General features: G+C 72.1%; 62 protein-coding genes and 1 pseudogene (1 of these 63 running past the window's edge). 40 read left to right on the top strand and 23 right to left on the bottom strand.

Features of this window, described 5'->3' with window-relative positions:
• The 7 genes from ACFQ87_RS20840 to ACFQ87_RS20810 form a co-directional block, all read left to right on the top strand.
• Window positions 1-652, top strand: partial view of a cobalamin biosynthesis protein gene (locus tag ACFQ87_RS20840; protein WP_380612264.1) — the 3' portion only. The gene continues 437 nt to the left of window position 1, outside the view; only the last 652 of its 1,089 coding nucleotides appear in the window; the start codon falls outside the window, past its left edge; its stop codon occupies window positions 650-652.
• On the top strand, window positions 649-2,163 hold the full coding sequence (locus ACFQ87_RS20835; protein ID WP_380612263.1) for a cobyric acid synthase: 1,515 nt from the start codon (window positions 649-651) through the stop codon (window positions 2,161-2,163). Before ACFQ87_RS20840 ends, ACFQ87_RS20835 begins: the two co-directional genes overlap by 4 nt.
• A complete protein-coding gene (locus tag ACFQ87_RS20830) occupies window positions 2,160-4,271 on the top strand; it encodes a putative cobaltochelatase (RefSeq protein ID WP_380612262.1) in 2,112 nt (703 codons plus the stop codon). The genes ACFQ87_RS20835 and ACFQ87_RS20830 overlap by 4 nt, the downstream gene beginning before the upstream one ends.
• A 6-nt stretch (window positions 4,272-4,277) precedes the next feature.
• Window positions 4,278-4,883, top strand: coding sequence for a cob(I)yrinic acid a,c-diamide adenosyltransferase (gene cobO, locus ACFQ87_RS20825; RefSeq protein WP_380612261.1), 606 nt, complete (start codon window positions 4,278-4,280; stop codon window positions 4,881-4,883).
• Window positions 4,884-4,887: 4 nt separating this feature from the next.
• Entirely contained in the window at window positions 4,888-6,258 is a 1,371-nt protein-coding gene (locus tag ACFQ87_RS20820) for a cobyrinate a,c-diamide synthase (RefSeq protein ID WP_380612260.1), read from the top strand.
• Between the two features lie 41 nt (window positions 6,259-6,299).
• Window positions 6,300-6,857 (top strand): chloramphenicol phosphotransferase CPT, encoded by a 558-nt coding sequence (gene cpt / locus ACFQ87_RS20815; RefSeq protein ID WP_380612259.1) that lies wholly within the window; start codon window positions 6,300-6,302, stop codon window positions 6,855-6,857.
• Window positions 6,858-6,939: 82 nt separating this feature from the next.
• Window positions 6,940-7,416 carry an OsmC family protein gene (locus ACFQ87_RS20810; RefSeq protein WP_380612258.1) on the top strand — a complete coding sequence of 159 codons (477 nt, stop codon included), beginning with the start codon at window positions 6,940-6,942 and terminating at the stop codon, window positions 7,414-7,416.
• Window positions 7,417-7,434: 18 nt separating this feature from the next.
• Here the strand turns inward: ACFQ87_RS20810 and ACFQ87_RS20805 are convergent, their stop codons facing one another.
• Together ACFQ87_RS20805 and ACFQ87_RS20800 are read right to left on the bottom strand one after the other, a co-directional pair.
• Window positions 7,435-9,111, bottom strand: coding sequence for a serine/threonine-protein kinase (locus tag ACFQ87_RS20805; protein WP_380612257.1), 1,677 nt, complete (start codon window positions 9,109-9,111; stop codon window positions 7,435-7,437).
• Between the two features lie 52 nt (window positions 9,112-9,163).
• A complete protein-coding gene (locus ACFQ87_RS20800; protein WP_380612256.1) occupies window positions 9,164-9,757 on the bottom strand; it encodes a TetR/AcrR family transcriptional regulator in 594 nt (197 codons plus the stop codon).
• Window positions 9,758-9,897: 140 nt separating this feature from the next.
• Between ACFQ87_RS20800 and ACFQ87_RS20795 the strand changes: the two genes are divergently transcribed.
• Entirely contained in the window at window positions 9,898-11,073 is a 1,176-nt protein-coding gene (locus tag ACFQ87_RS20795; RefSeq protein ID WP_380612255.1) for an FAD-dependent monooxygenase, read from the top strand.
• A gap of 80 nt (window positions 11,074-11,153) precedes the next feature.
• Here ACFQ87_RS20795 and ACFQ87_RS20790 read toward each other — a convergent pair whose 3' ends face one another.
• Complete coding sequence (locus ACFQ87_RS20790; protein WP_380612254.1) at window positions 11,154-11,510, bottom strand: hypothetical protein; 357 nt, start codon at window positions 11,508-11,510, stop codon at window positions 11,154-11,156.
• The gene (locus tag ACFQ87_RS20785; RefSeq protein ID WP_380612253.1) at window positions 11,507-11,968 is read right to left on the bottom strand and encodes a prevent-host-death family protein; all 462 of its coding nucleotides are present in this window, start codon (window positions 11,966-11,968) and stop codon (window positions 11,507-11,509) included. The genes ACFQ87_RS20790 and ACFQ87_RS20785 overlap by 4 nt, the downstream gene beginning before the upstream one ends.
• 219 nt (window positions 11,969-12,187) lie before the next feature.
• Here ACFQ87_RS20785 and ACFQ87_RS20780 point away from each other — a divergent pair, with 219 nt between their 5' ends.
• Window positions 12,188-12,844, top strand: a complete 657-nt coding sequence (locus ACFQ87_RS20780; RefSeq protein ID WP_380612252.1) for a class I SAM-dependent methyltransferase — start codon at window positions 12,188-12,190, stop codon at window positions 12,842-12,844.
• Between the two features lie 7 nt (window positions 12,845-12,851).
• Here the strand turns inward: ACFQ87_RS20780 and ACFQ87_RS20775 are convergent, their stop codons facing one another.
• Together ACFQ87_RS20775 and ACFQ87_RS20770 are read right to left on the bottom strand one after the other, a co-directional pair.
• Window positions 12,852-13,304, bottom strand: coding sequence for a hypothetical protein (locus tag ACFQ87_RS20775; protein ID WP_380612251.1), 453 nt, complete (start codon window positions 13,302-13,304; stop codon window positions 12,852-12,854).
• A 159-nt stretch (window positions 13,305-13,463) separates the two neighbouring features.
• A complete protein-coding gene (locus ACFQ87_RS20770) occupies window positions 13,464-13,976 on the bottom strand; it encodes a MarR family winged helix-turn-helix transcriptional regulator (RefSeq protein ID WP_380612249.1) in 513 nt (170 codons plus the stop codon).
• A gap of 128 nt (window positions 13,977-14,104) precedes the next feature.
• Between ACFQ87_RS20770 and ACFQ87_RS20765 the strand changes: the two genes are divergently transcribed.
• Window positions 14,105-15,052 carry an EamA family transporter gene (locus ACFQ87_RS20765; protein WP_380612248.1) on the top strand — a complete coding sequence of 316 codons (948 nt, stop codon included), beginning with the start codon at window positions 14,105-14,107 and terminating at the stop codon, window positions 15,050-15,052.
• A gap of 77 nt (window positions 15,053-15,129) precedes the next feature.
• Here ACFQ87_RS20765 and ACFQ87_RS20760 read toward each other — a convergent pair whose 3' ends face one another.
• The 4 genes from ACFQ87_RS20760 to ACFQ87_RS20745 form a co-directional block, all read right to left on the bottom strand.
• A complete protein-coding gene (locus ACFQ87_RS20760) occupies window positions 15,130-16,014 on the bottom strand; it encodes a hypothetical protein (RefSeq protein ID WP_380612247.1) in 885 nt (294 codons plus the stop codon).
• Between the two features lie 93 nt (window positions 16,015-16,107).
• On the bottom strand, window positions 16,108-17,133 hold the full coding sequence (locus ACFQ87_RS20755; protein WP_380612311.1) for a TolB family protein: 1,026 nt from the start codon (window positions 17,131-17,133) through the stop codon (window positions 16,108-16,110).
• Window positions 17,134-17,153: 20 nt separating this feature from the next.
• Window positions 17,154-18,473 carry an MFS transporter gene (locus ACFQ87_RS20750; protein ID WP_380612246.1) on the bottom strand — a complete coding sequence of 440 codons (1,320 nt, stop codon included), beginning with the start codon at window positions 18,471-18,473 and terminating at the stop codon, window positions 17,154-17,156.
• 5 nt (window positions 18,474-18,478) lie between these two features.
• A complete protein-coding gene (locus ACFQ87_RS20745; protein WP_380612245.1) occupies window positions 18,479-19,414 on the bottom strand; it encodes an alkaline phosphatase family protein in 936 nt (311 codons plus the stop codon).
• 237 nt (window positions 19,415-19,651) lie between these two features.
• Here ACFQ87_RS20745 and ACFQ87_RS20740 point away from each other — a divergent pair, with 237 nt between their 5' ends.
• Window positions 19,652-21,022, top strand: a complete 1,371-nt coding sequence (locus tag ACFQ87_RS20740) for a cobalamin biosynthesis protein (RefSeq protein ID WP_380612243.1) — start codon at window positions 19,652-19,654, stop codon at window positions 21,020-21,022.
• On the top strand, window positions 21,019-22,065 hold the full coding sequence (gene cobC, locus ACFQ87_RS20735) for an Rv2231c family pyridoxal phosphate-dependent protein CobC (RefSeq protein ID WP_380612242.1): 1,047 nt from the start codon (window positions 21,019-21,021) through the stop codon (window positions 22,063-22,065). Before ACFQ87_RS20740 ends, cobC begins: the two co-directional genes overlap by 4 nt.
• On the opposite strand, the gene ACFQ87_RS20730 is transcribed toward cobC, so the two are convergent.
• The 7 genes from ACFQ87_RS20730 to ACFQ87_RS20700 all read right to left on the bottom strand — a co-directional run bounded on the left by ACFQ87_RS20730 (window position 22,052) and on the right by ACFQ87_RS20700 (window position 28,364).
• The gene (locus ACFQ87_RS20730; protein WP_380612241.1) at window positions 22,052-22,861 is read right to left on the bottom strand and encodes an MOSC domain-containing protein; all 810 of its coding nucleotides are present in this window, start codon (window positions 22,859-22,861) and stop codon (window positions 22,052-22,054) included. The two genes, cobC and ACFQ87_RS20730, sit on opposite strands and share 14 nt — an antisense overlap.
• On the bottom strand, window positions 22,855-23,391 hold the full coding sequence (locus ACFQ87_RS20725; protein ID WP_380612310.1) for a hypothetical protein: 537 nt from the start codon (window positions 23,389-23,391) through the stop codon (window positions 22,855-22,857). The genes ACFQ87_RS20730 and ACFQ87_RS20725 overlap by 7 nt, the downstream gene beginning before the upstream one ends.
• Window positions 23,388-23,921 carry a hypothetical protein gene (locus ACFQ87_RS20720; RefSeq protein ID WP_380612240.1) on the bottom strand — a complete coding sequence of 178 codons (534 nt, stop codon included), beginning with the start codon at window positions 23,919-23,921 and terminating at the stop codon, window positions 23,388-23,390. Before ACFQ87_RS20720 ends, ACFQ87_RS20725 begins: the two co-directional genes overlap by 4 nt.
• 230 nt (window positions 23,922-24,151) lie before the next feature.
• Window positions 24,152-25,174 (bottom strand): glutamine synthetase, encoded by a 1,023-nt coding sequence (glnII, locus tag ACFQ87_RS20715; protein WP_380612239.1) that lies wholly within the window; start codon window positions 25,172-25,174, stop codon window positions 24,152-24,154.
• Window positions 25,175-25,393: 219 nt separating this feature from the next.
• Window positions 25,394-26,320 carry an SCO1860 family LAETG-anchored protein gene (locus ACFQ87_RS20710; RefSeq protein WP_380612238.1) on the bottom strand — a complete coding sequence of 309 codons (927 nt, stop codon included), beginning with the start codon at window positions 26,318-26,320 and terminating at the stop codon, window positions 25,394-25,396.
• Window positions 26,321-26,502: 182 nt separating this feature from the next.
• Entirely contained in the window at window positions 26,503-27,180 is a 678-nt protein-coding gene (locus ACFQ87_RS20705; RefSeq protein ID WP_380612237.1) for a uracil-DNA glycosylase, read from the bottom strand.
• Window positions 27,181-27,272: 92 nt separating this feature from the next.
• Window positions 27,273-28,364: an amidohydrolase family protein gene (locus tag ACFQ87_RS20700; RefSeq protein ID WP_380612235.1), complete on the bottom strand. Its 1,092-nt coding sequence runs from the start codon at window positions 28,362-28,364 to the stop codon at window positions 27,273-27,275.
• 98 nt (window positions 28,365-28,462) lie between these two features.
• On the opposite strand from ACFQ87_RS20700, the gene ACFQ87_RS20695 reads away from it, so the two are divergent.
• Window positions 28,463-29,548: a pyridoxal-phosphate-dependent aminotransferase family protein gene (locus tag ACFQ87_RS20695; protein ID WP_380612234.1), complete on the top strand. Its 1,086-nt coding sequence runs from the start codon at window positions 28,463-28,465 to the stop codon at window positions 29,546-29,548.
• A gap of 52 nt (window positions 29,549-29,600) precedes the next feature.
• Here ACFQ87_RS20695 and ACFQ87_RS20690 read toward each other — a convergent pair whose 3' ends face one another.
• From ACFQ87_RS20690 to ACFQ87_RS20675, 4 genes are all read right to left on the bottom strand, one after another.
• Window positions 29,601-31,241, bottom strand: a complete 1,641-nt coding sequence (locus ACFQ87_RS20690; protein WP_380612233.1) for an APC family permease — start codon at window positions 31,239-31,241, stop codon at window positions 29,601-29,603.
• Between the two features lie 93 nt (window positions 31,242-31,334).
• Entirely contained in the window at window positions 31,335-31,673 is a 339-nt protein-coding gene (locus tag ACFQ87_RS20685; RefSeq protein ID WP_380612232.1) for a DUF6087 family protein, read from the bottom strand.
• Window positions 31,674-31,766: 93 nt separating this feature from the next.
• The gene (locus tag ACFQ87_RS20680; RefSeq protein WP_380612309.1) at window positions 31,767-31,955 is read right to left on the bottom strand and encodes a DUF397 domain-containing protein; all 189 of its coding nucleotides are present in this window, start codon (window positions 31,953-31,955) and stop codon (window positions 31,767-31,769) included.
• A 4-nt stretch (window positions 31,956-31,959) separates the two neighbouring features.
• Complete coding sequence (locus ACFQ87_RS20675) at window positions 31,960-32,796, bottom strand: Scr1 family TA system antitoxin-like transcriptional regulator (protein WP_380612231.1); 837 nt, start codon at window positions 32,794-32,796, stop codon at window positions 31,960-31,962.
• Between the two features lie 109 nt (window positions 32,797-32,905).
• On the opposite strand from ACFQ87_RS20675, the gene ACFQ87_RS20670 reads away from it, so the two are divergent.
• The 6 genes and pseudogenes from ACFQ87_RS20670 (at window position 32,906) to ACFQ87_RS20645 (ending at window position 35,979) form a co-directional block, all read left to right on the top strand.
• The gene (locus ACFQ87_RS20670; RefSeq protein ID WP_380612230.1) at window positions 32,906-33,319 is read left to right on the top strand and encodes a hypothetical protein; all 414 of its coding nucleotides are present in this window, start codon (window positions 32,906-32,908) and stop codon (window positions 33,317-33,319) included.
• Window positions 33,316-33,519 (top strand): hypothetical protein, encoded by a 204-nt coding sequence (locus tag ACFQ87_RS20665; protein ID WP_380612229.1) that lies wholly within the window; start codon window positions 33,316-33,318, stop codon window positions 33,517-33,519. Before ACFQ87_RS20670 ends, ACFQ87_RS20665 begins: the two co-directional genes overlap by 4 nt.
• The gene (locus ACFQ87_RS20660) at window positions 33,519-33,728 is read left to right on the top strand and encodes a hypothetical protein (protein ID WP_380612228.1); all 210 of its coding nucleotides are present in this window, start codon (window positions 33,519-33,521) and stop codon (window positions 33,726-33,728) included. The genes ACFQ87_RS20665 and ACFQ87_RS20660 overlap by 1 nt, the downstream gene beginning before the upstream one ends.
• 239 nt (window positions 33,729-33,967) lie before the next feature.
• Window positions 33,968-35,098, top strand: a complete 1,131-nt coding sequence (locus ACFQ87_RS20655; RefSeq protein WP_380612308.1) for an RNA-guided endonuclease InsQ/TnpB family protein — start codon at window positions 33,968-33,970, stop codon at window positions 35,096-35,098.
• Window positions 35,099-35,208: 110 nt separating this feature from the next.
• Window positions 35,209-35,376 (top strand): annotated as a pseudogene (locus tag ACFQ87_RS20650) (TauD/TfdA family dioxygenase); the annotation flags it as partial.
• 48 nt (window positions 35,377-35,424) lie between these two features.
• Window positions 35,425-35,979 carry a phosphonate degradation HD-domain oxygenase gene (locus ACFQ87_RS20645; RefSeq protein WP_380612307.1) on the top strand — a complete coding sequence of 185 codons (555 nt, stop codon included), beginning with the start codon at window positions 35,425-35,427 and terminating at the stop codon, window positions 35,977-35,979.
• A gap of 34 nt (window positions 35,980-36,013) precedes the next feature.
• Here the strand turns inward: ACFQ87_RS20645 and ACFQ87_RS20640 are convergent, their stop codons facing one another.
• Window positions 36,014-36,793 (bottom strand): GntR family transcriptional regulator, encoded by a 780-nt coding sequence (locus ACFQ87_RS20640; RefSeq protein ID WP_380612227.1) that lies wholly within the window; start codon window positions 36,791-36,793, stop codon window positions 36,014-36,016.
• A 326-nt stretch (window positions 36,794-37,119) separates the two neighbouring features.
• Here ACFQ87_RS20640 and ACFQ87_RS20635 point away from each other — a divergent pair, with 326 nt between their 5' ends.
• The 21 genes from ACFQ87_RS20635 to ACFQ87_RS20535 all read left to right on the top strand — a co-directional run bounded on the left by ACFQ87_RS20635 (window position 37,120) and on the right by ACFQ87_RS20535 (window position 53,244).
• A complete protein-coding gene (locus ACFQ87_RS20635) occupies window positions 37,120-38,289 on the top strand; it encodes an ABC transporter substrate-binding protein (protein WP_380612226.1) in 1,170 nt (389 codons plus the stop codon).
• Window positions 38,290-38,295: 6 nt separating this feature from the next.
• The gene (locus tag ACFQ87_RS20630; protein WP_380612225.1) at window positions 38,296-39,318 is read left to right on the top strand and encodes an ABC transporter permease; all 1,023 of its coding nucleotides are present in this window, start codon (window positions 38,296-38,298) and stop codon (window positions 39,316-39,318) included.
• Complete coding sequence (locus ACFQ87_RS20625) at window positions 39,318-40,127, top strand: ABC transporter permease (protein WP_380612306.1); 810 nt, start codon at window positions 39,318-39,320, stop codon at window positions 40,125-40,127. Before ACFQ87_RS20630 ends, ACFQ87_RS20625 begins: the two co-directional genes overlap by 1 nt.
• A gap of 30 nt (window positions 40,128-40,157) precedes the next feature.
• The gene (locus ACFQ87_RS20620) at window positions 40,158-41,243 is read left to right on the top strand and encodes an ABC transporter ATP-binding protein (RefSeq protein ID WP_380612224.1); all 1,086 of its coding nucleotides are present in this window, start codon (window positions 40,158-40,160) and stop codon (window positions 41,241-41,243) included.
• Between the two features lie 95 nt (window positions 41,244-41,338).
• Entirely contained in the window at window positions 41,339-42,034 is a 696-nt protein-coding gene (locus ACFQ87_RS20615) for an HAD family hydrolase (protein ID WP_380612223.1), read from the top strand.
• A gap of 7 nt (window positions 42,035-42,041) precedes the next feature.
• Window positions 42,042-42,362, top strand: coding sequence for a multidrug efflux SMR transporter (locus ACFQ87_RS20610; protein WP_355672618.1), 321 nt, complete (start codon window positions 42,042-42,044; stop codon window positions 42,360-42,362).
• Window positions 42,363-42,597: 235 nt separating this feature from the next.
• Window positions 42,598-42,897, top strand: a complete 300-nt coding sequence (locus ACFQ87_RS20605; RefSeq protein ID WP_380612222.1) for a hypothetical protein — start codon at window positions 42,598-42,600, stop codon at window positions 42,895-42,897.
• The gene (locus ACFQ87_RS20600; protein WP_380612221.1) at window positions 42,894-44,213 is read left to right on the top strand and encodes a WXG100 family type VII secretion target; all 1,320 of its coding nucleotides are present in this window, start codon (window positions 42,894-42,896) and stop codon (window positions 44,211-44,213) included. Before ACFQ87_RS20605 ends, ACFQ87_RS20600 begins: the two co-directional genes overlap by 4 nt.
• Complete coding sequence (locus ACFQ87_RS20595; RefSeq protein ID WP_380612220.1) at window positions 44,203-44,889, top strand: hypothetical protein; 687 nt, start codon at window positions 44,203-44,205, stop codon at window positions 44,887-44,889. Before ACFQ87_RS20600 ends, ACFQ87_RS20595 begins: the two co-directional genes overlap by 11 nt.
• On the top strand, window positions 44,886-45,776 hold the full coding sequence (locus tag ACFQ87_RS20590; protein WP_380612219.1) for a hypothetical protein: 891 nt from the start codon (window positions 44,886-44,888) through the stop codon (window positions 45,774-45,776). Before ACFQ87_RS20595 ends, ACFQ87_RS20590 begins: the two co-directional genes overlap by 4 nt.
• A gap of 131 nt (window positions 45,777-45,907) precedes the next feature.
• A complete protein-coding gene (locus ACFQ87_RS20585; protein ID WP_380612218.1) occupies window positions 45,908-46,240 on the top strand; it encodes a WXG100 family type VII secretion target in 333 nt (110 codons plus the stop codon).
• Between the two features lie 30 nt (window positions 46,241-46,270).
• A complete protein-coding gene (locus tag ACFQ87_RS20580; RefSeq protein ID WP_380612217.1) occupies window positions 46,271-47,794 on the top strand; it encodes a hypothetical protein in 1,524 nt (507 codons plus the stop codon).
• The gene (locus ACFQ87_RS20575) at window positions 47,791-48,258 is read left to right on the top strand and encodes a hypothetical protein (RefSeq protein WP_380612216.1); all 468 of its coding nucleotides are present in this window, start codon (window positions 47,791-47,793) and stop codon (window positions 48,256-48,258) included. The genes ACFQ87_RS20580 and ACFQ87_RS20575 overlap by 4 nt, the downstream gene beginning before the upstream one ends.
• Window positions 48,259-48,293: 35 nt before the next feature.
• Entirely contained in the window at window positions 48,294-48,803 is a 510-nt protein-coding gene (locus ACFQ87_RS20570) for a hypothetical protein (protein WP_380612215.1), read from the top strand.
• Between the two features lie 122 nt (window positions 48,804-48,925).
• Window positions 48,926-49,063, top strand: a complete 138-nt coding sequence (locus ACFQ87_RS20565; RefSeq protein ID WP_380612214.1) for a hypothetical protein — start codon at window positions 48,926-48,928, stop codon at window positions 49,061-49,063.
• Between the two features lie 127 nt (window positions 49,064-49,190).
• Window positions 49,191-49,406, top strand: coding sequence for a hypothetical protein (locus tag ACFQ87_RS20560; RefSeq protein ID WP_380612213.1), 216 nt, complete (start codon window positions 49,191-49,193; stop codon window positions 49,404-49,406).
• 207 nt (window positions 49,407-49,613) lie between these two features.
• Window positions 49,614-49,874: a hypothetical protein gene (locus tag ACFQ87_RS20555; protein ID WP_380612211.1), complete on the top strand. Its 261-nt coding sequence runs from the start codon at window positions 49,614-49,616 to the stop codon at window positions 49,872-49,874.
• A 170-nt stretch (window positions 49,875-50,044) separates the two neighbouring features.
• Complete coding sequence (locus tag ACFQ87_RS20550; RefSeq protein WP_380612210.1) at window positions 50,045-50,338, top strand: hypothetical protein; 294 nt, start codon at window positions 50,045-50,047, stop codon at window positions 50,336-50,338.
• The gene (locus ACFQ87_RS20545) at window positions 50,338-51,663 is read left to right on the top strand and encodes a putative T7SS-secreted protein (RefSeq protein WP_380612209.1); all 1,326 of its coding nucleotides are present in this window, start codon (window positions 50,338-50,340) and stop codon (window positions 51,661-51,663) included. The genes ACFQ87_RS20550 and ACFQ87_RS20545 overlap by 1 nt, the downstream gene beginning before the upstream one ends.
• Window positions 51,653-52,324: a hypothetical protein gene (locus tag ACFQ87_RS20540; protein ID WP_380612208.1), complete on the top strand. Its 672-nt coding sequence runs from the start codon at window positions 51,653-51,655 to the stop codon at window positions 52,322-52,324. Before ACFQ87_RS20545 ends, ACFQ87_RS20540 begins: the two co-directional genes overlap by 11 nt.
• Window positions 52,321-53,244 (top strand): hypothetical protein, encoded by a 924-nt coding sequence (locus tag ACFQ87_RS20535; RefSeq protein WP_380612207.1) that lies wholly within the window; start codon window positions 52,321-52,323, stop codon window positions 53,242-53,244. The genes ACFQ87_RS20540 and ACFQ87_RS20535 overlap by 4 nt, the downstream gene beginning before the upstream one ends.
• A 48-nt stretch (window positions 53,245-53,292) precedes the next feature.
• Here the strand turns inward: ACFQ87_RS20535 and ACFQ87_RS20530 are convergent.
• A partial coding sequence (locus ACFQ87_RS20530; RefSeq protein WP_380612206.1) for a zinc ribbon domain-containing protein occupies window positions 53,293-54,404 on the bottom strand: 1,112 nt, incomplete at its 5' end.

Genomic DNA, 54,404 nt, shown 5'->3' with positions numbered 1-54,404 from the left:
GTCGGTGGCCGAGAACACCGCCGACGCCGTGGTGAACGCGCTGACCTGGGGCGCTCTGGCGGGCACGCCGGGCCTACTGGCCTTCCGCGCGGTGAACACCCTGGACGCGATGGTGGGCCACCGCTCGCCCCGCTACGCCCGCTTCGGCTGGGCCTCGGCCCGGCTGGACGACGTGGCCGGCTGGCCGGGCGCCCGGCTCACCGCGCTGCTGACGGTGGCCGCCGCACCCGAGCCCCGCACCGCCTGGCGGGTCTGGCGGCGGGACGGCTCCGCGCACCCGAGCCCGAACGCGGGCCAGGCCGAGTCGGCCTTCGCCGGCGCGGTGGGCGTCCGGCTGGGCGGGACTCTGCAGTACCCGCACGAGCCGAAGGGCGCGCCGGAGCCGAAAGCGACGAGCGACAAGCGACCGACGCAGGAGGGAGCGCCGGAGCGAGGAGCGTCGGCTCCGGGCCAGGAGCGCCCGGAGGCGAGTGCGGAGCCACGGCAAAGGGTGGAGCACCGGCCGGTGCTGGGCGCGGAGTTGCGGCCGGTGACGGTGGACGACATCGAGCGGGCCTGCACGCTGTCCCGGCGGGTGGGCGCGCTGGCGCTGGGTACGACGGTCGCGGGGCACGTCCTGCTGCGGCTCCTGATGAAGAGGGGTGGGGCATGACGAACGCGCTGCTGGTCGCCGGGACGACCTCGGACGCGGGCAAGAGCGTGGTGACGGCCGGGATCTGCCGCTGGCTGGCCCGCCAGGGCGTGCGGGTCGCGCCGTTCAAGGCGCAGAACATGTCGCTGAACTCCTTCGTCACCGCCGACGGCGCCGAGATCGGCCGCGCCCAGGCGATGCAGGCGCAGGCCGCCCGGGTGGAGCCGGAGGCGGCGATGAACCCGGTGCTGCTCAAGCCCGGCGCGGACGGCCGCAGCCAGGTGGTGCTGCTCGGCAGACCGGTGGCCGAGGTGGGCGCGCTGGACTACCGGGATCGCAAGCCCGTCCTGCTGGAACGCTCCCTGGAGTGCCTGGCGGACCTGCGCCGCCGCTTCGACGTGGTGGTCTGCGAGGGCGCGGGCTCGCCCGCCGAGATCAACCTGCGCGACCGGGACATCGCCAACATGGGCCTGGCCACGGCCGCCGGACTGCCCGTCGTGGTGGTCGGTGACATCGACCGCGGCGGGGTCTTCGCCGCGATGTACGGGACGCTGGCGCTGCTGTCGGCCGAGGACCAGCGGCATGTGGCGGGCTGGTTCGTCAACAAGTTCCGCGGCGACGCGCGGCTGCTGGCGCCCGGGCTGGAGATGCTGCGCGAGCTGACCGGCCGTCCGGTGCTGGGGACGCTGCCGATGCTGCCGGGCCTGTGGCTGGACGCCGAGGACTCGCTCGACCTGTCGACGGTGGTGGACCGGGTCGACGGCCGTGGGCCGCTCGGGGCGGACGTGCTGCGGGTGGCCGTGGTGCGCTTCCCCCGGCTGTCCAACTTCACCGACGTGGACGCGCTGGCGCAGGAGCCGGGCGTGCTGGTGCGCTGGGCGACCCGGCCGGAGGAGCTGGCCGACGCCGACCTGGTGGTGCTGCCCGGCACCCGGGCCACCGTGGCGGACCTCGCCTGGCTGCGCGAACGCGGCCTGGAGCCGGCGCTGAAGGCGCGGGCGGCGGCCGGGCTGCCGATCCTCGGGGTCTGCGGCGGGTACCAGATGCTGGCGCGCTCGATCGACGACGAGGTGGAGTCCAGGGCGGGCGTCGTCGACGCGCTCGGGCTGCTGCCGACACGGGTGCGCTTCGGCGCCGAGAAGGTGCTGGCGCGACCGGTCGGCGAGGCGTACGGACAGCGGGTCGAGGGCTACGAGATCCACCACGGAGTGGTGGCCGTCGACGGGGGCACCCCCTTCCTGGACGGCTGCCGGGTCGGCTCGGTCTGGGGCACCACCTGGCACGGCGCGCTGGAGAACGACGGTTTCCGCCGCGAACTCCTGCGCGAGGTCGCCGAGTCGGCAGGCCGGGCGTTCGTCCCGGCGCCGGACACCTGCTTCGCCGAGGCGCGCGAGGCCCGGCTGGACCGGCTGGGCGACCTGATCGAGGAACACGCGGACACCGACGCGCTGTGGAAGCTGATCGAGGGCGGGGTGCCGGCAGCCGGGTCGCTGCCGTTCCTGGCGCCCGGGGCACCTGGGAGTGACGCATGACTGACGTCCGCTATCCGTTCACCGCGATCGTCGGCATGGCCGACCTGCGGCTCGGGCTGCTGCTGAACGCGGTCTCCCCGGCCGTGGGCGGCGTGCTGGTGCGCGGCGAGAAGGGCACCGCGAAGTCCACCATGGTGCGCGCGCTGGCCGGGCTGCTGCCCTCCATCGCCGCCGTGGACGGCTGCCGCTTCGCCTGCGACCCGGCCGCGCCGGACCCGCAGTGCCCGGACGGGCCGCACACCTCCCTGGGGAGTCACGAACGCCCGTCCCAACTGGTCGAGTTGCCGGTCGGCGTGGCCGAGGACCGGATCGTCGGCTCGCTCGACCTGGAGCGCGCGCTCGCCGAGGGCGTCAAGGCGTACGAGCCCGGGCTGCTCGCCAAGGCGCACCGCGGCGTGCTCTACATCGACGAGGTGAACCTGCTCCAGGACCACGTGGTGGACCTGCTGCTGGACGCCGCCGCGATGGGCCGCTCGTACGTGGAGCGCGAGGGCGTGTCGGTGCGGCACGCGGCGCGCTTCCTGCTGGTCGGCACGATGAACCCGGAGGAGGGCGAGCTGCGGCCGCAGCTGCTCGACCGCTTCGGCCTGACCGTCGAGATCGCCGCCACCCGGGACCCGGCCGAGCGCGCCGAGGTGGTCCGGCGCCGGCTCGCGTACGACGCGGACCCGGCCGGCTTCGCGGCGCGGTTCGCGGCCGAGGAGCGGGAGCTCGCCGAACACATCACCGCCGCCAGGGAGTTGCTGCCCAAGGTCGAGTTGACGGACGTGGCGCTGCGTCAGATCACCGCCGTGTGCGCGGCGTTCGAGGTGGACGGGCTGCGCGCGGACATCGTGATGGCCCGCACGGCGGTCGCGCTGGCCGCCTGGACAGGGCGCACCGAGGTGCTGGAGGAGGACGTCCGCAAGGCCGCCCAGCTGGCCCTGCCGCACCGGCGCCGCCGCAACCCCTTCGATGCTCCGGGGCTGGACGAGGAGCAGTTGGACCGGACGCTGGAGGAGCACGCCCAGCCGGAGGACCCGGAGCCTGAGCCCGAGGGTGACGGCCCGGAGCCCGAAGACGACGGCCCGGGTCCGGACGGGGGCGGCCCCGACGGCGGCGGCCCCGACGGCGGCGGGCCCGACGGCGGCGGCGCGCCCGAGCCGTCCGACGGCGGCGCTCCGGAGGCATCCGCCCCCGAGGACGCCGAGGCGCCCGCGCAGCCGCCCGTCCCGGCCCAACACCCCTCCCCCGCCCGGGAGTCGGCGCCGGTCGCGGCCGGCGAACCGTACCGGACCCGGCTGTTCACCGTACGGGGCACCGGCCACGGCGCGCAGGGCCGGCGCTCCCCCGCCGAGACCTCCGGCGGACACACCATCCGCGCCCGGCGGCCGCAGGGCCCGCTGAGCCGGCTGCACCTGACCGCGACCCTGCAGGCCGCCGCGCCGCACCAGGTGGCGCGCGGGCGGGACGGCCGGGCGCTGGTGCTGCACAAGGACGACTTCCGCGAACAGGTACGCCAGGGACGGGAGTCCAACCTGGTGCTGTTCGTGGTGGACGCATCCGGCTCGATGGCCGCCCGGCAGCGGATGACCGCCGTCAAGGGCGCGGTGCTGTCGCTGCTGATGGACGCCTACCAGCGCCGCGACAAGATCGGCATGATCACCTTCCGCGGCGCGGGCGCAGAGCTGGCGCTGCCGCCCACCTCCTCGGTCGAGGTCGGCGCGGCGCGGCTGGAGTCGCTGCCCACCGGCGGGCGGACCCCCCTGGCCGCGGGCCTGTTGCGCGCGCACGAGGTGCTGCGGGTGGAGCGGCTGCGCGACCCGAACCGGCGCCCGCTGCTGGTCGTGGTGACCGACGGCCGGGCCACCGGCGGGCGGGACGCGCTCGCGCAGTCGCAGCGCGCGGCCGCGCTGTTCGCCGCGCAGGGCACCGCGAGCGTGGTGCTGGACTGCGAGTCCGGGCCGGTCCGCCTGGGTCTGGCCCGTACCCTGGCCGGGCTGCTCGGCGGCAGCGCCGTCAGCCTGGACGAGCTGCGCGCCGAGGGCGTGGCCTCGCTCGTCCGCGAGAACCGCTCGGTGAGCCGTTCCGTGAACCGTTCGACCACTGCGATGCGAAAGGCGGCCTGAGCCGACATGCCCAAGGGTGTCCCCGAGAGCGTTCCCGACGACGGCCTGACGACCCGCCAGCGCCGCACGCAGCCGATCACCGCCGTGCACACCGGCCCCGGCAAGGGCAAGTCCACGGCCGCGTTCGGCATGGCGCTGCGGGCCTGGAACCAGGGCTGGTCGGTCGGGGTGTTCCAGTTCGTGAAGTCCGCCAAGTGGAAGGTCGGCGAGGAGAACGCGCTGCGCGTCCTCGGCGCCTCCGGCGAGGGCGGCACCGTCGACTGGCACAAGATGGGCTCCGGCTGGTCGTGGATCCAGCGCTCCGCCGAGCAGGAGATGTCCAGCGAGGAGGCGGCCAAGGAGGGCTGGGAGCAGGTCAAGCGCGACCTCGCGGCCGAGACCTACCGCTTCTACGTGCTGGACGAGTTCACCTACCCGATGCACTGGGGGTGGATCGACCCGGACGAGGTGGTGTCGGTGCTCAAGGAGCGCCCGGGCAGCCAGCACGTCGTCATCACCGGCCGGTACGCGCCCGAGGCGCTGACCGACTTCGCCGACCTGGTCACCGAGATGACCAAGGTCAAGCACCCCATGGACGCCGGCCGCAAGGGCCAGCGCGGTATCGAGTGGTGACCTCTTGAGCAACATCCCCCGCCTCGTCATCGCCGCGCCCTCCTCGGGCGCGGGCAAGACCACCGTCGCCACCGGCCTGATCGTGGCGCTCGCCGCGCGCGGGCTGGCGGTGTCCCCGCACAAGGTCGGCCCGGACTACATCGACCCGGGCTACCACGCGCTCGCCGCCGGGCGCCCGGGCCGCAACCTGGACGCCTTCATGTGCGGGCCGGAGCGGATCGCGCCGCTGTTCCTGCACGGCTCGGCCGGGGCGGACGTCGCGGTGGTCGAGGGGGTCATGGGGCTGTTCGACGGGGCCTCCGGGCGCGGGGAGTTGGCGTCCACGGCGCACGTCGCCAAGCTGCTGCGGGCACCCGTGGTGCTGGTGGTGGACGGCTCCTCGCAGTCCCGGTCGGTGGCCGCACTGGTGCACGGATTCGCCTCCTGGGACCCGCAGGTGCGCCTCGCCGGGGTGATCCTCAACCGGGTCGCCTCCGACCGGCACGAGCAGCTCCTGCGCGAGGCCCTGGAGGAGGGCTCCGGCGTGCCGGTGCTGGGCGCGCTGCGCCGCTCGGCGGCGGTCGCCACGCCGTCCCGGCACCTGGGGCTGATCCCGGCGGTGGAGCGCTCGACGGAGGCGCTGAAGGCCGTCGCGGACATGGGCGGGCTGGTCACCTCCTCGGTCGACCTCGACGCCCTGCTGGAACTCGCGCGCACGGCACCGGAGTTGGACGCCGAGCCGTGGGACCCGTCGGCCGAGGTCGCGCCGGTGGCCGGGCGGCCGCGGATCGCGGTGGCGGGTGGCGCCGCGTTCTCCTTCTCGTACGCCGAGAACGCCGAACTGCTCGGCGCGGCCGGCGCGGAGGTCGTCCCGTTCGACCCGCTGCACGCCTCGGCGCTGCCGGAGGGGACGGCCGGCCTGGTCATCGGCGGCGGCTTCCCGGAGCTGTACGTACGGGAGTTGAGCGGGAATGCCGAACTGCGGCGGGCCATAGCGGAGTTCGCCTCATCGGGCGGGCCGATCGCCGCCGAGTGCGCCGGACTGCTCTACCTGGGCCGGGAATTGGACGGGCTGCCGATGTGCGGCGTGCTGGACACCACCGCCCGGATGACCGAACGGCTCACCCTCGGCTACCGCGAGGCCGTCGCACTGCACGACTCCCCGCTCGCCGCGGCCGGCACCCGGCTGCGCGGGCACGAGTTCCACCGGACGGTCTGCGAGCCGGGCGCGGGCGAACTCCCCGCCTGGGGTTGGCGGCTGCCGACCGGGCCGCGCACCGAGGGCTTCACGGGCGGGAACGTGCACGCCTCGTACCTGCACCTGCACTGGGCCGGTGCCCCCGCGCTGGCCTCCTCGTTCGCGGCCGCGGCGGCGGCCTACCGGGCGGGTCGGTAATCCGGCTGCTTCACCGAGCGGTTCGCCCCTACGATGCGCGCATGCATGTGATCGTCCTCAACGGAGGCTCCAGCTCCGGCAAGTCGAGCATCGCCCGCCGCCTGCAGGAGCTGCTGCCGGAGCCGTGGCTGCACCTCGGCGCGGACACCATGGTCTCCGCGCTGCCGCCGCGGCTGCTGGCCGGCGGCGAGGGCATCGGCGGGCTGGAGGACGGGGGCGGCACGGTGGAGGTCGGGCCGGCGTTCGCCGCGCTGGACGCCGCCTGGACGGTCGGGGTCGCGGCAATGGCCCGGGCCGGGGCCCGGATCGTGGTGGACGAGGTGTTCCTCGGCGGGGCCGCCTCCCAGCAGCGCTGGCGGGCCGCGCTGGAGGGCCTGGACGTGCTCTGGGTCGGCGTGCACTGCGACCCGGCGGTGGCCGCGGCCCGGGAGGCCGCGCGCGGCGACCGGGTCGCCGGGATGGCCGCGGCGCAGGCCGAGTCGGTGCACCGGGGCGTCTCGTACGACCTGGCGGTGGACACCTCGCGGGCCTCGCCGAGAGAATGCGCCCGAGCGGTCCTCGCGCGGGTGACCGGACCGCATCGAGTCTCGCTCGGGTGACCGCGCCGCGCTTGAGCCCCGCTCGGGCGCCCTGCTGCGGTTGACTGTCCGGCAGCAACCCCCTTCCCACGGAGGCACGCGCATGGCCAGGCAGCACGAGTACACCGCCGAGATCAGCTGGACCGGCAACCGGGGCACCGGCACCAGCGACTACCGCTCCTACTCCCGCGACGTCGAGGTGTCCGCCGAGGGCCTGCCGACCGTCCCCGGCTCCGCCGACCCCGTCTTCCGCGGCGACGCGGCCCGCTGGAACCCGGAGCAGCTGCTGCTCGCCTCGCTCTCCCAGTGCCACCTGCTCTCGTACCTGCACCTGTGCGCGGTGAACGGGGTCGTGGTGACCTCGTACGTCGACCGGCCGGTGGGCACCATGGCCGTGGCGCCGGAGGGCGGGCACTTCACCTCGGTGGTGCTGCACCCGCGGATCGAGGTCGCCGAGGCGGGGATGGCGGAGAAGGCGCTCGCCCTGCACTCGGAGGCGCACCGGGCCTGCTTCATCGCCAACTCGGTCAACTTCCCGGTGCGGAACGAGCCCGAGGTGACGGTCGCGGGTCAGGCGTAGGCAGCCGGCGGCCCTGGCCTACAGTGCGAGCGTCTGCCAGCCCCGGGTGATCTGGTCGTGGACGCCCGCCGGGTCCGGCGCCGTCGGCTGGGCCGCCGCGAGCGCCGCCAGCAGGGCGGTACCGTCCGCCGGGCGCTGCGCCGGGTCGATGGCCAGCGCGCGGGTGACGACGGCGGCGAGGCCCGGGTCGAGGGCCTGGACCGCCGCCAGCGCGGCCGGCTCGGGCCCGGTGTCCACGATCCGCCGGATCACCGCGCCCGTGTTGGTCGCCGCGAACGGGCTGGCGCCGTGCGCCGCGCACACCACGCAGCACGCCCAGGCCCACACGTCGGCCGCCGGACCGACCCGCTCCTCACCGAACTGCTCCGGCGCCATGTACGTCAAGGTGCCCGGCCCGCCGCCGGTGGCGGTGAGCCGGGTGCCGTCCACGATCGCCGCGATGCCGAAGTCCAGCAGACGCGGGCCGGCCGTGGTCAGCATGATGTTGGCGGGCTTGAGGTCCCGGTGGACCAGCCCCAGCCGGTGCACCCCGGACAGCGCCACGGCCAGCGCCAGCGCGAGGGCGCGCAGCGCCTCGGCGGAGCGGATCGGGCCCTGCTCGCGCAGGTGGACGTCGAGCGGGTGGCCGTCCAGCAACTCCATGGCCAGGTACGGGCGTCCGGCGTCCACGCCCGCGTCGAGCACCCGGGCGGTGTGGGCGCCGGGGACCATGGCCAGCACCTCGGACTCGCGCTGGAAGCGGCGCAACAGCTCGGCGTCGTTGAGGAGTTCGAGGTTGATGGTCTTCAGGGCGACCTGGGTGGCGGAGCCCTGGCGCTGGGCGAGGTAGACCGTGCCCATGCCGCCGGAGCCGATCCGGCCGAGGAGCCGGTAACCACCGATCGTGCGGGCGTCGTGCGGGCTGAGCGGCTGGCCGACGGACGGGCTCGACACCACGGGCGGGGCCGGTGGGGTCGGCGGGACGGGCGGGGCGAACTGCGTCGGGACGTACGGCGTCTGCGGCGGGACGGTGGGCGCGTACGGGTTCGGCGGCGCCTGGAACACCGGGGACGCTTGGGCCGCCTCGGCCGTTTGGGCATCGCCCCCCGCACCGCCGTCCCCCGCGCCGACCGGCTTGGGCTTGCGGCTCACGAGTACGGCGACGATCTGGAACACCAGTGCCGGGAGGACCATGGCGACCGGCAGGAGGAAGATGCCGAGCGCCGCACGGACGGCGAGCAGGCCGATGACCCGGGCCTGGGTCGGGCCGGCCGACCACGCCTGCCGGGGCAGGCCGGCGGTCAGCAGCTTGCGCTGGGTCAGATAGCTGAACAGCAGACAGAGCAGCAGGCAGGTGACGAAGGTGGCGATGTATATAGTCCGCGCCAGGTCGAGGGCCATGTGCGTCGAGTAGGCGATGTACCTGGCGTTGGCGGGGTCGAACGGCTGCCCCAGCCCCTTGAAGACGAAACTGCCCCCGACGTTGACGGACAGGAAGACCACCACCCCGGCGATGCCCAGCAGGCCGACCGCCAACTCGCCGACGGTCGCGCCGATGCCGCCCGGCGCACCCGCCGTCGCGTCCACGCCCGTCGCCGTCAACGCCCGTAGGCGCGTTGCCGTTTGGGCACGCACCAGCACCGGCAGCGTCGCCAGCCGCAGCAGCAGCGCCGCACCGATCATGAGCAGTACGACGACGTTCAACGCGCTCAACATGCTTCCCCCTGGCTGATCGAGCACACGGAGTATAGGCCCGGGCGCCCGACTGTTAGACCTCCGCGCCCAGCAGTGCGGTGAGGTAGCGGTCGATCTCCTCACGCAGTTCCTCCGGCGTCGGCACGTGCCAGTGCCCGCTGCCGGCCGTCGCGTTGAACAGCACGCCGTCGCACCAGCGGATCAGCCGACGGGCGTCCGCCACCGGGTCGGCGGAGCCGACGGCGGCGAGCAGCTCGGCGGCGAGCTGGGCGAAGCGTGCGCCCAGGCGGTCGTAGACGGTGCGCAGTTCGGGCCTGCGGGTGGCCTCCAGGGCGAGTTCCAGGCGGGCCAGGGTGAGCCTGCGGCCGCTGGTGAGCGCCTGGAAGAGCACCTCGGCGCCGATCTCGACCAGCAGTCGGCGTGCCGGAAGGGTGCTCTCCGGCAGTCGGCCCTCGACGAAGACCGGGTAGTCGGCGGTCTCCCGCTCGACGATCCGCGTGAGCACGAGTTCCAGCAGGGCGGCTCTGGTCCGGGCGAGGTTGGAGGTCGAGCCGGCGGGCAGGCCGGACGCGTCGTCGACGGCGCGGTGGGTGAGTCCGCGCAGGCCGGCGTCGGCGATCAGGTCGATGGCGGCGTCGGCGATCAGGGTCGGGCGCGGGGGTGTCATGGGTCCGATCATGGCCTTTCCATTCGGGCTCCCCCAACTCACTACAGCCGTAGTTTACGGCTCACTACACATGTAGTACCGTGCTGAACATCGGACACTACACCTGTAGTGACCAGATCGCGCGAGAAGAGGAGCCCCTCATGGGCCTGCACCAGGCGATCGTCATCGGCGGCGGCATCGGCGGCCTCACCGCCGCCCTCGCCCTCCACCGGCAGGGCGTCCCCGTCACCGTCCACGAACGCGCCGCCTCCCTGGAACCCGTCGGCGCCGGCCTCGCCCTCGCCCCCAACGCCCTGCGCGCCCTCGACCGACTCGGCGTCGGCCCCCGACTGCGCGCCCTCGCCACCCCGCACCCCGCCGTCGGCGTACGCCACCCCTCCGGCCGCTGGCTCGCCCGCACCAGCTCCGCCGCCGTCGAGGCCTACTTCGGCGACCCGATCGCCGCCGTCGCGCGCGCCGACGTCATCGCCGCCCTGGTCGACGCCCTGCCGGAAGGCACCGTCCGCACCGACTCCCCCGCCACCCTGGTCACCCCCGGCAGCACCGACGAACCCGCCGTCGTCCGCACCACCGACGGGGAGCAGCCCGCCGGACTGGTCGTCGCCGCCGACGGCATCCGCTCCACGACCCGCGGCCTGCTCCTCCCCCAGCACCCCGGCCCGCGCTACAGCGGCTTCACCACCTGGCGCGCCATCGTCACCCCTGGCCGGCACCCGGCCGCCGTCGGCGAGGTCTGGGGCCGCGGCCGGCTCGCCGGAGTCGTCCCGCTCGCCGACGGCCGGGTCTACGTCTACGGCGCGGCCCTCGCCCCGGTCGGCGCCCGGGCGGCCAGCGAACACGCCGAACTCCAGCAGCTGTACGGCGACTGGTGCGCACCCGTCCCCCAGCTGTTCGCCCTCGCCGAGCCCGACCGGGTGCTCCGCAACGACGTCTGGGAACTCTCCGCCCCCCTGCGCGCCTACCACCACGGCCGGGTCGCCCTCCTCGGCGACGCCGCCCACGCCATGTGCCCCTTCCTGGGCCAGGGCGCGTGCCAGGCCATCGAGGACGCCCTCGTCCTCGCCTCCCTGCTCACCCCTTCGACCGACCTCGCCTCACCCCTGCCCGCCTACACCGCCGCCCGCCTCCCCCGCACCACCGCCGTCGTCACCGCCTCCCGGCGCATCGGCGCCCTGGTCGCCCTCCGCACCCCCGCCGCCACCCTCCTCCGCGACACCGCCCTCACCCTCGCCGGCCTCCTCCCCACCCGGGCCCTGCTCAGCCGCTCCACGGCGACGTACGACTGGCAGCCGCCGGCGCTGAGCGGCGAGGTGTGACGGAGCGACCGGCCACAGCAAGGCGTACCGGAAAGGTCGGGCGCGCTGCTGGTCGGCGCCCCTGGCATGAGATTCCCGGACTACGCGTCGGTGTCCTTCGGGTGCCGGGGCGAGGCATAGACGACGTACACGGCGCAGGTCGCCCCGTCCACCACGTATCGCACCCGCCCACCGGCGGTCACCTCATACTCCCACTGTGGCAGCTCGACGCCCCCGAGGATCCGGGTCGCCAGGCGGCCCCGGAGCCGATGCTGACGGTCGGGATCCGTCCTGGCGAGCGGGTTCGCTCTCAATGCCTCGAAGCAGCGGCGGGCGTTACCCGGCGCCTCGGCGCACAGTTCGCCCCAGCCCTTCGCGGCCTCGGTCGTGCCGAAGCGCACCCGCCACTCGTCACCGACTGGCGGCGGCGCGACATCATCACCACGCTTGGGGCTCACGGCGCGGCCACCTCGCCGTGATCGTCACCGGGAAGGGGCCCGGTGAGCTCCGCCGTCAGCTCCGGGTCCGCGAGGATTCTGGCGGTGGCGCGCCATTCCACTATCACGCGGTGCAGATTGGCGTGTACGTCGAGTTCCACGACATCGCGCGTCGCATCGACGAGGTCGTCGACGAACTCGCGCACCTCCTCCGCAGAAAGGTGCCTGACCCAGGGAAAGACGGCGGGAAGAGCCAGCAGGACAGCCCGCGCACCCTCGTCGCTGCTGATCAGCGCGGTGAACAGGCGAGCGGTGACGTCTGCGGTCTCCTCGCGCTGGCGGTCGTGGCGCTCGGTGGTGAGGTACAGATCCTCACCGTCCCGCCGCGTGACGTGCACGCGCTGGGCGCGCTCCACGGTGTCCGCGACGCGCTTGGAGTTCTTCGACAGGTCGGAGAAGGACACGGTGAGAGTCGACATGATTCGACGCTAATTCGGAATACGTTCCGAAGTCAATCGCGATTGCTGCACACGCGTGAATGGCCGGTCCGGCCTGGTCGGGCCGGATGAACAGGTCCCGGTGGCCGGACAGAACAACCGGAGGACAGCCCAGCAGGGCGTCAGTCAGTACCCGGGTCACGACCACCGGAACCTGAGTACCAAGCATCAATGTCAGTACCGGTTGCGATGATGGCCGGCATGACTGACTCCAGCCGGGCCATCGCCGACTACTGGGACGCGGCTTCGTCGGGTTTCGATGACGAGCCGGATCACGGATTGCGGGAGACGGTGACGCGGGAGGCGTGGGCGCGGCGGGTTCGGGGGTGGTTGCCGTCGGGGCCTGCGGATGTGCTTGATGTGGGGTGCGGGACAGGGTCGTTGGCGGAGCTGGCCGCGGCGGGTGGGCATCGGGTGACCGGGGTGGACCTGGCGCCGCGCATGGTGGCCCGGGCCAGGGCGAAGCTCGCGGCGGCCGGGGTGGCGGCGCGGTTCCTGGTCGGCGATGCGGGTGCGCCGCCGGTACGGGAGGCCGGCTTCGACGTGCTGCTCTGCCGCCACCTGATCTGGACGCTTCCCGACCCGGAGCGGGCACTTCGCGCCTGGGTGCGGCTGCTCCGGCCCGGCGGACGGCTGGTGCTGGTCGAGGGACGGTGGCGCGAGGCCGGCGAGCAGACGACGCCGTACGTCGCCGGCGCGGAGCACCTGCCTTGGGGCGGCGGCGTCGGGGCGGAGGAACTCGCGGGGGCGGTAAGCCCGTTGGTGGCGGAGCTGCGCGTCGAGCCGCTCAGCGGGGACGCCGCCCTGTGGGGTGGCCCCGTGAATGACGAGCGCTACGCGTTGGTCGCACACCTTTAGCGAGACGTCACGAGCCGCTGCCGAAAGTGCCGTCGAGCGGGTTGGCGCGGAAGCAGGCGGCGCAGCGGAGGCGGGTGTAGATCGCCACCGTGCCCATGCAGACGTCCTCGCGGCCGTCCAGTGGCGACTTCGAATCCGCCGGTTTTCCGCAGTCCAGGCACGGACGGTGGGGGCGGGCGGCCACGGAGCAGGCGCGGCAGACCAGGTGGGTCGGATGCTCGGCGTGCACGACGACGGGCTGCGGGCCGCCGTGCAACAGGTGGTCGCACCAGGTGCAGGACTCGTCCTGCTGCGCCGCCAGCATCCGGTCCCGGGTCTCCCGCTGCCACCTGGCCGCGTTCTGCAGCGGCACCTTCACCGGCGGACCCCACCCGGCGGCGGCGAGCCACTGGGCGCCCTCGGCGCCGGCCGCCCGCAACTGGTCGTCGACGGCGATGTCCCTGGGGGTCTTGCGCTTCATCGGGGCCCTCCTCCGGTACGGCGTCCCGATGGGATAACGCGGCCGGGCGGGTGGTGGACACGCGAACTACCGCACCGCTACGGACGCACGCCGTGCACCAGGGCGGGGAGCACCGCCCGCCGGGCGAGGAACGCGACGGCACGGGGCACCGACGGCGGCTCAGTCGAGGAGGGGTTCGGTGTCGCCGTGGGCGACGAGGAGCTTGCGCAGCAGGGTGTCGAGCTGGGCGCGCTCGTCGGAGTCGAGGGCGGTGAGAATGCGCTCCTCGTTCTGGAGGTGGCCGGGCAGGGCGGCGTCGATGAGTTCCTTGCCGGCCGCTGTGAGGCGGACCAGGACGGCGCGGCGGTCGGTCGGGCAGGGGTTGCGTTCGACCAGGCCCTTGGCGGATAGCTTGTCGACGCGGTTGGTGATGGCGCCGGAGGTGACCATCGCCGACTTGAGCAGGGCGCGGGCGTTGAGCTCGTAGGGCTCGCCGGAGCGACGGAGGGTGGCCAGGACGTCGAACTCGGAGGAGTCCAGGCCACAGGTGGCGAAGTACTCGCGCAGGGCGTTGTCGACCCGGACGTTCAGCCGCCGGAGTCGGCCGATCAGGGCCATGGCCTCCAGATCCAGGCCGGGGTCGACCCTCCTCCACTGCTCGGCGATGTCGTCGACGGTGTCGCGCTGCTGCATGGTGGTCCGCCTCTCTACGGCCGGTCGCTGTCGTCGCAGATATCTTAACATTCACATACTTGACGTTCACCGATCCCGGGGCGTAGAAATATCTCAACGTTCAGATAGTCAACGTTGAGGGGGACACCATGGACCGCAAGCGCACCGCGATCGCCGCCACCGCCGCACTCGCCCCGGCCGCCTGGGGCACCACCTACTTGGTCACCACTCAGCTGCTCCCCGAAGGCCGCCCACTGCTGCTCGCCGCCCTGCGGGCGCTGCCGGCCGGGCTGCTCCTGCTGCTGATCGGCCGCAAACTGCCCAAGGGGCGCTGGTGGGGGCGCGCGGCGGTGCTCGGGATGCTCAACATCGGGCTGTTCTTCCCGCTCACCTTCGTCGGCGCCTACCGCCTGCCCGGCGGCGTCGCGGCCACCATCGGGGCGATCCAGCCGCTGCTGGTCGCCGGGTTCTCGGTCGGCGTGCTCCGGGTGCGGCCCGGGCGCCGGGCGCTGCTCGCCGGGCTGGCCGGGGTCGGCGGGGTGGCGCTGCTGGTGCTCAAGAGCGGGGCCACGCTGGACGGCGTCGGAATCGCCGCGATGGTCACCGCGATCGGGCTGATGGCCATGGGCACCGTCCTCACCCGGCGCTGGGGACGCCCGGAGGGCGCCACCATGGTCGACCTCACCGCCTGGCAGCTCCTCGCCGGATCGGTCTTCCTGGTCCCGCTCGCGGCGCTGGTCGAGGGCGCGCCGCCGGCCCTGAGCGCCTCCAACCTGGCGGGCTTCGCCTACCTGGGACTGTTCAGCACCGCGCTCGGGTACGTGCTGTGGTTCCGCGGCATCGAGCGCCTGGGCGCCGGGCCGGCCTCCTTCCTGGGGCTGATCAACCCGGTGGTGGCGACGGTCGGCGGCCTGGTCGTCCTCGGCCAGACCCTCACCCCGTGGCAGGTCCTGGGCCTGGTGCTGGCGCTCGGCGCCATGCTCGCCGGCCAGTCCCCGGCCCGCCGGGCCGCCACGGCGGGTCCGGCGCCCGACTCGGTGCCCGGCTCGGTGCCCGCGACCCGGGCGGCAACGCCCCGGGCGGCAGCCGCGCGCTGACGACCCCTCGCTCCCCCGCCCCCTCAGCCCCGCCGGCCACGCGACCGGCGGGGCTGAGGCATGGGGAGCGGAGCGGCTCAGCCGGTGGCGCGGATGTAGATGTCGGCGGAGCCGGGCAGGCCGCCGGGGATGGTGGCGACGTAGATCCGGCGGGCGCCGACCGGGTGGGTGGGGACGGCGGACGGGGTCCAGCCGGGGGTCGGGGTAGCCGTCCAGGTGGGCGTGGACGGCGGGGCCGGGGTCGGGGAGGGGCTGCCCTCCCCGACCCCGGCCTTGGCGTCCGACTCGGCCGAGGGCTCAGGTGGTGCAGAGGGTTCATCGGACGCGTCGTCGGCGTCGGCGTCGGCGTCGGTACTCGCGTCGGCGTCAGCGCTCGCGTCGGCGGAGCCGCCGTCCGACGGCTGCGCCGCGATGGCGACCGGGGCGGAGGTGGTCCCGGACGGGGACGCGACCGCCGACGGGGACGCGACCGCCGACGGAGTCGCGGAAGGGGACGCCGAAGGCTCCTCCTCCGGCAGCTCCGGCGCCTCCGCCGGCTCGTCCCCGCCCAGCGCCGCCGCCAGGTCCGGCGGCAGCGGAGCGGCCGGCCCGGGCGCCGGGAGGTCGTACGCCCGCAGGAAGTCGCCCAGCCCCGGGTCCTTGCCGCCCCCGAGCCGGTAGTGCAGGTACGCGACCGGCGCGCCGTCCGACGTCCGGGTGTAGACCGTGCTGACCGGTACGTAGTACCGCCCCGCGCCCGGGTGCTGGGAGGGGTGGAGGCCGGCCAGCCGCTCGGCGCGGTCGCGGTCGGTCTCCCGGCCGACCTGCCCGGCGGTGAGCGTGTTGACGCCGCGCACCACCAGGGCGGCGGCGACGGACACGCCGAGCACCAGTCCGACGGCGACGGTGCGCCGCAGGACCGGGCGGCCGTGCAGGGCGGGCCAGGAGTCGGTCACCATCCGCTCGGGTGGGATGCCGTCCACGGTTTCTCGCTCCCCCTCGATCAGGACGTCCGATCGGAACATTCGATCAGGACGTCATTCTCTGCTCGACGTGGGACCGTAGCCCAGAGTTCCTCAGCCCAGGTAGGCGGGGGCGACCGCGGCCTTCGTGACCAGCCGGGCGCTGCCGGAGCCGTCCGCCGGGACGGTCCACAGGTCGGCGCCGTAGTCCCCGGGCAGGGCGTAGAGCAGGGTGCCGTTGTCGGACCAGAGCGCCTGGTCGTCGATGTTGCGCTGCTCGGCGGTGGCGGTCTCGGTCATCGTGCCCAGGTCGAGGACGTAGAGCCGCCACGGGGAGTCGGCGGGCAGGCCGGGGACTCGCTTCTTGTACGCGATGCGGGTGCCGTCCGGGGAGAGCGAGGGGCACTCGACGTTGTCGTGCAGGGTGGTGAGGGTGCGGGCGGCGAGGTCACCGCGGGCGAGGTGGGTCTGCCCGCCGGTGGCCACGGTGGCGTAGAAGGTGTTGTCGTCGGCGAACGTGACGCCCCAGATGTTGATGTCGTGCGCCTGGTACGGGTGGCCGTCCTTGATGACGGTGAAGTCCTCCAGGTTCTCCCGCAGGTTCCAGTCCCGCACGTCCACGATCGAGCTGCGGGTGGAGAAGTTGGTGCCCGCGTAGGAGTCGCCGCTGACGAAGACCGTCCAGGCGGCGAGGTGCCCGGACGGCGAGACCCGGGAGCGGGTGGGAATCCCGGCGGCGGGGAAGGAGCGCAGCTCGTGCAGGTGGTCGTCCAGGACGACGGCCCGGTAGGTGTCCTCCAGCGCGCCGTGCTGGGCCTGCAGGCAGATGCCGGTGCCGGCGGCGGCGTGGAAGCGCAGGCACTGGACGCCGGAGGCGGTGCGCGGGCCGTCCGGCCGGTCGGCGGGGACGGTGGTGATCTCGTCCCGGTGCGGCCCCCAGGCCATGCTGCGGAACAGCAACTGCCGGCCACTGCCGGGCACTTGCAGGGACACCTCCCCCGGATTGACGACCGGCCCGCCGGCCTGGGTGCGGTCGCGCTCGGCGGTGCGGTCGGCCGCGTAGAGGACGGCTCCGGTGCCGACCGCGCCGAGCACCAGGACGGTGACCAGCAGCACGATCACTCTGGTGCGGTTCTGCAGGTTCTGCAGGTTCTGCAGGTTCACGAACTCTCCTCGGCGGCAACGGGTTCCGACCGGCGCAGCACCACCGCGGCGCCGCCCACGCACAGCGCCAGCGCCCCGGCCGACCAGGCCAGGGCGGTCGCGCCGCCCACCGCGCTCCACAGCGCGCCGAACAGCAGCGAGCAGGCGAACCGGGCCAGCGCCTGCCCGGTGCCGACCAGGGCCAGCCCGGCGCCGCGCTGTTCGGCGGGCACCGTGTCGGCCGCGGCGGCGGCGAGCACCCCGTCGGTGGCGGCGTAGAAGGAGCCGTGCAGCACCAGCACGCCGATCACCGCGGGCAGCCCGTGCAGCGGCGACAGCAGCAACCCGTACGCGAGCAGCAGCACCCCGTGCCCGAGCAGGAAGAGCCGGCGGCGGCCGATCCGGTCGGCGAGCGAGCCGAACGGGACGGCCAGCAGCAGGAAGGCGGCCGCGGTGCCGAGCGGCAGCAGCGGGAACAGGTTGACGGACAGGCCGAGTCGGCGCTGGATCAGCAGGTAGAGGAAGGAGTCGCTGACGGTGGTGAGCCCGAGCAGCACGGCGCACAGGGTGAGCCGGCGCAGCCCGGGCAGGCGCAGCAGGGTGAGGCTGTCCCGCAGCGAGGGGCCGGCGGTCGACGGGTCGTCACCGCGTTGCCGGTTCGGCACGAACAGCAGCAGGATCAGCACGCCCAGCGCGGCGACGCAGGCGCTGACCGTGAACACGGCGTCGTAGCCGTGCCGTTCACCGCCGTCGGCGAGCAGTGGGCCGCCCGCGAGGCGCAGCACCAGGAAGGCGGTGAGCGGGCCGAGCAGGGCGCCGGCCGTGTCCATCGCCCGGTGCACGCCGAACGCCCGGCCGCGGTGGGCGGGTTCGGTGGCGAGCGAGATCATCGCGTCCCTGGGCGCGGTGCGCAGGCCCTTGCCGGTGCGGTCGACGGCGATGACGGCGCCGATCAGCGGCACGGTGTGGACGAACAGCAGCAGCGGGCGGCACAGCGCGGACAGTCCGTACCCGACGGCCGCGACGGCCTTGTGGCGGGCGGCCCCGTCGCGGCCGCGGCGGTCGGCGAGGTGGCCGCCGACGAGCCGAACCAGGGCGCTGAAGCCGTTCTGGATGCCGTCGAGCAGCCCGAAGCCGAGCGGGGACAGGCCGAGTCCGGTGAGCAGGTAGAGCGGCAGGACGGCACTGACCATCTCGGAGGAGATGTCGGTGACCATGCTGACGGCGCCGAGGGCGAGGACCGCCCCCGGCACGGCGCGCAGGGCGGCGCCCCGCCGCACCGGGCCGGTGGCCGGTGCGGCGGGGGCCTTGGAGCTGCGGGAGTCCGCGACGTACACGGGCGTCAGTTCCAGATGCCGGTGATGTCGGAGGCCCCGGCGGAGTTGCCGGCGTGGGCGTTGACGCCGGCCAGGTCCTCCAGGGTGTGCAGCACGTCGTAGTGGTTGTAGTTGGTGGCGGTGGAGCTGCCCGGGGCGACGTGGGCGCCGTAGACCAGGGTCGGGATGCGGTTGCCGGCCAGGCGGTTGTCCTCGTCGAAGGTCACCACCAGCAGGCTGTTGTTGTTCTTGGCCCACTGGGCGTACGCGTCGAGGTTGGTCTGCAGCCAGGAGTCGCCGGTGCCCACCGAACAGTCGTGCATGTCGTCGCACAGGTCCGGGATGACGAAGGAGACCTTGGGCAGGGTGGTGAAGTCGGTCGGGAACGCGTCCATGCCGTAGGCGGTGGAGGTGGGCACGTTGCCGAAGCCGAACCACGGGTTGTGCTTCTGGGCGTAGTTGTCGACGCGGCAGTCGGTGGCGCCGGGGGCCGGCAGGCCCTCGTTGTAGCTGGCCCAGGTCTGGTTGGCGGCGAGCAGCTCGGAGGCCAGGTTCGGCTGCTGCAGCGCACCGACGTCCACGCAGCTGTCGTCGACGATGCCCTGCGAGCTGCCGGAGAACAGCATGTAGTAGTTGGGCTGGCTGGGGTGGGTGAGCGCGTACGACTGGGTCAGCGTCGCGCCACCGGCCGCCAGGGTGCCGTTGATGTACGGCGCGTTCGAGCTGCCGATGACCTGCGAGTACGCGTGGTTCTCCAGCATGACGACGATCACGTGGTCGGGCGAGGGCAGGCCGGCGGCGGTGTCGGCGGCCGCGCTGCCGCCCGCGGCCCACAGGCCGAGCGAGCCGGCGACCAGGCCGAGGCCGGTGGCGAGGGCGGTGAACGGACGGAGCTTGCGACGACGGGCGGGGCGCGGGCCGGCGGTGGGGGTGCCGGGGGTGCGGAGTCGTGCGAAGGCCATGGGGTCCTCCGTGTGTCGGGGCTTCCGGGGCGGGAGCGCCGAGAACAGTAGGATCGCGGCATGTCGTGTACCGCACAAGGGAAGTGAAGAACAGACGAACAGCTGCGACGCGGTCCCCGTACGAAGCAACGGAGTCCGCGTCGGATCTCACACGCGCCGCGATTGACCCGTTTCGGCCGCACGTGGTGGGATCACGGGGGCCCGGGACCACGGGGTCGGAACGAAGGGGCACGGCAGATGATCGGACTGATCTCCCTCGACGGGCCGGTCCGCCCGCTCGCCGAGGAACTGCACGCCGCCTGGCCGGAGAGCAGCGAGCTCCGCCACGCCTCACGCGGCAACTGCTTCCAGCCGCCGGACGCGCTGGCATTCGCCGTGGGCCGGTACCCGCAGGTGGTCGTGTTCGGGCCGGTCCCCTATGTCGTCTCGCTGCTGAACAGCGGCTTCGTCAAGCTTCCCCGCGAGGTGGACCTGCTCTGCGTGGACTCGCAGCGGCGCTGGGTGGTCCCGCTGGCCGGCGGGGAGCGGGGAGAGGAGCTGGCCCGGGAAGTGCAGGCGGTACTCGGTGTCGAGCCCGTGCTCACCCGCTACCCGCCGCGCCCCGAGGGCCCGCTCGACGTCCTGACATCGCACGCCGTGCGGTACTACCGGCCCGGCTCCGCCGCCACCGAGCGGGCGGCGACGGAAGGCCGCCCGGTGCGGCTGGTCACCGACGTGCCGTACCCGCTGCCCGCGCTGCCCCCGAACATCCGGCCGGAGGCCCCCGAGGACGCCCCGGTGTTGCGGATCACCGACCAGGCGGACCCGGGCGACAGTGACCTCCTGGTGGTCCCGCGCACCCTGGTCGTCGGCATCGGCGCGGGCAGCGGCACCGAACCGGTCGAGGCGATGCGGCTGCTGACGGACGTACTGGCGGAGACCGGCCACCTCCGCTCGGCAATCGCCCGGTTGGCCACCGTGGCCGGCAAGACGGACCACCCGGCGGTGCGCTGGGCCGCGCGCTGCCTGAACGTACCGGTGGACGAGCACCCGGCCGATGAGTTGGCCCGGCTCACGGTGCCGAACCCCTCCGAGGTCGTCGGTACGGCGGTCGGCACGGCGAGCGTGGCCGAGGCCGCGGCGCTGGCGAGCTCGAACGGTGGTCAACTCGTGGTCGCCAAGCGGAAGTCGGCGACGGCGACGGTCGCGATCGCCCGGGCCGCGGTGCGCGGACGGCTGGCGGTGGTCGGCCTCGGGCCGGGGGCGCACGACCTGCTGGTGCCGCGCGCCCTGACGGAGCTGCGGCGTGCCTCGGCGGTGGTGGGCAGGCCGGAGGCGGTCGAGGCGGTGGCCGGGCTGCTCCGGCCGGGGACGCGGCAGGTCGCGGTGCCGGAGCCCGGGTCGGTACGGAACGCCCGCGGAGTGGTCCTGGACTGGGCCGGAGTCGCGACGGACGGCACCGGGCAGGTGGTCGACCACACCGGAGCGGCCGTCGCGCTGGCCTCCCACGGGCACGCCGTCGCGCTGGTCGCGCTCGGCGACGGCGCCGGGCTCGCCGTTCCGCCGGGCCCGTACGACGTCCTCCGGGTGCCCGGCCTTCCCGTTGACCAGCAAGGAGCCTCCACGTGACCGCCCCCGAACCCGACCTGCGCCACCACGGCGACGCCGAGGTGCGCGCCGACGGCCGCGGACTGGTCGACCTCGCGGTCAACGTCCGCACCGGCACTCCCCCGGCCTGGCTGCGCGAGCACCTGACCACGACCCTCGGCGACCTCGCCGCCTACCCCGACCAGGGCACCGCCCGCGCCGCGGTGGCCGCCCGGCACGGGCGCCCGGTCGAGGAGGTGCTGCTCACCTCTGGGGCGGCGGAGGCCTTCGTGCTGCTCGCCAGGGTGGCGGCGGCGCGTCACATCACCGTGGTGCACCCGCAGTTCACCGAGCCGGAGGCCGCGCTGCGGGACGCCGGGCACCGGGTGCACCGGGTGCTGCTCGCCGCCGAGGACGGGTTCCGGCTCGGCACCGTCCCCGAGGAGGCGGACCTGGTCGTCCTCGGCAACCCCACCAACCCGACCTCCGTGTTGCACCCCGCCGAGGCCGTCGCCGCGCTCGCCCGCCCCGGGCGCACCCTGGTGGTGGACGAGGCATTCATGGACACCGTCCCGGGCGAGCGGGAGTCCCTGGCCTCGACCCGGGACCTGCCCGGCCAGGTCGTCGTCCTGCGCAGCCTCACCAAGACCTGGGGCCTGGCCGGGCTGCGGATCGGCTACGCCCTCGGACCGGCACCGCTGATCGCCGCCCTCGGCGCCGCCCAGCCGCTCTGGCCGGTCTCCACCCCCGCACTGGCCGCCGCCGAGATCTGCAGCGGCCCGGCCGCGCTGGCCGAGGCGGAGCAGGCTGCCGCCGAACTGGCCCTCTGGCGCGCGTACCTGCTGAAGGGCCTGGCCGCCGTCCCGGGCCTGCGGACGTACGGCGAAGCGGCCGCCTCCTTCGTCCTGGTCCGGCTGCCGGGCGCGGCGGCCGTGCGCGAGCGGCTGCGCGAGCACGGCTTCGCGGTCCGGCGCGGGGACACCTTCCCCGGGCTCGGCGAGGACTGGCTGCGGATCGCCGTCCGGGACGAGGAGACCACCGACCGCTTCCTCAACGCCCTGGAGACGGTGCTCAGTTCAACCTGACACCGTTCAGCCTGACCCCGTCGCCGGGCTCGATCCGGCCGGGCACCAGCACCTGCGCGTACACCCCGGCGCAGGGCAGCTCCGCCATGCCCTCCAGCGGGACCAGCCGGTTCCGCTCGGCCGGAATCCGCAGCGCCCCGGTGCGGCGGGGCAGCGGGCCGTGCCGCAGGGTCGGGACGGCGCAGCGCGGGGTGGGCACCACGACCCGCAGCCGCAGCGTCCGGCCGATCGCCAACTCCCGCCCCACCCAGGCGTTCTCGACGAAGCCTTCGCCCTCGGTGCGGATCACCAGGTTAGGCCGGTAGCGCTCGGCCTCGGCGTCGACGGCCGCCAGCGTCGAACTGGCGACCAGGTGCAGCGGAGCGAAGTCGAAGAATCCGCCCTCCGGCGCGGCCCGCCCCAACTCACTGACGGTGAACGACACTTCCGCCTCGATGCCGCGCGCGAGCACCTCCTCCGGCACGGCCCGCTCGACCGTCGCGCCGGGCGGGCGCTCGGTGATCAGGGCGAGCTTGCGGCCGAACGCCTCGGACAGCTCCGTCTCGTCGGTGCCACGCCCGTCCGGGCCGGTGATCGCCACCCCGCCGTCCGCCGTGGCCGCCGCCGAGTACCGGAGCAGGCCCGCCCACAGCCGCGGGTGCTTGGCGCTCGCCACCCGCCCGGCCGCCAGGTCGAGCAGCGCCCGCTCCCGGTCCCCGGCCAGGCCCCGCCGGTCCACCTCGACCGCCGAAAGCTCCTCCCCCAGCAGCGACTTCACCGGGTAGCGGCGCAGCCGCTCGACGCTGCCGATCAGCACGCGTCCTCCGCCCACTCCCGCAGCGCCGCGAAGTGCAGCTCCCGCAGGCCAGCCCGGGGGTCGACCCACAGCGGCAGCGCCGGGGCCGGGTGGTTCGCCTCGATCCACTCGATGTCCTGCGGGCCGAGCTCGTCGTCCAGCCAGACGAACGGCCGCCCGGCCGCCCAGGCCACCAGCTCCCTGGTCTTCCAGTGCAGCCCGTCCGGATCCTCCCGGAACACCTCCGTCCAGGGTATGTACGGGAGTTCGGGCAGCCCGATGCGCGGCCCGATGTGGGTGTTCGCCTCGTCCATCCAGGTGGTCGCCCACACCAGCTCGTACGGCAACGCCAGCAACTCCGGCCCGTGCGCCGGGTTCAGCCACACCCGCAGCGGCTTCACCCGCTCCCGGGGCTGCGGCGCGTGGCGCGCCACCCAGGACTCGGGCAGCAGCCGATGGGTGCCGTAGCCCTCGGGGCGGCGGGTGTTCGGCGCGGCGTAGGGGTTGAGCGGCCCGTCCACGTCGAGCAGGAGCAACGGCCGTCCGGTCATGCGGCGGCCGCCCATTCCCGCAGGGTCGCGAAGTCCTCGGCCAGCAGGCCGATCCGGGGGTTGACGTGCAGGACGAGCGCCTGGCCCGGGTGGTTCGCCTCGATCCAGTCGGCGTCCTGCGGGCCGAGCTCGTCGTCCACCCACGCGAACGGCCGCCCGGCCGCCCAGGCGACCACGTCCCTGGTCTTCCAGTGCAGCCCGTCCGGATCCTCGCCGAACAGCTCCGTCCAACGGATGTAGGGCAGTTCGGGCAGTCCGAGGTTCGGCCCGATGTGGGTGTTCGCCTCGTCCATCCAAGTGGTCGCCCACACCAGCTCGTAGGGCAGCGCCAGCAACTCCGGCCCGTGCGCCGGGTTCAGCCACACCCGCAGCGGCTTCACCCCGTCGTCCGAGCGCCGCGTCTGCCGCTCGGCCCACCAGGTCGGCATCAGGTCGTGGGTGCGGTAGCCGTCCGGCCGCCGAAACCTCGGCGCGGCATAGGGATTGAGTGGTCCGTCCACGTCGAGCAGGAGCAGGGGCTGCTGGGTCATGCCGTGAATTGTCCGGCGACGACCGCTGATTGACCAGCGATTTGCCCTGACGCACCCTGCCTATGCGGACGGCCGCCGCGGCCGGTCGGACTGTCACGTGTCGACGAACCGACGTCGCGCGGGCACTCGCCGGCCACCTCGCCGAGGCCGAGGTCGAGGGCTGACGGAACACCCGTAGGCCCTCCCCCTGGCGGGGAAGGGCCTACGGGCGTGGGGGCCTCAGGGGCGGATCAGACCTGGCCGGCCTTCTCCAGAGCCTCGCAGCAGGTGTTGATCAGGAGGCGGGTGACGACGTAGGGGTCGATGTTGGCGTTCGGGCGACGGTCCTCGATGTAGCCCTTCTTCTCCACCTCGACCTGCCACGGGATGCGGACCGAGGCGCCGCGGTCGGAGACGCCGTAGCTGTAGACGTTCCACGGGGCGGTCTCGTGCTTGCCGGTCAGGCGGGACTGGATGTCGTCACCGTACTGGTTGACGTGCTCCAGCACCTTCTCCTGGGAGGCGCCGAGGGACTCGCAGGCGGTGATGATGGCGTCGTAGCCCTCGCGCATCGCCTTGGTGGAGAAGTTGGTGTGCGCACCCGCGCCGTTCCAGTCGCCACGGGCCGGCTTGGCGTCCAGCGTGGCGTCGATGCCGAACTCCTCGGCGGTGCGGTACAGCAGGTAGCGGGCGATCCACAGGTCGTCCGAGACGGTCAGCGCGTCGACCGGGCCGATCTGGAACTCCCACTGGCCGGGCATGACCTCGGCGTTGATGCCGCAGATGGCCAGGCCGGCGTCGATGCAGCGGTCGAGGTGCAGCTCGACGATCTCGCGGCCGAAGACCTCCTCGGCGCCGACGCCGCAGTAGTAGCCGCCCTGCGGGGCCGGGAAGCCACCCTCCGGGAAGCCGAGCGGGCGGGAGCCCTTGAAGAAGGTGTACTCCTGCTCGATGCCGAAGATCGACTCCTGCGCCGTGTACTTCTCCTCGACCTCGCGCAGCAGGGCGCGGGTGTTGGACTCGTGCGGGGTGCCGTCCGTCTCCAGGACCTCGCACAGCACCAGGATGTTGTCACCGCCGCGGATCGGGTCCTTGACGACCTTCACGGGCTCCAGCACGCGGTCCGAGGCGTGGCCCTCGGCCTGGTTGGTCGAGGAACCGTCGAAGCCCCAGGTCGGGATCTTGTCGGCGTTGGGCAGGACGCGAGTCTTGGAACGGAGCTTCGCGGTCGGCTTGGTGCCGTCGATCCAGATGTACTCGGCCTTGATAGCCACGGCGTGTCCCTCGCAATGCTGGGTGGTGGGTGCCCGCGTAGCGTCGCAAGCCGCCGTTTCCCGGTTGTTCCTCTCATGTAACGCGCATGTGAACCAACCGTCCGCGTTGGCACGGTCACGGTGCGGGAGTGCCGGGTGCGGCACTCCCGCCCTCAAGGGTGCCTGCGGGCCCGGTGCCGGCCTCAGTGCCCACCGGCCCGCTGGCCGCCGGCGCCGGCCTCAGTGCCTACGGGTGTGCACGGCCCGGCGGCGCCGGGTTGCCCAGAGCGCGGCCGCCCCGCCCGCGACCAGGGCGGCGGCTCCGGCGGCCAGCGGGCCGGTGGCGCTGCTGCCGGTGGCGGCGAGCTTCTGCGGCTTCTCCACCGCCGCCTGCGGCACGGCGGCCCGCGAGGTGGTGGTGTCGGCCACCGGCTGGGCGGCGGGCGCGCTGGTGGGGGCGGCGCTCGGGGTGTCCGTGGCGGAGGGGGTGGCCGGGGGTGCGGTGGGCTTCTCGCAGCTCACCGAGGCGACGGTGATCTTTCCGGTGACCTTGGCGACGTTCAGGTTCAACGGGTTCACCTCCACCTGCACCTCCAGTGCCGAGGCGGCGGCGGTGGTCGTGGTGGTGGTCTTCTTGGAGAACTCCACCGACACGCTGCCGACCATCGGCACGTCGACCTTGGTCGGGCCGTACAGCCCGACGGTGACGGGCTTGCCCAGCACGCTCAGCTTGGTGGGCGCGATCACGTTCGCGGTCGGCTGCCCGTCGACCGGACAGGTCGCCTCGGCGCTCATCGCCTCCAGGCCGAGCAGCGCGGTGGCGGGCAGACCGGGGGCGTGCACGTCGGCGTTGACCAGCTTGACGGAGGCGGCGGTGCCCTTGGCGTCGGCGCGGGTGACGGACTTGCCGATGTCGGCCTTGACCAGCTCGACCGGGCCGGTCTGGTCGACCCCGTCCACCTTGGCGGTGAGCACCGATCCGTCCCTCTGCTCCGGCGTCTCCACCTTGTTGAGCGCGATGTTCACGGGTACGTCCACCGCCTTGTTCAACAGGCTGACGTCCAGGTCGAGTTCGGCGGTAACGGCGCGTGCCTTCCCGGGGGAGGGCGTGGCGGCCGGGGTCGGAGCGGCCTGGACGGGCCCGGCGGTGAGCAGTGTGCTCACCACCACGGCAGCGGATGCGGAAACGACTCGGCGAGAAGACATGGCGGTACCCCTACACAGATGAAACGATGAGCCGCCAGTCTTCTCGAACTATCCGTCACATGAGTAACACGGAACGTCATTTCACCCGTTGGAGTGAGATTGACGTTCCGCGCCGACCACGGTCTGCTAAGGCGGCAACTCCCCTACGGCAGCCGCCAGTCCACCGGCTGCGCCCCCTGCCGCACCAGCAGCTCGTTCGCCCGGCTGAACGGCCGGGAGCCGAAGAAGCCGCCGTTCGCCGAGTACGGGCTCGGGTGCGCCGACTCGATCGCCGGGATCTCCCCCAGCAGCGGCCGCAGGTTACGGGCGTCGCGCCCCCACAGGATCGCCACCAGCGGGCCACCGCGCGCCGTCAGCGCCCGGATCGCCTGCTCGGTGACCTCCTCCCAGCCCTTGCCCCGGTGCGCGGCCGGCTTGCGCGGCGCGGTGGTCAGCGCCCGGTTGAGCAGCAGCACGCCCTGGTCGGTCCACGGGGTGAGGTCCCCGTTGGACGGCTGCGGCAGGCCGAGGTCGTTGCCGTACTCCTGGAAGATGTTGATCAGACTCGCCGGGATCGGCCGCACCTCCGGCCCCACCGAGAAGCTGAGTCCGACGGCGTGGCCGGGGGTCGGGTACGGGTCCTGCCCGACGATCAGCACCCGCACGTCGGCGAAGGGCTGCTGGAAGGCCCGCAGCACGTTCGGCCCGGACGGCAGGTAGGTACGGCCGGCGGCCAGTTCGGCGCGCAGGAAGTCGCCCATGGCGGCGACCCGCCCGGCGACCGGCTCCAGGGCGGTGGCCCAACCGGGCTCGACGATCTCGTTCAGTGGACGCGGTGCCATGGTGACCACCCTATCGGCCTACACCGACAGCACGTTCAGCGGATGATCATGTGAACGAGAAGCCGGACGAGGGCCCCGTGCGGACCGCCGGATCACCCCACCGGCCGCCCCCGCAGCACCACCAAGTCCGGGTCCGCGAGCACCCGGACGTCCGCCCGCGGGTCCTCCCCGTACACCACGAAGTCCGCCGGGGCGCCCTCCGCCAGCCCCGGCCGCCCCAGCCACTCCCGCGCGCCCCAACTCGCCGCCGACAGCGCCTCGGCCGGGCTCAGCCCCGCCTTCACCAGCTCGGCCACCTCGTCCGCGACCAGCCCGTGCGCGAGCGAGCCGCCCGCATCCGTACCGACGAAGATCGGGATGCCGGCGTCGTGCGCGGCGCCCACGGTGTCGTACCGGCGCCCGTGCAGCCGCCGCATGTGCGCCGACCAGGCCGGGAACTTCTTCTCGCCGCCGACCGCCAGCTCCGGGAAGGTGGCGATGTTGACCAGCGTCGGGACGATCGCCACCCCGCGCTCGGCGAAGGCCGGGATCAGCTCCTCGGTCAGTCCGGTGGCGTGCTCGACGCAGTCGATCCCGGCCGCCAGCAGGTCCGGCAGCGACTCGGCCGCGAAGCAGTGCGCGGTGACCCGCGCGCCCTCCTCGTGCGCCGCCGCGATCGCCTCGACCAGCGCGTCGCCGGGCCAGCAGGCGGCGAGGTCGCCGCGATCGCGGTCGATCCAGTCGCCGACCAGCTTCACCCAGCCGTCCCCGCGCCGGGCCTCGGCCCGGACGTAGGCGGCGAGGTCGCCGGGCTCGATCTCGTGCGCGTAGTTGCGGATGTAGCGGCGGGTCCGGGCGATGTGCCGACCGGCGCGGATGATCCGGGGCAGGTCCTCGCGCTCGTCGATCCAGCGGGTGTCGGCGGCCGAGCCGGCGTCGCGGATCAACAGGGTGCCGGCGTCACGGTCGGTGAGCGCCTGCTTCTCGCTGGTCTCGGCGTCCACAGCGCCGTGCGCGTCCAGTCCGACGTGGCAGTGGGCGTCCACCAGGCCGGGCAGCGCGAAGCCGGTCACCGTCCGGACGTCCCCGGCGGTCGGCGGGCGGGTGAAGGTCACCCGGCCGTCCACCACCCAGAGTTCGTCCCGGACCTCCTCCGGACCGACCAGCACCCGACCCCGGACGTGCAGCACCGCGCCTTCACTCATGGCCGCACTCTACCGACGGGAACGTTCCGTGTAAGCAGCGAGAATGCGGCAGACTCGTTTCCGCACCCACCACCCCGCGCGCGAAAGGCTTCAGAACCGTGAGTCCGTTCCTCGACCTCCCCCCGCTCAGCGCCGCCGGGTTCGCGGCGATCGAGGACCAGGTGGCCGCACTGCTGCACACCGAGGCCGACGTGATCGTGACCCAGGGTGAGGCGCTCCTCCCGCTGGAGGCCGCGATCCGCGGCGCCGCGCACCCGGGCTCCACCGCGCTGAACATCGTCACCGGCCCGTACGGGCAGACCTTCGGCAACTGGCTGCGCTCCTGCGGGGCCGAGGTCGTCGACCTCGCCGTGCCCTTCGACAGCGCGGTGAACGCCGCGCAGGTGGCCGAGGCCCTGGCCGCCAACCCGGCCGTCGACTTCGTCTCCCTGGTGCACGCCGAAGCCGCGACCGGCAACACCAACCCGGTCGCCGAGATCGCCGCCGTGGTCCGCGAGCACGGCGCGCTGCTGATGCTCGACGCGGTCGCCTCGGTCGCCGCCGAGCCGCTGCTCACCGACGAGTGGGGCGTCGACCTGTGCGTGATCGGCGGCCAGAAGGCGATGGGCGGCCCGGCCGGGGTCTCCGCCGTCTCCGTCTCCGAGCGCGCCTGGGCGCGGATCGCCGCCAACCCGGCCGCCCCGCGCCGCTCCTACCTCTCCCTCCTGGACTGGAAGGAGCGCTGGACCGACGCCGGTCGCACCGTACTCCCGCACGCCCCGGCCCAGTTGGAGATGCTGGCGCTCGGCGCCTGCCTGGACCGGATCGCCGCCGACGGCCTGCCCGCCGTGATCGCCCGCCACCGCGCCGCCTCCGCCGCCACCCGGGCCGGCGTCCGCGCACTCGGTGCCCTCACCCCGTACGTCCACGAGGACGCCCACGCGGCCCCGGTCGCCACCACCCTGCGCACCCCGGCCGGCCTGCACGCCGCCGAGCTCGCCGCCGCCCTCGACCCGGCCCTGCCGGTCCAGCCGGGCGGCGGAGCGCTGGCAGCGGAGATGCTGCGGGTCAACCACTACGGCCCGGCGGCCTCGCTGGAAACCGTCGGCGCCTGCCTGACCGCCCTCGCGACGGCCACCAAGGCCGAGGCCGGGCCCGCTCTGCTGGCCGCCGAGGCCGCCTGGAACGCGACCGTCCAGGCCTGAGCACGCGGAAGCGGCCCCGGTCACGTTTCCGGGGCCGCTTCCGTACGGGCGCTCAGTGCCCGCCCGCGTCCACCACCTCGACGCCGCGGATGTTCCGCTCGATGTCCTCCGCCGGCAGCGAGACGGACAGCGCCCAGTAGTAGACGACCAGCGAGAACAGCACCACGACCAGGATGTCCCACCACAGCGGCAGGTTCCCCTGCGAGCCCTCGCCGAAGGTTCCCTGCCAGGAGGTGATCCCCATCCCGACCAGGTAGACCGGCAGCCACTGCCCCGCCTTGAAGTCCATCCGCGGCGTGTTCGGCGCCCCCTTCGACGCGGCGTACGCGGAGTACCCGCCGAGCAGCACGTACCCGATGATGATCGCCAGCCCCAGCCGCCACAGGGTGTTCCAGCCGGACCAGTAGATGATCAGGCTCGACACCGCGAAGGTCAGCGGGGAGATGACCGTGCCGCCGGGCAGGCGGTACGAACGCTCCATCCCCGGCAGCCGCTTGCGCAGCACCCCGAAGGCCAGCGGCGCGCCCGCGTACATCAGCACGACGGCCGAGGTGATGAAGCCGACCAGCCGCTGCCAGCTCGGGAAGGGCAGGAAGCAGAGCACGCCGGCTACCCAGGCGATGACCAGGCCGAGCCAGGGCACCGAGTTGCGGTCAGTGGACTGCAGGGCGGGCGGCGCGTAGCCGTTGCGGCTCAGGCCGTAGGTGACCCGGGAGCTGGAGGTGATGTAGACCAGCCCGGTGCCGGCCGGCGAGATCACCGCGTCGATGAAGAGGACCGTCGCCAGCCAGCCGAGGCCGATCAGGGTCGCGAGGCCCGCGAACGGGCCGCTGATGCCGGGGTAGTCGAGCTTGTCCCAGCCGCCCGCGAAGGTCGACGGCGGCAGGGCGCCGATGAACACCACCTGGAGCATCACGTAGACGATCGTGCCGATCACCACCGACCCGAGGACGGCCCGGGGGATGTCCCGGCGGGGGTTGCGGCTCTCACCCGCCCACTGGATGGCCTGCTCGAAGCCCAGCAGCGCGAAGATCACCCCGCTGGTGCTGATGGCCGCCAGCACTCCCTTGGCCTTGTGCGACGCGAAGCCGTGGACGGTGAAGTTGGAAACGTGGAACTCGGTGAACCCGAGCGCGAAGATGGTCAGGACCGGGACGGCGACCTTCCATACGGTGGCCACGCTGTTGGTGTGGGCGAGGAGCCTCACCCCCAGGAAGTTGATCGCGACGAACACCCCGAGCAGCACGGCCGCGACCACGAAACCCGCCACGGTCAGCGTCAGGTCCTCGTTCAGGAGGCCGCCCGCCCACGTCCAGTGCCGGGCGTAGTTGATCATCGCCTGCACCTCGATCGGCGCGATGGTCGCGGCCTGCAGCCAGGTGAACCACCCGAACGACATCCCCGCGAACCCGCCGAAGGCGTAGTGCGGATACCGCGCCGTACCGCCCGCCACCGGGAACAGCCCACCCAGCTCGGCGTGGATCATCGCCAGCATGATGATCGCCACCGCGCCGATGCCCCAGGACAACAACGCCGCCGGCCCGGCCGCCACCGCCGCCTTCTGCGCCCCGAACAGCCAGCCGGAGCCGATGATCGCCCCGACCGAGGCCCAGAGCAGTCCGACGAGGCCGACCTCGCGCTTGAGCCCGGTCTGCCCCGTGGGGGGCGATGACGTGGTGTCGGGATGGGCCATGGCGCAGCCGCCTCTCGCCTCGGGGAAATCCCCCCGACAGTGCCGCAGCACCCGGGACTCCCCCGCGCTGAAACGCCCTCCGGCCCACCCCTGTCAGCCAGACGGCGGAAGAGGCCTGCGGTGCCGCCCGGTCCCCCTTCGCAGCAAGGGCACCGGTGTATCGTCCTGCGGCTCGATCAGCGCCCCGTCGCGCCGCATGATCAGCGGATACGCCTCCGAGAAGTCCGCGGCTACCGCAACCGGCCGCCAGGCACGCCCGTCCCACTCGACCACCAGCCGGGGAACGTCCTCGAACGGATGCCGCCCCAGCCGATCCTCGGGCGCGAGCACCAGCACGTCCCGCGTCCCCTGCGGCCGGTCCCGACCGGCCCGGGCGGCGTACCACTCCGCGAGCGATTCGTCCTCGGGAAAGACCACGTCCTGATCCTCCAACTCGGCATCGCCCCGAGGTTAGCCCGTTGCGCTCACTCGAACCTCGGAACAAACCGCCCCGGCCGACGTGGCCGGGGCGGTTCATCCGCTCAGTCAGACTGCGCCGAACTCCCCGCATCGCACGGCGGAGACGAAGGCCGACCAGGCGTCGGCTGGGAAGACCAGGGAGGGGCCCTCGGGGTCCTTCGAGTCACGGACGGGAACGGCGTCGGAGGCGACCAAGTTCCCCGCTACCTCCACACAGTCGCCACCGTTGCTGCTGTACGAAGATTTGAACCACATGGGTTCATTCGCGGTCACGGTAGTCCTCCCTCAGCCGGCTGATCAGGGCCACGGACTCAGCTTGTGAGAGCACGAGAGCCTGTAGCTGATAGTAGGCCGTGAGTACCGGCAGCACTGCGCCGCTATCCCGCTCCAGGTGCCCCTGCTGTGCCGATTCCGCGTAGGAGATCAAGGACCGATCGGGAAGAGTGAGGATGTTCACCGGGAGGTCGAACGACCGCTCTTCGCCTATGGCATACGGAGCCACCTGGAGCATCGTGTTGGGCATCCCGGCGAACTCAACAAGCTGATCCAGCTGAGCTGCCATGACCGCAGGTCCGCCGACCGGCCGACGGATGCAGCTCTCATCCAGGACGACGTGGATCAACGGCGAGGGCTCCCGACGCATGGTGGCCTGTCGGCGCGCGAGGTAAGCCACCCGTTCATCAGCCTGATTCTGTGTGATGCCGCCTCGGCGAACCGCTCCCGCTGCGATGGCTGCTGCGTAGTCCGTGGTTTGGAGCAGACCCGGCACGATCCCGAGAGTGAACAACCTCAGCTCCACGGCCTTCGACTCCCGAGCTACGTACTGCGGAAACCCTTCGAGGAGCGCCGAGGTCTTGAGATCGAGAGCCTTGCGGGCGAACACGCGGTCCCACCCAAACACCTTGTCAAGTTCTCGTGCGAGGCGCCGAGTTGGGGGACGTCGACCAGTTTCCACGGCTGACACATGCGTCGCGGAGTAGCCGATGGCACGAGCCAGATCCTCCTGGGTCCACCCCCGCGCTTCCCGTGAAGTGCGCAGAAACACGCCGAACTTCGCCGCAGGGCCCGCGTCGGGGTCCAGCTCAACCTTGTTCAAGGGCCTTGATCCCTATCTCTTCGAGCAGATTTGACAGCTTGAAGACCCCCTAAGCATAGAGGACAGTTTGCGCCCTGGGTAGTCGTCTCACTACAGAGAGGAACTGGCGTTGAAGCTGCACCGAACCCCGTCAGTCCCGCACGTCCCCCGACTCCGCGAGGCCGGTCCGGCCGCCTCGCCCAACGGAGTTGAGGGAAACCCGAACCGCACCGAGCGCTTCCAGGTGGTGATCTACCTGGCCAAGACCAGTCCCGCCTTCCCCGAGTTGGAGATGCGCAGCTGCGAGGAGTACGCGCTCGCCTACGACTGGGAGGTGTCCCTGACCGTCCTGGACGACGAGATGGAGAAGCCCCCGGAGCAACGCCCCCTGCTCCTGGCCGCGTTGCAGACGATCAAGGACCGGAGCGCCGGAGCGATCCTGATCCCCTCCAAGGCGACCGTCTCCCCCATCGACGGCGAGTTTGACGAGTTCGCCGCCCAGGTCGAGAAGGCCGGCGGCTTCCTCCAGGTGGCCTGCCGATGAGCAGCCGATACGGGATCGTTCCCGCCGACGCCCACGACGGGACCTCGTACCCGGTCTGGGTCATCCGGGACCGCGAGACCGGCCGCCTGGTGAAGGCGCTGCCGCCCCGCCCCGAACCGCTGCGGTTCTACTCGTACGACCTGGCGGAGCGATGGGTGCACGCCAACGAGCAGCCCCACCCGGACCCGGCGGTCGCCTGATGGCCACCACCCTCTCCCGCAAGCGATACGAGATCCGGCTGATCAACTCCCGGAGCCCGCACTTCCTCCTGGTGGAGTGTTGGGGCCTGTGGGACCCGGACCAGCATCGGTACCTCCGCGTACGAGGCAGTTCGGACAGGATCAGACGCTTCTACACCCACGCCACCGCCGAGGCCTACCTCCGTTCCACGCCCGGCAGCCCCTTGTAGCCGGGCACACGGCAGCCACCGCGCGGCCCCGTCCTGCTCCGCAGGGCGGGGCCGCGCGACGGAGCAACCGATTCAGGCGGGCACCTCGGCGAGATGGCGGAGTCTGCAGGCGGAGACGCTTGAGGCTGAGGATGGCGTGAACGACGCTTCGGCCCCTACGTATATCAGGGTTTGGCTCCCATCGTGGTGACAGAGGCTATACGGTAGTTCGTGTGTTGACTGTGACTCAGGTCAAGCTGATGCCGTCGCCCGACGCGGCGGCAGCTCTTGCTGAAACCCTGTCCGTCTGCAACCAGGAGGCCAACCACGTCTCCGAGATGGCGCACCGCACGGGCGAGAAGTCCCGGAAGGCCTTGCAGGGTTGTGCCTACTTGAAGCTGAAAGCCGCTGGCCTGTCGGCCCAGCCTGCGCTGCACGTGATACGGAAGGTCGCTGACGCCTACAGCACCTTGGCTGCGAACATCCGGGCCGGTAACCTCGGCAAGCCCGGGACTCAGCGCCGGGCCAAGGCCGAGTCCAAGCCGATCGTCTTCCGTGAGGACGCCGCCCAGCCGTATGACGACCGGTGTCTTTCGTGGCAACTGGACGCGAAGACCGTCTCGATCTGGACCACAGCCGGGCGCCTGAAGGGTGCGAGGTTCGTCTGCTCACCGGACGCGCTACTAACCCTGCGCGATTACCGCAAAGGCGAGACCGACCTGGTGAGGCGCGACGGCGAGTTCTTCCTGATCGCCACCTGCGACATCCCCGAACCCGAGCTCTTCGAGCCGACCGGCTGGATCGGCGTGGACCTCGGCATCGCCAACATCGCCACCACCTCCACCGGCTACAAGGCAGCCGGGCGCGGCCTGAACCGGCACCGCAAACGCATGCAGGACCTGCGTGCCAAGCTCCAGAAGAAGGGCACCAAGTCCGCCAAGCGCGTGTTGAAGCGGATCTCCCGCAAAGAGTCCCGCCGTGCCAAGGACACCAACCACGTCATCTCCAAGCGCATCGTGACCGAGGCTGAACGCACCACGGCCGGGATCGGACTGGAAGACCTGTCCGGCATCCGGCAGCGGGCACGGCTCCGCAAGCCCCAACGGGTCGCGCTGCACTCCTGGGCCTTCGCTCAGCTCGGCTCTTTTGTGGCCTACAAGGCCAAGCGGGCAGGCGTCCCGATGGTGTACGTCGATCCGGCGTACACCAGCCAGGAATGCTCCGAGTGCCACCACATCGACAGGAGAAATCGGCCCGACCAGGCCACCTTCGCATGCCGGTCGTGCGGCGTCGTTGCGCACGCCGACCGGAACGCTTCCCGCAACATCGCCCACCGAGCGGCCGTTGCATGGGATGCGGGGCGGCAGTCATCCGCCCCTGTCGCCGGGTAGCGGCGGCTGGACGCGGGAGCCAACCTGGCAGCCAGTCAGGCGCTACCTGCAAGCTCGGCCGCTCACGGCCGAGAAGCTGACCAACCGCTCGATCGGAGCCCAGCACGAGGCCGATCCGGGCGGCCTTCTACGCCGCCTACCGCCGCTTCGCCGCGATCACCCTGCGCCCCGAGCTCCAGCTCACCTTCCGGCTGGACCCGAGCGACTGCCTCGTCTTCGACAACACCCGGCTGCTGCACGCCCGTACTGCCTTCGAGCAGGACGGCCGGCGCCACCTCCAGGGCTGCTACGCCGACCTCGACTCACTCGCCAGCACCCTCGCCGTACTGCACCGCCGCACCGCCGCCCTGGACAACATCGCCGAGCTGTTCGCGGGCGAGGGCGCCGGGGAGTACCTGGGTGAGGCGGTGACCATGGCCGAGCACATGCTGCAGGCCGCCGCCGCGGCCGAGGCCGCCGGGGCGCCGGACCACCTGGTCGCCGCCGCGCTGCTGCACGACATCGGTCACTTCCAAGGAGCCCTGCACGGACGTGACCTGATGCGCGGGCAGGACAACCGGCACAGCGACACCGGCGCCGAGTGGCTGGCGCAGTGGTTCGGCCCGGAGGTCACCGAGCCGGTCCGGCTGCACGTGGCCGCCAAGCGCTACCTGTGCGCGATCGAGCCGGGCTACCGCGAGCGGCTGTCCGAGGCGTCCGAGTACACGCTCAAGGTCCAAGGCGGTCCGATGGACGACGCCCAGGCCGCCGCCTTCGCCGAACTCCCGGGCGCCGCCGACGCGGTGGCCGTGCGCCGCTGGGACGAGCAGGCGAAGGAGCCCGGCGCGCAGGCGCCGGACTTCGAGCACTACCGCCCGCTGCTCGCCGCGCTCATGCGCTAGCGCCAGTACGCGGAGCACGCCCGGGAGCGGGGCCTCAGTCCATTTCCCGGGCGTGCCGCGAAAGCGCCGACGTGGCCAGCGAGTTGTGCACGCTGAAGGCCACCGTCCCGGGCAGGTAGCGGTCCTGGGACCACTCCACCGGCGTGCCGGTCGGGTCCGTCGTACGCCGCCGCTCGCGCAGCAGCGGGCCGCCCCGGCGGCAGCCGAGCAGCCGGGCGTCCTCCGCGTTGGCGGCGACGATGTCGATGGTGTGGTCGGCGTCGGTGAACAGGATGCCGTGCTCGCGCAGCACCTCGGTGTGCGAGACCACGTCCGGCGGCAGCTCGGCGACGATCTCGCCGACCCGCGGCGGGTAGATGGTGCGCTCGACCATCACCGGCGTGCCGGAGAGCGTGCGCAGCCGGACCGTCACGTACACCTCGGCGCCCGGCTCCAGGCGCAGTTGCTCGCGCTCGGCGGCGTCGGCCGGGCGGCGCACCAGGGAGTCCAGGATGCCGCCGGGCTCCTCGCCCATCGAGTACGCCCAATGGGTGAAGCTGAGCAGTTCGGAGAAGCTCTGCACCCTGGCGCCCCCGAGCACGACCCGGCGGGTGCCGCGGCGGGAGGTGACCAGCCCGTCCGAGCGCAGGACGGCGAGCGCCTGGCGGACGGTGCCGCGGGAGACCCCGTACTGCTCGGCCAGCGTGCCCTCGGCGGGCAGTCGGCCCGCCTCGCCGTACGCGCCGGTGGTGATGGCCTCGCGCAGATCGGCGGCCACCTTGCGGTACAGGGCGCCGGCAGCGCGCTCGGCGGGGCGCCCGGGCTCTACTGCCACGTCAGTCAATGTCCCTCCTGGGGCGGTGTCCTGCGCAGCCGTGCCGGCGCGGACAGCCCGACCATATCCCGCTGCGCATTCAGAGCATCGCACCGAACGGATCACGCTCCGATGGCCGGATTCCACCGTTCCCGCAGCCGACCCCGGTTCTGAGCCGTCCGTTCACCTTCCCGTCACCGGACTCCGGCGTACTTACCCCCGTCAGCGAAGTTGGCTAGTCAACTCGGACGGCTCCGAACTCACCTCGGAGGGCTCCGAACCGCCACTCGCCTGATCCCCCGATCAAGACACCCGCTTGCAGTTCCCCCTTCTCAGGAGACTGACCCGTGTCCGTGCACCGCGCCCGCACCGCCGCCTTCGCGGCCGTCCTGACCGCCGCCGCGCTGTCCCTCACTGCCTGCGGTTCCGCCGGCTCCTCCTCCGCGAAGTCCGGCGGCGACGCCGCGGGCGGCAAGAGCGCCAAGACCGCGACCTCCGTCGCCGACTTCGGCGGCATGGACGCCCTGGTCGCCGCCGCCAAGAAGGAGGGCAAGCTGCACGTCATCACGCTGCCGCGCGACTGGGCGAACTACGGCAAGCTGATGGACGGCTTCAAGGCGAAGTACGGCATCGAGATCGAGGACGAGAACCCGGACGGTTCCAGCCAGGACGAGATCAACGCGATCACCTCCCGCAAGGGCCAGGACCGCGCCCCCGACGTCGTCGACCTCGGCTCGGCGTTCGCGATCAGCGCCGGCAAGCAGGGCCTGCTGGCCCCCTACAAGGTGACCGACTTCGACAAGATCCCGGCCACCATGAAGGACGCCAACGGCCTGAGCTACAACGACTACGGCGGCTACATGTCGATCGGCTGCGACGCCAAGAAGGTGTCCGTCTGCCCGAAGACCTTCGCCGACCTGCTCAAGCCCGACTACAAGGGCATGGTCGCCCTGAACGGCAACCCGACCAAGGCCGGTGCCGCCTTCGGCGCCGTCTACGCGGCCGCGCTCGCCAACGGCGGCTCGCTGGACAACATCCAGCCCGGCATCGACTTCTTCGGCAAGGTCAAGCAGGCCGGCAACTTCAACCCGGTCGAGGTCACCCCGGCGACCATCGAGAAGGGCGAGACCCCGATCAGCATCGACTGGTCGTACCTGAACGCCGGCTACAGCGACAAGTTCAAGGACAAGGGCATCGACTGGCAGGTGGCCATCCCCTCGGACGGCTCCTACGCCCAGTACTACAACCAGGCGATCAACAAGGACGCCCCGCACCCGGCCGCCGCGCGCCTGTGGGAGGAGTACCTCTACAGCGCCGAGGGCCAGAACGGCTTCCTCGGCGGCTACGCCACCCCTGCCCTGTTCGACTCGATGAAGGCCGCCGGCACCCTGGACGCCACCGCCTCCGCCAAGCTGCCGGCCGTCGAGAAGCCCTTCACCACCTTCCCCACCCAGGACCAGACGGACGCGGCCAAGAAGGTCGTGACCGAGAACTGGGCCAAGGCGATCGCGGGCTGACCTGAGATGACCACGGCTCCCACCCCGGTGCCGGCCACCGCCTCCGCCGCCCACAGCGGCGGGGGCGCCACCGCCGGCCCCGCCACCCCCACCCCGGCCCCGGCCACCGCCGCCACCGCGGCGACCGCGGCGACCGCGGCGACCGCGGCGACCGCCAAGGCCCCCCGCCCGGCCAAGCGCCGGGCCGGCGGCAGCCGCGCCTGGCTCGCCGCCCTCCCCCTGCTGCTCTTCTTCGTGATCGGCTTCGGCCTGCCGGCCGTCGCGATCGCCATCGGCGCGTTCACCACCTCCTCGGACGCGCCCGACGGCGGCGGCACCTTCACCATGGACAACCTCACCGGTTCCCTCCAGGGTGCGTACTGGACCGCCCTGTGGGGCAGCGTGAAGCTCTCGCTGCTGACCGCGCTGATCGCCACCGTGGTCGGCCTGCCGCTGGCCCAGGCCGTGGCGACCTCCCGCTTCCGGGCCTTCCGCGAGGCCGTGATGTCCGCCTCCGGCGTGCTCGCCAACTTCGGCGGCGTCCCGCTGGCCTTCATGTTCGTCGCCACCCTCGGCAACGCCGGTGAGGTCACCAAGAAGTTCGGCCTGACCAAGCACGGCTGGAACCTCTACACCTTCTCCGGCCTGTCGGTGGTCTACCTCTACTTCCTGGTCCCGCTGATGGTCATCACCATCACCCCGGCCCTGGAGGGCCTCAAGGCCCAGTGGCGCGAGGCCGCGTACAACAACGGCGCCACCGCGGTGCAGTACTGGCGGCACGTCGCACTGCCCGTCCTGCTGCCCTCGCTGCTCGGCGGCTTCGTGCTGCTGTTCGGCGCCTCCTTCGCCGCGTACGCCACCGCCGAGGCCATGGTGGGCAGTTCGGTGCCGCTGATCTCGATGCAGATCGGCGACGCGCTGTCCGGCAACGTCCTGGTCGGCCAGGGCAACCTCGCCCTCGCCCTCGGCCTCGACATGATCGTGGTCGCCTGCCTGGTGATGGCCCTGTACCTGCCCCTTCAGCGCCGGAGTGCCAAGTGGCTCGCCTGATCAATCGCATCCGTTTCGGCCGCGGCCTGGTCCTGCTGATCTGCGGGATCTACTTCGCGGTGCCGATGGCCGCCTCGCTGTGGTTCAGCATCGACGACAACAAGGGCGGCACCACCTTCCGCGCCTACACCGAGCTGCTGAACGCCCCCGGCTTCACCGACAGCCTGGTGCTCAGCCTCGAACTGGCCGCCGTCACCGTCGCGGTGCTGCTGCTCCTGCTCGTCCCGGCGGTGCTCGCCGCCCGGCTCGGCGCGCCGAAGCTGGGCCCGGTGATCGAGGTGATGTGCTCGATGCCGCTGGTCGTCCCGGTCGTCGCGCTCACCACCGGCATCATCGGCGTGCTGCGCTGGGGCCCGGACTACCTGCAGGACACCCCGCTCTTCCAGACCATCGTGGCCATCCAGGACCCGAAGTTCCCGATCGTCCTGGTCATCGCGTACGTGCTGATGGCACTGCCGTTCGCCTACCGGGCGATCGACGCCGGCCTGCGCGGCGTGGACGTGGTCACCCTGGTCGAGGCCGCCCGCAACTGCGGGGCCGGCTGGCTGCGCGCGGTGTTCACCGTCGTCCTGCCCAACCTGCGCAGCTCGCTGCTGAACGCCGCCGTGCTCACCGTCGCCCTGGTGCTCGGCGAGTTCACCACCGCCTCGATCCTCGGCTTCGCCCCCTTCTCGGTGTGGATCAACTCCAACGGCAAGAGCGACGGCCAGATGTCCGTCGCGGTCTCGATGCTCAGCCTGCTGATCGTCTGGCTCGTCCTGCTGCTGATGTCCGCCGTCGGCCGCGGCCGCAAGACCGCCCGGTCCTGAACCACCCCCCGCTTTCCAGGAGTCACCGTCATGACCACGGCCACCGCCCCCGTCACCGGCGTCGCGCTCGCCCCGGGCAGCGCCACCGTCGAGTTCCGCTCGCTGCGCCGCTCCTTCGGCGCCACCACCGCGCTCGACGGCCTCGACCTGACCGTCCACCCCGGCGAGCTGGTCGCCCTGCTCGGCCCGTCCGGCTGCGGCAAGACCACCGCACTGCGAATCCTGGCCGGCTTCGAGCAGCACGACTCGGGCGAGGTCCTGGTCGACGGCCAGGACATCACCTCGATCCCGGCGCACAAGCGCGACGCGGGCATGGTGTTCCAGTCGTACAGCCTCTTCCCGCACCTGACCGCGCTGGACAACATCGCCTTCGGGCTGCGGATGCGCGGCACCGGCAAGGCCGAACGCCGCAAGCGCGCCGAGGAGTTGCTGGAGCTGGTCGGCCTGCCGCACCGCGCCGGGCACTACCCGCACCAGATGTCCGGCGGCCAGCAGCAGCGCATCGCGCTGGCCCGCGCGCTCGCCCTGCAGCCGCGCGTGCTGCTGCTGGACGAGCCGCTGTCCGCGCTGGACGCCAAGGTCCGCCTCCAGCTGCGCGAGGAGATCCGGCGCCTGCAGCAGGAGTTGGGCATCACCACCCTGTTCGTCACCCACGACCAGGAGGAGGCGCTGTCGATGGCCGACCGGGTCGCGGTGCTGCGAGCCGGCAAGCTGGAGCAGTGCGCCACCCCGTCCGAGCTGTACGGCCGACCGGCCACCGCCTTCGTCGCCGAGTTCGTCGGCACCATGAGCCGCATCCCGTGCACCCGCGCCTCGGACGGCGTCGAGGTGCTCGGCCGCCGGCACGCGGTGGACGGCGCGATCCCGGCGGACGGCGACCTTCAGGTACTGGTCCGCCCGGAGAACGTCACCCTCACCCCGTCCGAGAACGGCCCGGCCCTGGTGATCACCGCGTCCTTCCTGGGCGCCGTCACCCGGCTCACCGTCCGCCTGGACGACGGCACCGAGGTCAAGGCCGACCTGCCCACCGAGGCCGCCGCCGCCCTGCCGGCCGGCTCGCGCGCCGACCTCACGCTGCCGGAGCGCCCGGTGCTGGTGGACCGCCGTACCGCCTGAGCTCCCCGCTGCGGGAGAATCCCCTGCGAAGGGTCCCGCCGCCGAGGGTCTTCCACCGCCCCTGCACCGTCCGAAGAAGCACCGAAGGTACCGCCATGCCTGAAACCGCCATGCCTGAAACCGTGTCCGCACTCCCCTCCGCCGTCCTCTTCGACATGGACGGCACCCTGGTCGACACCGAGCAACTGTGGTGGCAGGCCGCCGCCGAGCTCGCCGAGGAGCTGAACCGCCCGCTCACCGACCAGGACGCCCCCGAGGTGCTCGGCCAGGCCGTCGAGCACACCGCCGCCCACCTCCACAAGGTCAGCGGCACCACCCTCGGCGAGGCCGAACTCGCCGCCCGGCTGGGCGAGTCCTTCGCCGCCAAGGTCGCCGCCGAGACGGTGCCGCGCCCCGGCGCGCTCGCCCTGCTGGCCGCGCTGCGCGAGGCCCGGGTGCCCACCGCGCTGGTCTCCGCCTCCCCGCGCCGGGTGGTCGACCTGGTGCTCTCGGCGATCGGCCGCGACTGGTTCGAGGTCACCCTGGCCGCCGAGGACACCGCCCGCACCAAGCCCGCGCCCGACCCGTACCTGGCCGCCGCCGAGCGGCTGGGCCTGGACCCGGCCGCCTGCGTCGCCGTCGAGGACACCCCGACCGGGGTCGCCTCCGCCACCGCGGCCGGCTGCGTCGTGCTCGCCGTGCCGTCCACCGCCGTCCCGATGCCGGCCGGCGACCGGATCACCCTGCTGACCAGCCTGGAGCAGGTCGACCTCGCGCTGCTCGGGAAGCTCTGCGCCGCGCCGGCGGTTTGACAGCGACATGTCCTACCTCCTGCTCGCCCTCGCCATCATCAGCGAGGTCTGCGCCACCAGCTGCCTCAAACTCACCGAGGGGTTCACCCGCCTCTGGCCCAGCATCGGGGTCGGGATCGGCTACGCGCTCTCCTTCTTCCTGCTCGGCCGCGCCCTCAAGCACATACCGGTCTCGGTCGCGTACGCGGTCTGGTCGGGCGCCGGGACGGCGGCGGTCGCCGGGATCGGTGTGGTCGCCTTCGGGGAGTCGCTGGGCCGGCTGCAGTGGCTGGGGCTCGCGCTGGTGATCGTCGGGGTGGTCGTGCTCAACCTCAAGGGCAGTCACTGACTGGTCGTCACATCGCGTACCACCGGGCCGGGGGGGGAAGTCGAACGCGCAGACTTCCCACCCCGGCCCGTTCGCTACCGCAAAGCGCGGCTTCTCGCACCGCTGACGTCAAGACCACGCCACCTCCGCGTAAGGATCCCGCGCGCGTACGGGCGGAAACCGCCACAACGGATCGCCCACACACCAAGCGGCGCTATGCTCGGCCGGTCCGACAACCGACGCATCGGGGGAGAAAATGGCCGATTTCACGGTCAGTCCCGAGTTCCTGGCCAAGCTCGCCAAGGACCTGAAGGGCTGTGGCGACGAACTCGACCAGGGGCTGAAGGCGCTCAAGGAGGCGAGCCGCGACGGACTCGGCTTCGACTTCCTGGAGGACGCCGGCAAGCACTTCCAGGAGAAGTGGGAGTACGGCCTCAAGAAGGTCCGCGAGTGCGTCAAGGTCCTCGACGACGGCCTGGACAAGGTCGCACAGTCCTACGACGGCACCGAGAAGAGCATCACCAAGGCCCTCACCCCGGCGGCGGGGCAGTCGTGACCGACCCCAAGCCCGACTGGTCCGGCCTCGGCTTCAATCCGGCCCCCGGCAACCCCGCCGCCGTGGCCGGCCTCAGCGGCAGCCTGCGCCGGGTCTCCCAGCACCTGACCGGCGTCCACACCACGCTCACCCAGATCTCCGACAACCAGGGCCAGTGGACCGGCGAGGCCGCCAAGTCCTTCGCCGCCCAGTTCGGCAAGCTCCCCGGCTACCTCCAGGACGCCGCCGACTCCATCACCGCCGCCTACCAGGCCCTCGACACCTGGTACCAGACGCTCAACGAACACCAGCCCAAGGCCGCCGAGTTGGCCCGCGCCGCGATCGCCGCCAAACAGGGCAAGGAACAGGCCGAACAGGCCCACCGCACCGCGGCCGCCGCCCCCGACCTCGAACTGGCGGGCAAGAGCTTCCCCGACGACGCCTCCCTCGCCGCCGCCGAACAGCGCTACACCGCCGCCAAGAAGCACCTCGACGAGGCCACCAGGCTGGTCAACAGCGCCACTTCGACCCTCACCGGCCTGCAGAGCCAGGCCCACGAGCTCGCCGAAGGCCACAAGTCCGACGCCCGCAAGACCGCCACCGCCATCCGCAAGGCCGCCGACAGCAAGGCCCCGCCGGAGCCGGGCTGGCTCAGCAAGGTCGGCAGCTGGCTGAAGAACCACGGCGCCGACCTGCTGACGGTGGCCTCTGCGGCCTGCGGTATCGCGGCGATCTTCTTCCCGGCCTTCGCCCTGCCCGCGATCCTGCTGAGCGTCGCGGCGGCGGGTTGGCACGGGGGCAAGTTCATCGCCGACGGAAAGCTGTTTCCTCCGAAGGACAACATCGGAAACTGGCTGACTCTGGGCGGTGACATCCTCGGTGCGATCCCCGGTGTGGGTGCCGCCAAGGCCGGCTGGACCGCAGCCCGGGAGGCGAACGCCGCCGGTGCGGGCCTGCGTGGGGCGATGAGCGCCGGAACGACCGAGGTCCGGGTGGCCGCCCGAGCCGCCGACCCGGCCAATCCGATCTTCACCAAGACGATCGAGAAGAAGGCCGTCGAGTACGGGGTCTCCAAGGAGACCGCGATGAACATCTCCGACGGCGTCCAGGCCGCCACCACCGCCGGGCTCACCGCTCCGACCGCATACGCCCTCACCAAGGACAACCCGAGCAACGACCTCAACAGCGCGGTCAACTACACCACCGGCGCCAACAACCTCATCGGCTCGGGCGGCCTCGCGGCCGGCGGTGGCAAGGCCAACATGATCGTCGGCACCGTGTCCACCGTCGGCAACCTGCTCATGACGGGCGGATGGGTGGCCGGCTATGGCCGTTGAGACCTCTGAGATCACGGTCCCCCCGTTCTGGCTGTCCCTGCCTGCGGGCTTCACCTCCCTCGACCTGGACGAGGACCCCGGCCACCGGATGGAACGCACGGCGGAGATCCTGGACACCGTCTTTCCGACTGCTCGCCCCGAGCAGAAGCTCAGCGTCATGATCTCCGCCGAGACCGCCCTGCAGGCCCAGCTGCGCGAGGGCGCCGTCCACGTCTCCAGCTGCCTGGTCCGGGCCGAGGACGGCGAGCCGATCCACGGAATGTTCGCGGTCTTCGTCCGCCCTCAGGAACTCGGGCCGCGCGGCAGCTACCCCGACCGCGTCGCCGAGGAGTTGGCCGAGGCCTGGCCGGACGCCGACGTCGGCGTGGTGGACCTGCCCCTCGGCCGGGCCGCCCTCGCCGCACGGGAGTTGACCGTCCCGGTCCCGGGCGCGGTGTGGGGCGTGCCCGAGTCCACCGTCAGTACGGTGCGCCAGCTCGAACTACTGGTCCCGCACCCGTGGAGCCCGCACGTGGTCGCCGCGGTCTTCACCACGGAGGACATCGACTACTGGCCCGAGTGGCTGCCGCTGCTCGCCGAGGCGTTCCGCGGTATCTCCTTCCACCCGCCCCGGGACGAGAGCCTCGACAACCTGCCGCCCGAGCAGTGGGACAACATCCGAAAGGCCTTCGGATGACCGCCGCCACAGCTCCCAGGACCGAGCCCAGCCGCGGCTCGATCCCACTGACGATCGCCCTCGCGCTCGCCGCGCCATTGTCGATCGTCGGCATCGCCGCCGCCTACGGCTCGTACGGCTGGCCGGCCGGCCTGGGCGTCCTGTCACTCGGCACCGCCGTCCTGTCGGCGGGCCTCGGCCGCCTGGCCGGCGGGACGCGCGGCTGCGTCGCGGCCTTGGTCACCCCGCTCGCGCTCCTCGTCGCGGCTGCAGCGGCGGGCAACGTCCGCGACGACGTGGTCCTGAGCGCCGGCCCCACGGTGACCGCCCGGGTCGTCGACGTGGAGCGCACCCCCGGCAATCGCGGCCCCTCGTGGGACTACCGCCTGGTGACCGACGACGGTGTCCCCGTCCCCGGCGGCCGCCTCAACCAGCACAACCAGGACCTGCGGATCGGCAGCCAGGTCACCGTCCGCATCGATCCCGACGGCACCGCCCGCCCCAAGCGCCCCGAGCAGATCGACCTCGGCAACGACCTCTTCTGGGCTGCCGCGGCCCTGCTCGCCTCCTCGGCGGCGGTGCTCTACGTCGCTCTCTCCGCCCGGCCGGCCGGGCCCTTCCGGCACCGCCTCGCCGCCCGCTCACGCACCGGCCGCGAGCAGCTGGCCCGCCTCGGCCCCGTCCGTACCGGACTCGCCTGGAGTGCGGTCTCCACGCCCTGGCTGCTGTGCAGCCTGCTCGCCCGTCACTACGTCGGCGGCCCGCTGACCACCGGACTGTTCTCGCTGTACGCGCTCGCCATCACGGTCTGCTACGGCTGGCTCGTCACTGACAAGGCGTCCGCCAAACCAGGCGCCACCATTCTGGTCGCCGGATGTGCCTGGTTCGGTCTCGCCCTGCTCCTCTAGATTCAACCAAGAGAACCCCCAGACCTCGCAAAGTGACCATCGTCACGCGAACCGTCCACAACCCCGGCCCTCTGACCAGGCATCTCACCCCTCGCTGCTAATGACGCGACAAAAGTACGGGGGATGACGCCATGGCAGATGACGCAGCGAAGGCCGGCGGGCCGGAGTTCAAGATCGCGCCGGGAGACCTGAAGGACGCCGCGCCGACCTTCGAGACCCAGAGCAAGGCACTCAAGGACGCACTCGACAAGCTCAAGAAGAGCCTCACCGAGGACGGGGCCCCCTGGGGCAGCGACAAGCAGGGCAACGAGTTCGCGGCGGCCTACAACACCCCGCACGACCACGTGCTCTCCGCGCTCGATGTCCTAGTCAAGGGCCTGAACAGCATCAACGAGGGGCTGCACGCCCACGCCGACAACCACACCGGTGCCGACAACCAGGCCAAGAAAAACATGACGATATGAGCGGCGACCGCTCCCGGGCGGGAGCAACACGTGGGTGAATCCACAGCCGCGAAGGCCGTCCAGAAGCTCACCGGCATGTGGTGGCCGGACGCCGACCCGGACAAGCTGCGCAAGGTCGCGGACGCGTGGGAGGCGATGGCCACCGCCATCGACAACGTCACCGTCCCCACCAACCAGGCCGCGGCCGCGATCGTCGCGAACAACCACGGCCCGGCCATCGACGCCTTCGGGAAGTTCTGGGGCCAGTACTACGGCGGCAAGGACAGCGCGGGCAAGGGCAAGGGCTGGCTGCCGGACGCCGCCGAGGCCTGCCGCAGCCTGGCCAAGGCGCTGCGGGACTTCGCCACCGAGGTCGACAAGGCGATCAAGAAACTGGAGGAGGAAGCCACGATCGTCGGCGCCACCCTCGTCGCCGGCACCGCCCTCGCCTTCTTCACAGCCGGGCTCTCCGAGGCCGCCGCCGGGGGCGCCGCGGCCGCCATCGTCGCCACCGCCGCGGGCCTGGGCGTGACCGTCTCCGAGACGATCGCCACCATCGCCGCCACCGTGCTGGTCGGCGCCGCGTTCGGCGCCGTCGAGGCCATCACCGTCGACCTCGCCGTCGCCCAGCCGATCCGGGTCGAGTTCTTCGACGACGGCGGCTACAGCTTCAAGGAGGCCGTCGACTCCGCCGAGACCGGCGGCATCATGGGCGGCGCCAGCGGCGGTTTCGGCGCGGGCGCCCGCGCCGTCTCCACCGCGGCCGGCGGCGCCGAGGGCGCCTCGGTCGCCCTGGCCGGCCTGGCCAAGGTCGCGGGCGCCGCCGACTCCATGCCCGGCCGCATGATCACCGGCGCCGGCCTCAGCTACGGCTACGACGCGGCCTTCCAGACCGGCCCGGTCATGCCGCTGGACCTCATCCTCGGCGCCGTCGGCGGCGCCGCCGCGCCGGGGGGAGGGTCAAGCCGCCGTCCGAGCCGGACACCGGAGAGCCCGGAATACTTGCCAAGGACCGGAGGGTCGGACTATGTCGATCCGCCCGAATCCGAATTGACCCGACAGATTTACGAGAAGATTCGCCAGACCACCGGCGACACGGAACGAATCTCCGCGAATACGGGCTACGATTTGGATGTCCTCAATAGAATCAAGGCTCATATTTTCGAAAACGTCCACGAGGATGTGCCGGTACCACCGGACGGAAGGCCGGCAACCGGTCGGTTTGCGCCCATGGACCACATCGCCGACATGTGGGTCAAAGCAGAAGCAGGCACGCTCACAAAGGCAGAATCCACCAAATTCTTCCGGTGGGCCTGCCATGAAGGCGTCGAGAGTATACTGATGGAGCCTCCTCATAATCTTCCGTATCGGGGAGGTTACTGGGAGGACGGCTACCACGTAATGTCCCCGGACAATTGGGGCGCACACGAGGCGGCGCCGAACGAACACCGCGAGGACCAGTTCATCGCCTGGCGTGGGCTGGGCCTCGAAAGGCCCAATTTCCCGATAGCCGGCGATCTGACCAACCTTGACGAAATTGCAGCCTTGATCATCGCGCAGAGGAAGAAACCGTGACCAGTACGCGCGCCCTAGCCGACCGACTGACGAACGTCGACTGGGACCCTGCGGAGACGGACCCCCGGCTACGCATCTCGCTCATGAAGGAATTCCTCCGGCGTTCGGCGCTGTGGGCCCACCAGCTCGGTTCGGACAGGTGGCCCTTCTTCGACGTGGCGGCCCTGATCGACCCGTCCGTTCGCGCCGACCCCGACCTGGTCGAACAGGTCTCGAAGAGCTGCGAACTACAAAGCACGGCCGTTCAGCAGAGCTGCGTGGGAGCCTTGCACTTCGCCGCCCTCCAGGAATCCGGCAGGCCCACACCCCAACTGCCGGACCCGTACGAGCCCATCGTCTCCCTGTTCGAGAACGGTGGCGGCTTCACTCTTGACGGCACCGGAATGATCGACATCGATATCACCGTGAGCATGAGCCGAGGCAACCTGGCGGACTGGCTGCAGCGCGCGGCACCAACCTCGTGACGCAAACGCATGGACGCCGCCTCACTGATGCGCTGATGAAGCGCCTGGCCGCCATCGACTGGTCCCACCCGGCGGGCCACAACGCGCATGCGGCCTCCCGGTCCCGGCTGATGGTCGAGTACCTCCGCCGGGCCTCGCTCTGGGCGGAGGTACTGGGCGGTCCACCGCGATGGCCCTACTTCGACATCGCAGGGGCCCTGGCCCCGGAAGTTCGAGTAGACCCCGAGCTGGCCGAACGGCTTGAGAAGTACATCGAGGAGAACGTCGACGGCGTCTCGGCCGGGTTCGTCTGCCGCGCGGCCGTGCGATGGACGACCCTGCGGGACACACCTGGGGTGCGGCTTCCGGACCTTCCGGACCCGTTCGAGCCCCTTATCCTCCTGTACGAGCGAGGCGGAGAGATCCTCTACGACGATAGCCGGGCCTTCAACTTCGGCATCCACCGGATACAGATCAAGCTCTGGCACGAGCACCTCTCCCCGGAGCCCGCGACCGCCCTCGACCCGGCCTCCCTGGAAGCCCTGGACAACGAGGAAGCACGCTGAGACGTTGGGCGGGTCCGGCCGAGCCGGAGCCGCCCACGCCGAACTAACCCAGCTCGCCGGCCTTGATGCCCGCGACGAGGCTCCGCCAGGCCTGAGTGGTGAACCGGAGGCTCGGGCCGCTCTTGTCCTGGCCGCCCCTCGCCCCCGCCGAAGTCGTCGAGGTGCGGGGCGACTTGGTCACCCTCTCCTACCAGGGCGTCCTCCGCCTGCGCCGCCTGCGCGAGATCGCCCCCTGGATCGGCGGTGACGGCAATCGATGAGCACGTCGACCCCCAGCAGCCCCCGCCCGGGCGACGTACTCCACGACCGCAGAACCGGACGCACCGGCATCCTCATGGACGTCATCGGCGGCCGCTACTACCTCCGCCCTCTGCGCGGCGGCATCGAGTGGACCACCCGCCCCGAGTACACCGGCCCACCGACCTCGCCCTCCTCGGCGCCGTCCTCGCTATCCCCACGAGTGCCGGCCTCGCCGAACTCGCCGTCCACCCCTTCCGCCGGGACCACCCCGGCGCGGCGAACCTCGTCTTCCTCCTGATCGTCGGCGCCGGCACCGTTCTCCTGACGCGCGCCGCCTGCGCGGCCGCCCGGCGCCGCCGATGACCAGGAAGTCGGCCAGCCCGACTTCCGCCACCACATGCCGCAGAGGTACGGGCGTATCCTTCATCCCCGTCGTACAGAGATACGGGGGATGACATGGCGAGAACGCGAACAGCGCACAGCAGGGTTACGCCCTCCCCTTTCTCGAGAGCGAGTAACTCCCCTTCCCGCCCGGCTGAGGAGCCTCGGGAGCACGACCTGGACGGCTTCATGCGGGTGTACCTCAACGTCGAAATGGCCAACCCGTACTACCTGCCCAGGATCCGGCGCACGATTCGCAGCTTCCGTTCGTACGACGCCGAGCGGGAGGGCTTCGAGCGGATGCTCGCCGAGCGGAGAATGACGCGCGGCGAGTTCTGCTTGAACACCTGGATCGACTTCGAAACCGACGAGGAGATGTACGACTACCTCGCGAAGGTCCACGCCTACCTCTTCCTCGACGCCGAGGAAGTCCCGATCCCACCCGATTAAGGATTCGTCGTTCGCGGGCGGCTCCGGCCCGGCCGGAGCCGCCCGGCGCCACATCACCGCATACGGAACCCGTCAGGACCCCGTACGGGTCCCGTCAAGGCCGAACAGCCGCACACGAACCCCTCGTTACCGTCTCCCCGATACAGCGATCAGCGACACGGGGGTGTTCCATGGCCGACTTCACCGTCAGCCCGGAGTTCCTCGCCAAGCTCTGTCAGGACCTCAAGGGCTGCGGCGACGAACTCGACCAGGGATTGCAGGCGTTGAAGGGGGCGAGCCGCGACGGGCTCGGGTACGACTTCCTTGAGGACGCCGGCAAGCACTTCCAGGAGAAGTGGGAGTTCGGTCTCGGCAAGGTCCGGGAGTCCGTCAAGGTGCTGGTCGAGGGCCTGGAGAAGGTGCAGCGGGAGTACGACGGCACCGAGCAGAGCATCATCAAGGCCCTGACCCCGCAGAGCGCCTGATGGCCGACCAGAAACCGATCTGGGACGGCCTCGGCTTCAACCCGGCGCCGGGCGACCAGACCGCCGTGACCAATCTGAGCGCCACCCTGCGCCGGGTCGCCGGGCACCTGGGGAGCATCCACACGACCCTGTCGCAGATCTCCGACCACCAGGGGCAGTGGACCGGCACGGCCGCCGACAAGTTCGCCGAGAACTTCGGCAAGCTCCCCGACTATCTACGGGACGCCTCCGACTCCATCACCACCGCCTACGGCGCGCTCGACACCTGGTACAAGGCGCTCACCGAACACCAGCCCAAGGCCGCCGAGTTGGAGCGCCAGGCGGTCGCCGCCCGGCAGCACGAGACCGAGGCCGACCAGGCGCACACGGCCGCCGCCGCCAACCCCGACCTCAAGCTGGCCGGTCAGAGCTTCCCCGACGACGCCTCCCTCGCCGCCGCCACGACCCGCTACAACGCGGCGAAGAAGCACCTCGACGAAGCGGCCGCCACCGTGCGCAGCGCCACGGAGGACCTGCAGCACCTCCAGAGCCAGGGCGCCACCCTGCAGACCACCCACAGCGGCGACGCCCACAAGGCGGCGGACGCCATCCGCAAGGCCGCCGACAGCAAGGCCCCGCCGGAGCCCGGCTGGCTGGACAAGGTCGGCGACTGGTTCAAGAACCACGGCGCCGACCTACTGACGGTGGCGGCGAGCATCGCCGGCGTCGCGGCGATCTTCTTCCCGGCCCTCGCCCTGGCCGCCGTCGCCCTGAGCCTCGCCGCAGCGGGAGCGCACGCCGCGCAGTACGGGGCGAAAGGGCTTTGGCCGCCGTCCTGGGACAAGGTCGGCAACTACCTGACCCTGTCCGGGGACATCCTCGGCGCCGTCCCGCTGCTGGGAGCAGCGGGCAAGGGCGGGCTCACCGCCATGAAGGTGGGCTTCAAGACGGGTGCCTCCGCAGGCGCGAAGGCAGGGGCCCGCGAAGTGGCCAGCGGGGCCAGCAAGGTCAAGTACCTCGACCCGCAAAACCCGCTCTTCCGGGTCACGGTCGAGAAGCCGGCCCTCAAGTTCGGGGTTCCCCTGGAGAAGGCCCAGAACCTCTCCGACGGGGTCCAGGCCGCCACCTCGCTCACCCTGACCACACCGACCGCCATCGCCCTGGCGCACGACAACCCGAGCGACGACCTCAACAGCGCGGTGAACAACACCACCGGCGCCGCCAACGTCATGGGCGGCGCCGGCATGGCCTGGGGCGGCAGTACGCCGGCCAAGGTCGTCGGCGGCGTCCTCGCGGTGGGCAACGCCTTCGGGCTGTACGGATGGGCAACGGGCAATGGCCACTGACACGCCCTCGCTCTGGCTCTCCCTTCCGGACGGTTTCACCTCCGTCGACCTGACCGAGGACCTCGGCGATCGGATGGAGCGGATGGCCGACGGCCTGGACGCTGTCTTCGCCGACGCCACTCCCGAGCAGAAGCTCAGCCTCGTCGTCGCCGCCGAGGCCGCGCTCCAGGCCCAGTTGCGCGAGGGTGCCGTCCACCTCTCCGCCTGCGTGGCGCGAGCGTCGGACGGCGAACCGGTCCTCGGCATGTTCACCATCTTCGTCCGGCCTGAGGAGCTCGGTCCCCCGGGCAGCTACCCCCAGCGGGTCGCCGAACAACTCGCCGCCGCCTGGCCGGAGGCCGATGTCGGCGTGCTCGAACTGCCGCTCGGGCGCACGGCGGTGGCCGTCCGCGACGTACCGGTACCGGTACCCGGGGCGATCTATGGGGTGCCGGAGTCGACCGTCACTACCGTGCGACAAACGGAGTTCCTGATCCCGCACCCGTGGAGCCCCCACGTGGTCGCGGCCGTCTTCACCACCGAGCAGGTCGAGTACTGGGAAGAATGGCTGTCGGCGGTCGCCGCCGCCGTCAACGGGATCTCCTTCTACCCGCCCCGCGACGCGGCACTGGACGACCTGCCGCCCGAGCAGTGGGACAAGATCCGGAAGGCCTTCGGTTGACGATCACCCAGTCCGACGAGGGCACGCGCGACGAGACCCGCCGCCTCCGTCGCGCGCTCATCCTCATCGCCGTTCTGACCTGCCTGTTCGTCGGCGTCGTCCTCGCCGGCGTGTACGTGGGCGGCCTCCTCGCCTTCGGCGTGGGGATCGTGTACCTCGCGGTGATCGGCGTCGGTATCGCGAGCTTGCGCGAGCTCTCGTCCAAGGATCTGGGCGCCGTGGTGGGCATGGTGATCCTGATCCTTCTCATGGCCGGCGGGACGGGCATCATCGCCGCCCACAACCTGATCCTGGGCTCGGGCAGGAACGTGGCCACCTCCGTCATGTTCGAGCGAGTCGAGAAGTCGCTCAGGGACGGGGAGAAGTGGACGTACACCCTCTTCCCGAAGCACCCGGACGAAGCTGTTCCCGGCGGGAATCTCGAGCTGGACTCCCATCGGTTCAAGCCCGGCGACACCGTCATCGTCCGAGTGGACCCGGCCGGCCGGGTCGCGCCCAAGCTCCCCGGTGAGGCCGACTCCCCGGCAGCGCTGTGGGGGACCATCGGCCTCAACGCGGTGCTCGATGGCATCGTGCTCTGGGCGGCTCGCGAGCCCCGGCCGACCCGCCCGCCCGGGCCGACCCGCCGGCGGCTCACCGAGCGCCGCAAGCGCGCCTGGGAGCGGTTCAGGCGTCTCACCGGGTGGCCGTTCGCCTTGGCCGCGTGCGTGCTCTCGGCGGCGTGGCTGGGCCTGTTCCAGCTCGCCCGGTTCGACCCCACCCTGACGATCATGACCGGGGTCGCCTACTTCTTCGTGATGTCGGGGTTCTTCGGCATGTTCGACGACGACAAGGCGCGGGTCGCGTTCCGCAGCCGGGCCGTCCTCTGGACCGTCCTCGCCACCGTCGCCGTCGGCGGCTACCTCTGCGCAACCACCTGACACCCGCCCCGAAGGCCGTCACGATCCCGGCGTAGCGTCTCTGATCAGCTAAGCGATCCTGTGTGATCCACGGGTTGCGGGATCGGTTCGGATCGTTTCCCATCTGGGTGGGGTGGCGTGGGCGTGCAGGTGGAAGCCCGCACCCAACGCCGCCCCTCTCGGTCTGTGCCGGACGGTGGGTGTGCTGATCGTTGTCACGTCCTGGTGCCGGTGGGCTGCGCGGGGCAGCCGCCGGTCCGTTGAAACGTGTCCCTCCGGACGCTGGCCGGCCGGACCCTGGGGTCGGGCCGGGGAGGGTGCCCTGCGTCGCCGGGGCGCGGGGCGTGGTGAACGCTTCCGGGTCGGGCCGGTCTTCGACCGGTCTTCCTTCCCGGTGGTCTGGGTGATGACCGCCTTGGTCTCCAAGGCATCCACGATCGTACGGATGGCCATGGCGGCGGTGGCGCGGTCGGTGACGGTCTTGGTCTGGTGGGCGAGGCCGCGTGTGGCGATCCTGCGCCATGCTCCCTGGTCGCGGTCGCCCTGCCAGGCGCACTGCGGGTCGGGGCAGAGCGCCCACTTCCATCCCGGCGCGGTGGGACGATCGGGGGCTTTGCGGTGCCGCAGCGGCGTCAGGCAGCAGGGGCAGTGCCTGCTGGTGTTGCGCGACGGGACGCTCACCACGGCAATCCCGGCCTCGGCGGCGAGATGTCGCATCCGGTCGGCGATCTGTCCCCGAACCTGCTGGGACAGACGCGTGTTACGCGTGCGGCCCATGCCCCTGGCCTCCATCGACCGTAGGTCTTCCAGGTAGATGACGGTGGCTGTTGCGGCGATGGCCTGGTCCACGGCCCAGCGGGCAGCCGACCAGGCGAGGGCGTCATTGAGGTTCGAGCGGCGATCGGAAATCCGACGGATCTCCTCGGTCAGGGTCGCGTGCTTGCCGGTGAGTGTGTGCTGGTCGTCGCCGTTGATGATCCGGGTGTACTGGTCGTTCTTGGCGTGCAGCTTCTCGCCGTGGCGGCGCAGCCGGTGCTGCTTGGCGGTCACTCCGGCGGCGCAGTACTGCGCTCCCGTGCCGAGGGCGGTGATCTTCCCGTCGTCATGGAGCCGGGCCGCCCCGGCGGACAGGAGTGTGTTCAGGCCCCAGTCCACGCCGAGTGCCACGGTGTGGCCGGTGC

This window comes from Kitasatospora sp. NPDC056531 (assembly GCF_042794375.1).
Classification (GTDB): Bacteria; Actinomycetota; Actinomycetes; order Streptomycetales; family Streptomycetaceae; genus Kitasatospora.
This window is presented reverse-complemented; position numbering and strand designations above follow the sequence as displayed.

Coding starts and splice junctions, on each gene's coding strand:
- ACFQ87_RS20655 (WP_380612308.1), top strand. CDS start 33,968: ATGCCGTCGCCCGACGCGGCGGCAGCTCTTGCTGAAACCCTGTCCGTC.
- ACFQ87_RS20740 (WP_380612243.1), top strand. CDS start 19,652: ATGATCGGACTGATCTCCCTCGACGGGCCGGTCCGCCCGCTCGCCGAG.
- ACFQ87_RS20725 (WP_380612310.1), bottom strand. CDS start 23,391: ATGACCGGACGGCCGTTGCTCCTGCTCGACGTGGACGGGCCGCTCAAC.
- ACFQ87_RS20545 (WP_380612209.1), top strand. CDS start 50,338: ATGGCCGACCAGAAACCGATCTGGGACGGCCTCGGCTTCAACCCGGCG.
- cpt (WP_380612259.1), top strand. CDS start 6,300: ATGCATGTGATCGTCCTCAACGGAGGCTCCAGCTCCGGCAAGTCGAGC.
- ACFQ87_RS20765 (WP_380612248.1), top strand. CDS start 14,105: ATGGACCGCAAGCGCACCGCGATCGCCGCCACCGCCGCACTCGCCCCG.
- ACFQ87_RS20795 (WP_380612255.1), top strand. CDS start 9,898: ATGGGCCTGCACCAGGCGATCGTCATCGGCGGCGGCATCGGCGGCCTC.
- ACFQ87_RS20665 (WP_380612229.1), top strand. CDS start 33,316: ATGAGCAGCCGATACGGGATCGTTCCCGCCGACGCCCACGACGGGACC.
- ACFQ87_RS20745 (WP_380612245.1), bottom strand. CDS start 19,414: ATGGCCTTCGCACGACTCCGCACCCCCGGCACCCCCACCGCCGGCCCG.
- ACFQ87_RS20785 (WP_380612253.1), bottom strand. CDS start 11,968: ATGTCGACTCTCACCGTGTCCTTCTCCGACCTGTCGAAGAACTCCAAG.
- ACFQ87_RS20615 (WP_380612223.1), top strand. CDS start 41,339: ATGCCTGAAACCGCCATGCCTGAAACCGTGTCCGCACTCCCCTCCGCC.
- ACFQ87_RS20720 (WP_380612240.1), bottom strand. CDS start 23,921: ATGACCCAGCAGCCCCTGCTCCTGCTCGACGTGGACGGACCACTCAAT.
- ACFQ87_RS20550 (WP_380612210.1), top strand. CDS start 50,045: ATGGCCGACTTCACCGTCAGCCCGGAGTTCCTCGCCAAGCTCTGTCAG.
- ACFQ87_RS20590 (WP_380612219.1), top strand. CDS start 44,886: ATGACCGCCGCCACAGCTCCCAGGACCGAGCCCAGCCGCGGCTCGATC.
- ACFQ87_RS20830 (WP_380612262.1), top strand. CDS start 2,160: ATGACTGACGTCCGCTATCCGTTCACCGCGATCGTCGGCATGGCCGAC.
- ACFQ87_RS20775 (WP_380612251.1), bottom strand. CDS start 13,304: ATGAAGCGCAAGACCCCCAGGGACATCGCCGTCGACGACCAGTTGCGG.
- cobO (WP_380612261.1), top strand. CDS start 4,278: ATGCCCAAGGGTGTCCCCGAGAGCGTTCCCGACGACGGCCTGACGACC.
- ACFQ87_RS20690 (WP_380612233.1), bottom strand. CDS start 31,241: ATGGCCCATCCCGACACCACGTCATCGCCCCCCACGGGGCAGACCGGG.
- ACFQ87_RS20835 (WP_380612263.1), top strand. CDS start 649: ATGACGAACGCGCTGCTGGTCGCCGGGACGACCTCGGACGCGGGCAAG.
- ACFQ87_RS20555 (WP_380612211.1), top strand. CDS start 49,614: ATGCGGGTGTACCTCAACGTCGAAATGGCCAACCCGTACTACCTGCCC.
- ACFQ87_RS20805 (WP_380612257.1), bottom strand. CDS start 9,111: ATGTTGAGCGCGTTGAACGTCGTCGTACTGCTCATGATCGGTGCGGCG.
- ACFQ87_RS20630 (WP_380612225.1), top strand. CDS start 38,296: ATGACCACGGCTCCCACCCCGGTGCCGGCCACCGCCTCCGCCGCCCAC.
- ACFQ87_RS20780 (WP_380612252.1), top strand. CDS start 12,188: ATGACTGACTCCAGCCGGGCCATCGCCGACTACTGGGACGCGGCTTCG.
- ACFQ87_RS20540 (WP_380612208.1), top strand. CDS start 51,653: ATGGCCACTGACACGCCCTCGCTCTGGCTCTCCCTTCCGGACGGTTTC.
- ACFQ87_RS20595 (WP_380612220.1), top strand. CDS start 44,203: ATGGCCGTTGAGACCTCTGAGATCACGGTCCCCCCGTTCTGGCTGTCC.
- ACFQ87_RS20610 (WP_355672618.1), top strand. CDS start 42,042: ATGTCCTACCTCCTGCTCGCCCTCGCCATCATCAGCGAGGTCTGCGCC.
- ACFQ87_RS20680 (WP_380612309.1), bottom strand. CDS start 31,955: ATGTGGTTCAAATCTTCGTACAGCAGCAACGGTGGCGACTGTGTGGAG.
- ACFQ87_RS20770 (WP_380612249.1), bottom strand. CDS start 13,976: ATGCAGCAGCGCGACACCGTCGACGACATCGCCGAGCAGTGGAGGAGG.
- ACFQ87_RS20800 (WP_380612256.1), bottom strand. CDS start 9,757: ATGACACCCCCGCGCCCGACCCTGATCGCCGACGCCGCCATCGACCTG.
- ACFQ87_RS20660 (WP_380612228.1), top strand. CDS start 33,519: ATGGCCACCACCCTCTCCCGCAAGCGATACGAGATCCGGCTGATCAAC.
- ACFQ87_RS20605 (WP_380612222.1), top strand. CDS start 42,598: ATGGCCGATTTCACGGTCAGTCCCGAGTTCCTGGCCAAGCTCGCCAAG.
- ACFQ87_RS20705 (WP_380612237.1), bottom strand. CDS start 27,180: ATGGCACCGCGTCCACTGAACGAGATCGTCGAGCCCGGTTGGGCCACC.
- ACFQ87_RS20700 (WP_380612235.1), bottom strand. CDS start 28,364: ATGAGTGAAGGCGCGGTGCTGCACGTCCGGGGTCGGGTGCTGGTCGGT.
- ACFQ87_RS20620 (WP_380612224.1), top strand. CDS start 40,158: ATGACCACGGCCACCGCCCCCGTCACCGGCGTCGCGCTCGCCCCGGGC.
- ACFQ87_RS20810 (WP_380612258.1), top strand. CDS start 6,940: ATGGCCAGGCAGCACGAGTACACCGCCGAGATCAGCTGGACCGGCAAC.
- ACFQ87_RS20585 (WP_380612218.1), top strand. CDS start 45,908: ATGGCAGATGACGCAGCGAAGGCCGGCGGGCCGGAGTTCAAGATCGCG.
- ACFQ87_RS20570 (WP_380612215.1), top strand. CDS start 48,294: ATGAAGCGCCTGGCCGCCATCGACTGGTCCCACCCGGCGGGCCACAAC.